This window comes from Kurthia massiliensis (assembly GCF_000285555.1).
GTDB classification, from domain to species: Bacteria; Bacillota; Bacilli; order Bacillales_A; family Planococcaceae; genus Kurthia; species Kurthia massiliensis.
The window spans coordinates 71,971-122,183 of sequence record NZ_HE610998.1 but is presented as its reverse complement, the minus strand read 5'-3'; the positions used below and the strand labels follow the sequence as shown (position 1 = coordinate 122,183).

The following is a 50,213-nucleotide window of genomic DNA, read 5'->3' as shown; positions in this document are numbered from 1 at the left end:
ATGTTTCATTTGAGATCGTGTTTTTACACTTATGTCCCAGTCTCTTTTTCATTAAAATTCATATTTGTCGCGGTGATTATTACTTGCTGGCAATACGATTGAGATTAAAGCCAGGAAAATTAAAAAGCCGACGAATGTAAAGACATTGAAAAATACGCTCGTTGAATACGCATTGATCATAGAAAAGACGACTTCGTTTTGTTGACTGTTTAATGCATTTTTTAATTGGAAAGCATCACTCATCGTACGGAATACGACGATAATTGTAATGACACCGTATAGCACCATTAAGACGATGCGTGTACGACTCGAAAACATGCGATGGAAATCACGTAGTAAAAATACCGTTACGACAGCGAAATAAACGATGAAAATAAATCCGAGTTTAAAATATAAGCCGTTGTATAAGTCATTTCCATTTTTCGTATACAAATCAATATCAAAAGCTGGTGTTAATACGTTCATACTTGTCCAGACAAAGATGGTCGCCAAACCGGTTAAAAACATTGTGATATATAAAGTTAATTTCAAAATACGACCCTCCATTCTGCTTTGCTACTATAGTATATCAAAAACTAATCGTTATGATGAGGCATTTTCTAAAAGATTTTGTGGAATATATAGAGAGAGGTGATGATATGAAATTAACAAACGGACAATTATTTTGGCCTGAGATAACGGATTCATTTGATGTCGTCAATACAGTAACGAGAAGTCATTACGATACGATTATTATAGGTGGTGGCATGAGTGGTGCGCTTTGTGCATACGAGTTAACGAAACGTGGATTAACAGTACTCGTTATCGATCAACGGAACTTTGCGTGCGGTAGTACGAGTGCGAATACAGGATTACTTCAATATTCGAATGACATTATGTTGAGCGATTTAATCGACCAAATTGGTGAGACGGAAGCGGTTCGCTTTTACAACATGTGTGTAGAGGCGATGACAGACTTGACGACGCTTGCGAAAAACTTACAACACGACACCGATTATATCGAGCGTCCTAGTATTTATTACGCATCGACGGACGAAGATGTTCCGAGATTGCAACGTAATTATGAAGTATTAAAGAAACATGGCTTCGCGGTCGAGTATTGGGACGAAACGGAGATGGGCAAACATTTGCCGTTTACGAAAAAAGCAGCGCTCAAAACGTACGGTGATGCCGAAGTGAATCCAGTGAAATTTGTGCAAGCTGTATTAATGGAAAGCAATGCGCAACTATTAGCAAATTGTTTTGTCGATCAAGTAGAAAGTGTAGACGATATCGTTCGTGTCACGACATCATTCGGTGAATTTACCGCTTCGTCTGTCATTCACGCAACGGGCTATGAGACACCTGTAGAAGGTAGGCGTAACGGCGCGAACATTAATCGCTCGTACGTCGTCGTGACAGAACCGGTCGATCTTTCAAGTTGGTATGAGCGCGCACTTATTTGGGAAACAGCGCATCCATATTTATATATGCGAACGACTGTCGACAATCGTGTCGTGATTGGTGGATTAGATGAAGAAATTTCGACGCCACCGAGTGAAGAAAAAAATGCGCAACATGCGGAAACTTTATTAAAAAAAGCGGCGTCTTTATTTCCGCATTTGGATTTAAAGCCTGCTTATATTTATGGTGCAACGTTCGGTGAATCTCAAGATAATTTACCATTTATCGGAGAACATGAGATGATGCGCGGACAATATTATTTGTTAGGATATGGCGGCAATGGCACGGTTTATTCGATGATTGGTGCTAAAATACTTGCCGACTTAATTCAACGTATACCGAATGCAGCTGCTGCAATCGTCAAATTAGGACGTCCAGCGGGCATCGACTAAAAGTATATAGTGATAATGAATGTGTGAATGTTAACGTATTGTGATTGTATTGACATAAATGTTATAAAAACGTTATAAATGCCTCTTTTCGTTGTAAAATTGTTAAGAACATGCCATTCCCATTTCCGATATAATTACTATAGTGATAAAGGGTTCTTTGTGTTAAATGAAAATTACAGGTATACTACAAGAGGAAATGGAGTGAAACTTATGCAAAAAATGATGCTTTTAACGGCAGCAGCCGTTACGATGCTAGCAGCTTGTGGCAGTGCAGAAACGTCTAGCGAAACGAGCGCTAACAACGAGCAAGCACCAGTGACTCAAACGACAGAAAGTACTGAGGCAGCTGAACAAACACAACCAGCTGAAAAGGAAACGACTGACGTAAGTGAGCAAGATGAGTCCACAACCGAAAAATCAACCGCTACTGAAACGACAACCGATGCATCTGTGAATGCAACGACGGAAGAAGAGGATGAAGCGGAAGAGGAAGTAGTCGCAAAAAAAGAAACGAAATCAGCAACGACAGAAGTTTCTTCAAAAGTTACAGAGAGCGATTTATCAAAGCCGCTTTCATTAAATGAACAAGCAACAGATGATTCAATCGTTTTATATGATATGAACGATGATACATTTATCGCTACACGCGTAGATTACAATTATGCGCAAGATGGCTCTCAAACAAAGAAAATTTTAATGATGCTTTATGATCGTTATTATAATACGTATTTTAATAGCTATGCGGTATCAAAAGACGAGACGAAAATTGTGCTCGATTTAAATGGCCAAGGCATGCTAGAAAATAACTTTGCTTATGCACAAGAGAATTATGTTGAAATTATTACATCTCTTTTCGCAAACTTCCCGAAATTACAAACGGTCGAGTTCAAAGTAGACGGACAAGCGGAAGCACTAGATGATTTCCCGACAACGTCTCGCAATGAATGGAAAAAAATGATCGATGCAAATGGTTACAATGTAGATGTCGTAAGCAACGATTAATTGATGGATAAAGTGTGGAGTTGTTACAAACGATTTGTGACGACGCCACGCTTTTTTTCTATTTGTTTCGAAATGTTCATAGGTTCCGCAGACGTCATTCTTTATAATAAACATATCGAATGAAACGGAGGAATCAAGATGTCGACGAAAAAATTGATGGTAGCGATGCTCGTTATGGCGCTCATGACATTTACAGCTGTTTATTTAACAGCTGTATTTGAAAACTTATGGATTTGGGGCATCTGGTTTATTTTATTAGCGTTGCTTACGTGGGCTGTATTGTTTAAACCGAAGCGCCGTCATACAGAACAATAAGTCAAGTAGAATCGCGCACTGTTGCGCGGTTCTTTTGTTATATTATATGTAATAAGGAGTGATTGTATTGCGATTATTAATTGCCGAAGATGAAGTGCTCATGCAAGATTTATTGCGCATGCACTTAAGCGAAGATTACGATGTTACGATTGCCAAAGATGGCGCGGAAGCATTAGAAAAAATCAATTTAGAACAGTTCGATGCCATTTTATTAGATATTATGTTGCCGTACGTAGACGGCTTCACATTATGTGCAGAAATTCGCCGTATGGGACAAACACCTATTTTAATGTTAACAGCCCGTACTGAAATTGAAGACCGTGTACGCGGCTTAGAATTAGGCGCAGACGACTATTTAGTCAAACCGTTTGATTTTGCGGAGTTAAAAGCGCGCATTCATGCGTTGATTCGTCGGGCGAATATTAAAGAAAATAAAAAAGAGACTTCTGTCATTCAGTACGGGTCATTTAAAATGGATATTCAATCGTTTAGCGTCTATGTCGATCAACAAAAAATTGATTTAACGGTAAAAGAATTTGAGCTGTTAAAACAACTTGCCCTTGCACCGAATCAAGTGTTTACACGCGAAGATTTGTTGCAATTGTTATGGGAAGAAGATGAAGAACGTGACGGTCGTGCTATCGATTCGCACGTCAAAAATATTCGTTATAAAATGAAAAAAATTGGGGCAACGTCAAAATTAATTAAAACGGTGTGGGGCTTAGGTTATCAGTTTGACGCGCCGGAGCAAGCACATGTTTAATCGCGTCGGATTTAAATGGGGCGTGCTCATTATGACGCTCTTTTTAATTATTTTGTTACCACTCGGTGTCCTCGTTGATCGTTTGTTTGCGAATATTTATACCGATTATGTAGATGCGTCTGTCGAAAAAGTCGCCTCACGTGCTGTTATGCAATTAGAGAAAGAGCCGACACTCACGACAGAACGCATTAATTTAATGTTGAGCTTAAGCAATGACGCCATTATCGTTTTTGATAAGCAAGGAAAAATTTTATCACGCTCGGCGTATGAATTTTTTGAAGGAGAAACGATTGGGACTGAGTGGCGCCATCAACTTGAAACAGGGAAAGATGCGTATGTCGGTGACCGTATGGAAAATGCGACAGGTGCTCGCTTCCATTATATCGGTATGCCGCTAACGAAAGACGGTCAATACAATGGCGGCGTCCTCGTTATGTCGAATGTAACGAGCTGGTACGACACGATGCAGCAAGTCCGCTATTGGATTTTGCGTTCAGTCATTTTAGCGATTTTATTAGCGTTCGTTTATACGATTTTATTATCGTGGCGTTTATCGCGTCCGCTTGTCAGTATGACTGAGGCAACGAAAAAAATTGCAAAAGGGCAAGAAGCGAAAATCGATATTGCTTCAAATGACGAACTTGGTACGCTCGGAAAAGGCATTAATGAGCTGAGCGTCGAACTCAACAATTATCGAAAAAATCGTAGTGAATTGCTCGCGAACATTTCACATGAATTAAGAACGCCGGTATCGTATTTACAAGGGTATGCGCAACTTATTGAAAAAGGTCAATACGAGTCAGAAGCGGATTTAAAACGATACGCAAACATTATCGACCAAGAATCGATACGCCTTTCTAAACTTATTCAAGACGTATTTGATTTATCGAAAATGGAAGAAGGCATGATGACATTTTATAAGCAAGCGGTCGATATTGAGGAGTTGTTAGAAGGCGCAGCCGATAAAGTATCGTTGAAAGCACGCGAAAAATCTCTTGCCCTTCGTGTAGATATTGATGGACCACTTGAAGATTTAGAAACAGATGGTATGCGCTTTGAACAAATTATTTTAAATTTACTTCAAAATGCAGTGAATTATACTGAACGAGGAGAAGTCGTTTTACGCGCTTATGAAGCACATCAACAGCTCATCATTGAAGTATGTGACACAGGTGTAGGAATTCCAGAAGCGGACTTACCTTTTATTTTCGACCGCTTCCATCGCGTTGAGAAATCACGCGTTCGCGATAAAGGTGGCACTGGACTCGGGCTGGCGATTGTGAAAGCATTGACGGAGGCATTGGGTGGCGAGATTCACGTAGAAAGTATAGAAGGAAAAGGTACGATATTTAGATTGTCATTTCTTATGCACACTTTTTCCACAAATATAAAGTAATATACAATTACAATCTCATTGTATCACTCGTCCCCCGAGTGACAGCAGGTTTAAAGCGTCGTTTTCTTGATTTCATACAAGAGAAGGACGCTTTTATTATGCATTTTATGAAATTATACAATTATTAAATTAAACAAATAATGATTATGATAATAAATGGGTATACATAAATGAGGGGGGAAGTATATGAACATACGAGACATTTCTACCGAAGCGCGTTTCGTTTTATCGGCGATTGCATTGCTCATTATCGGCATGTTAGTGACGATGTTTGCGCCGTTTATTTATAGCGAAACGAAATATTTTTCTGAAGATGCCATCGTTTGGATTATTCCGATGACTAATTTTTGGCTACTCGGTTTAGCATTTATCATTGTGATCGTTATGTTATTACTATTGGCATGGCGTAGAAATATGTGGACTTATATGATGAGTGTCCTATTGATTGGTGCTGCACTTTTTGTCGGTTATTTATCTTTTTTAAGTGTTACTTTCATACGTGAGACTGGTATTGAACAACGCGACGTGTTAACGACACACGCTTATACGTGGCAAGAAATTGACCACGTCGTATTAACATATGACGAGCGAAATCAAGAAATGTATACGTTTACCCCAAAGAAGGGGGAGCCATTTACGCTAGCGCAAAATGCAAAAACAGCTAGTGCAGGATTACAGTCGTTACTCTCGGAAAATGATGTGCCATTTGAGGAACGGGCGGAATAATTGAAACATGAAAAGATTGCACATGTCGCAATCTTTTTTAATGTAATATAAAAAGACCGCCCAAAAGCGATCTTATCAAAGGATTATAAAATTATTAAATTATGAATTTATACAATTAAACAGTTGCTTTGTTTGTAAGTGCGCCGTTTGCTTCTTGTAAATCGTCCATTACTAATTGATTCATACGACAGAAATGCATTAAAAATTTCATCGCAGCAGCTTGTTCTGCTTCATCTTCTTGAATGCCTACGACGTCTTTTAAAATACGTGCCATCCATTCGTTGTTGAAGTAACGGTGCTTGCCAGATTTCCATGCGATTTTTGATTCGTTTTTCTCGTCTTTGTAATAGTTCCAGAATAACATTTGATCTGCTTCATCTTCTGATAACTCGATACGGTAAACAGAGTGCGCTGGAATGAAGCCATCTGTACATGTTTTACCGATGAAACGTTCTTTCACCATATACATACCGATAATACGACGCTCTTCTTCTTTTGCGCCTGGTGCAAGTGCTGTTAATAAAATCGCACTATTTGCATGTAAACGTGTTGGTTTTGAAGGCATGCCTTTGTTTTTACCGCTTTTAATTTCGCCAGCAAATACTTTCCACTCTTTAAATACTTCATCTTGTTCAACAGCATCGCAGTCAAAGACCATTTGCGCGGCAGGATGCATTTTATAATTTTTCATTAATTTTTCATGCTCGACTTTTAAAGCATGTAATTTCTTTTGCTTCGCAGCTTCTAGTTCTTTTTGTGCTGCTTTTTCCTTCTCAATCGCTACTTGGTGCTCTACGATCTCAGCCATTTCTGATTTTAAATCATCTTCAATTACTAAATGTTGTTGGAATGCATTCGGGTATACAAATTTCTTTGTACCTTCTTCAAATGCAATTTCAATACTATTTGCTGTACAATCGATAATTTGTCCAGCACCGAAAGTTTTATGTGTCACTTTTTTGTTCAATAGATCCATAATATTAGGTTCCTCCTTGGAGTACGACCATGTTTGGCGTCTCCGCTTCTTTAAAGCGCACACAACTGTATGTTTAAAAGGATATAAAAAGCATACCCTTACCTGATCGAGCAAATGTCGTTTAACAGGTTGCGTAAAATCTAATTATACCATTAATATTGGTATTTCTCCTTTAAAAAGATTATAATGAACGATTACCGTCTTATAACGCGAAAAAAAAGCCTACAACTTGTAGGCTTTCTGGTCATTATTTGGTTACTTTGATCAGTGCTTCTTTAAAACCAGTTTTACTATTTTTCTCTAAAATGATGCCGCGATTTTTCGCAATGTAGAACGTTGTCGCGTCATTCAAATTTTTCACGACGAGCACATTTTTATATGTTTTACCGCCAACCGTTACTTTTTTCGTCGTAGAAACGACTTTGAATTTATGCGTACTGCCGACGTCTGAAATTTTTGTGATTTTGCCCGATTTTACCGGTGTATCAATCCACAATACGAGTTCATCGTAGTTAGCGATGAAAAATTGATCTTTTGACGCACTATAAAAAAGTGAGACTTTGTTTGAATTTGGCTGTACGAAAGCTTTTTTGCTTTGATTATACTTTAATTTATACGTCGATGAAGTACCATGAATGGTCGTTCGATATGTGTATGTATATGTTGTGCTCGGTTTGTATTGTTTTAATGCTGAGACAGAAATCGTTTTTGCATCCGCGTCAATTGGCGTTGTCGTGATAGTGCTTGCGCCACCGATAAACAATGCAGCCGCTAGTAATAATTTTTTCAATGAAATTCCTCCTTTTCTTATATTATACGAAATATGGAAATGCTTTTCATCATAAATATAAAAGAGGCTGGGACAAAACATTTCATTTTCCTTTTTAAGTGTTCGCAACAAAAAACCGGAACCGCGCCACAGCGCGATTCCGGTTTTTCTTATGCTCATTTGAGACCGTGTCTTTACACGTATGTCCCAGCCTCTTTCGTGTTATAACGTTTTGACAATTTGTTGTAACGTAGCTTTTATTTCCATAAATTGCTCTTTCGTAATGTCCATATCTTTAGAGACGGCTTCTGCCACGCAAGGTAGCTGTGTACGAATGTCACGACCTTTTTCGGTTAACGATACGTTCATTTGACGCTCGTCGTGTTTTGCACGCGTACGATTAATATAACCTTTTGCTTCTAATTTTTTCAGTAAGGGCGTTAGCGTGCCTGAGTCTAGATGAAGGCGCTGCCCAAGCTCTTTCACGATTACTTGTTCTTCTGGCTCGATAGACATCATCGTAATGTAGCCGGTGTAAGTCAGATCATACGGTTTCAGCAGCGTTGTATATTTTTTAATAATTTCTTTCGATGTGACATACAATAAAAAGCATAGCTGATTATCTAAATAATTCGTCATAGTAACTGTTAACATTCTCCTTTATGAACCGTTATATGTTTACGTTTATAGTAGGTAAAAACAAATTACTTGTCAAATACAATTAAATTGTATACAATCTATTTAACGAATTAAATTGTACACAATTTAATTGGACACGATTTGGAGGGAATGTATATGAAAACATTATTTACAACGAAAATGATTAACGAAGGTGGCCGTAGTGGCGAATCTTTCTCAGAAGACAAATCTCTATCGCTTAAAATCGCACCCCCAGGCTCAAACGTAGCAGATGCGACGAATCCAGAACAATTATTTGCAGCAGGCTATAGCGCGTGTTTTAATAGCGCATTAGACCTTTTAAAACGCCAACAAAAAATTAAAGGCGCTTCTACGGTTACAGCTGTCGTTCACTTAGTTGAAAAAGCACCATTTGATTATATTTTAGCTGTAGAACTAGAAGGCCATATTGAAGGATTATCATTAGAAGAAACACAAGCATTACTTGAAAAAACACATGAAGTTTGTCCGTATTCAAAAGCAACTGTTGGCAACATTGATGTAACGATCAAAGCTGTTTAAATGATGAAAAAAAGAGGCTGGGACAAAACAGTTCTTAGCGTTTGCAACAAAAAACCGGAACCGCGCCACAGCGCGATTCCGGTTTTTCTTATGCTCATTTGAGAGGGTGTTTTTACACGTATGTCCCAGCCTCTTTTTGCTTTTTTCTTATTTTAATCCATCTACATTATGTTCAGCGCGATATTTCGCTAAGTCACCTGAAATACCAGGTGTTGTTAAACCGTATGGGCTTAAAATTTTGTCGATTTCTTCTGGTGTGAAGTGACCGTACTCTACACATAGTTGACGAACTGACTTGCCTGTTGCAAGTGCTTCACGTGCAATACGTGATGAAGATTCATAACCGATGTATGGTGATACCGCTGTAATGATACCGATGCTGTTTTCAACATAAGCAAGTAAGCGTTCTTTGTTTGCTTTAATATCTTTTAAGCAGTACTCTGTGAACACTTCAAATACGTTGTCCATAATTTGTAGTGATTGTAGTAAGTTATAAACAAGTACTGGTTCCATAACGTTTAATTCAAATTGACCAGCTTCTGAAGCCATTGAAATCGTTAAGTCGTTACCTGCTACTTGGAAAGCAACTTGGTTCATTACTTCAAGCATAACTGGGTTTACTTTACCTGGCATGATTGAAGATCCTGGTTGGCGTGCTGGTAAAATTAATTCACCAAGACCAGCAGTTGGACCTGAAGCCATCATACGAATGTCGTTCGCAATTTTAGACATATTTAACATACATACTTTTAACACTGAAGATACTTCTGTATAAACGTCTGTGTTTTGTGTACCGTCGATTAAGTTTTGTGCTAAAGCGAATGGATAGTTCGCATTTTTACGTAAGAAGTTAATCGCAAGTTCACGGTATTCAAGGTCAGCGTTTAAACCTGTACCGATTGCAGTAGCACCAAGGTTAACTGTTAATAAGCTTTCTTGTGCTTTTTTAATACGTGTAATGTCACGACCAACAACTGATGCATAGGCTTCAAATTCTTGACCTAAACGAATTGGCACCGCATCTTGTAAGTGCGTGCGACCCATTTTTACGATATCGTCAAATTCAACTGATTTCGCAACGAATGTGTCTTTCATTTTTTTCATCGTTTTGCCTAATTTTTGAATCATTGCGTGTGCAGCGATATGGATCGCTGTTGGGAATGAGTCGTTTGTTGATTGTGCCATGTTAACGTGGTTGTTCGGGCTAATAATATCGAAGCGACCTTTATCGTAGCCTAAAATTTCTAGTGCACGATTGGCGATGACTTCATTTGTATTCATGTTAATAGAAGTACCGGCGCCACCTTGAATCGGATCTACCACAAATTGATCATGCCATTTGCCAGCGATAATTTCATCGCAAGCTTCAATAATAACGTCCGCAACAGATGGCTTTAATTGATGTGTTGCTGCGTTTGCTTGTGCAGCTGATTTTTTAACAATTGCCATTGCGCGAATGAGCTCAGGGTGAATTGTGTAACCTGTGATTGGGAAGTTTGCAAGGGCGCGCATCGTTTGTACGCCATAGTAAGCTGTATTCGGAATTTCTAATTCACCTAAAAAGTCATGTTCTTTACGTGTATCCATCGTAGTGTGTCAGGCTAGGCCTGACCGTCACCTCTCTTTATATCAATATATTTTTAATATTTATACATAATTTTTATCTAGTTATATGACGCCTTTTTAGACCATCAATACTATAACGCCTTTTGAAAACGTTCACAACTATTTTGTTCGAAAAACGTCACAATTTATAACCAATCTCATTCTGGCATATATTTAATCTTAAATCAAGATAGAAAATTCAGAGAAGACATATTTTTTTGAAAGTCGAACGAATGGCTAAAAATATCGCAAAGAACGTTTGAAATACCAAATAATTTCGAGCTATTTTTAAAAGATGTACGGCTTTTAATAGGAACATTTTCTTATATAGTAGGAAAAGAAATGTACGATGAAAACAGAGAAAGTCGTCATACGTCATGACAAATTTGTGAAAAAGTGAAGCCGTGATGAATAAATTGAAGGAAATTGTGATGCAATGCCTCGGAACGATGATAAAATAAGAAACGTAGGAAATCGTAGACGTTCTTGATGAAGAACATTATTTTTGAACGGTTGCACGAACGCTATTAAAAAAGCGTCGTGTCATCATATAGGAGGAAGACAATGAAGAAACTTGGTTTAGCATTAATAACAGCTTTAATGGTACCGGCACTTGCAGCTTGTACAGAAGAAGCACCGACACAAGCGTTTGATTTAAAAGGACAAAGTGAAGATTGGGAAGCGGTGTATGCCATTTCTCAAGAGCCATCTATTGGTCAAAAAACACATGCGCTTACATTAACGTATATCGGTGATGGAGAAGTGCCAGAAAAAGTGAAATATGAAATGCCTTCAGAAGATGTTAAAGGGGAAGGGCACCCTGTCGTGAAAAACTCAATTAAAGTATCTGAAACGTGCGATGAATGTGAGCTCGCAACAGAAGATGATAAAAAATTAACGGTGTCATTTGATGGCAAAGAAGAAATATTAATTTTAAAGAAACAATAATAGTAGAAGAATGAAGAATCGCTTCGTGCGGTTCTTTTTTTATGCGTTAAAAACTGCTTCAACGACGATGTTTTTTTAGCGTTTGGGTATAATAGTAAAAAAAGGGGTGGATATTATGCATGAACGCAGTGGCATTGTATTAATGAAAGAGGATGAACTAGCACTGATTAAACGTGTAAAAAATGGGCGTACGTATTATACGTTCCCAGGTGGTAAAGTCGAATGGGGAGAAACGTTAGAGCAAGCAGCCGTACGTGAAGCGAAGGAAGAACTCGGCTTAGACGTTGCGGTCGGTCGTTGTTTAATCAAAGTACCGTACGAAGGCACGCAATATTATTTTGAAGCGGTCGCAACGGGTGGCGACTTTGGAACAGGACAAGGGGAAGAATTCGTACATAGCGACCCGAACAATACGTATGAGGCTGTATGGTTACCGCGTACACAATTGTTGCAACATACGATTATTCCACACGAAGTTGTCACCTATTTACTTGAGGTTTATGGTCATGAATGATCCGAAGGCGTTAAAAATACGCGTGCCAAAAACTTGGGTGGAGAAGGTAGCAGATGTTATCGGTATTGCGGCCATCATTTTTATGTTCGTCTATATGATTTGGCGTTATAGCGCTCTTCCAGAGACGATACCGGTTCATTTCGGAGCAAATGGAGTGGTTGACCGTTACGGTTCTAAAAGTGAACTCATTCCGTTCCCGATTATTGGATTGTTCATATTTGTTTTGTTAACGGCATTAGAACGGTACCCACAAGCATACAATTATCCAAGCCGTCTTAATGAAACGAATGCAGCGGCGTTTTATAAAAACGCGCGTCAATTATTAAATTACATTAAAAATTTATTCGCACTTTTATTCGCTTATTGCACGTATGTCATCATGAATTTGACGGGTGAGCTATCATTTGTTTTTTGGCTCATTCTTGCGTCTATTTTCGTGATTATTATAATCGGTATCATTAAACAGGCGAAAATACGTTGAAAAAAGTTTAAAATTATCATTTCAGGGAAATCTTTATATTGTAAGCCAAATCCTAGGAGGAATGAAAAAGTATGAGTGAAGAATTAAACAAGATTACCGATAAGTTGTCAGAGTTAACTCCGGAACAAAAGGAAGAAATTTTAGATAATTTTTCAAACTTTAAAAGTTACTTAAAGGACCAATTGGCAAAAGGAGAAAAATTAGGCTTAAGTGATGATCTATTAGCGAAAGGTGCAAAATTCGTTGCCGATCATTTAGCAAAAAATGAAGAGCCTAAAAACCGTGAACAAAAAGTATTACAAGAGCTATGGAAAGTAGCGGAAGAAGATGAGAAGAAAACGTTAGCGAAACTTCTCGTAAAAATGGTACAAAGCGAATAATGATATATAAATAAAGAGGTGTGCTGATGCACACCTCTTTTTTATGCTTTTGAAGCTTCTTCTAATTCTGCAAGTAACATCGTACGTAGCTGGTCATATGGAATATGGCCGACAAGCGGCTCGTACATCGCGTCGTTCATAATAACACGTGTATGTGGAATACCCATCACATCAAATTTCTCTGAGATTTCTGGGTGGTCATCAACGTTTACTTTTAATACTTGAATATCATCGACTTCATCTTCGAGTTGTTCTAACACTTCTGCGAACATGCGGCAAGGTCCGCACCATGTTGCCCAAAAGTTCAGTACGACCATTTTATTGTTTTCGACTTGTTCATTGATTTGTTGTGGACTTGTTACATGAATAATTGACATAGAAATGTCCCCCTAGTGGCTTTGTTTAAACAAGCTGTATCATAGCATTGCACTTTTATTTACGCAATTAAAATGCCCCGCAATAAGCGAGGCATGTAGATTATTCAAATTTTGTTTTGTACGCGCTCACGTAAAGACCATCTGCCGTTTTAAAGCGTGGTACGCCGTTTTGTGAGAACTCGATATCAGCGATTGATAATGTTGTACCGACTGGTAATGTTTCGACTTTTTTCGTTAAGTCTACATCGCTAAATGAAGAAATCGATTTTACAGTCGTTACTTTTTCAGGTACATCTGATGTGTAGTAGTAGTTTTTCACATCTAATGGAACAGGTAAAACATGTGATTTTAAGGATGTCATATATTTACCTGTATTCGTCACAAGGCGTGGTGTCCCTGCTTCTGTATATTCGATATGGTCAATGACGAATGTACGGTCGATACCATAATCTTTATATACTTTTTTACAAGCTAAATCGTTATAAAGTGTTAAATCTTGTAATGTTAACACGCGTTCAGGAACGTCTGTCACATAGTTTTCGATATCTGCACGCACTTTTTGAACGTAAGAACGGTTCGCTGAAATGAAGTGACCGTTGCTTAATTCAAGACGTGGTGTACCACCATCTGTTAATTCAATGCCAGTGATTTCTACTGTGTCGCCTTTTAACATCGTTGCTACTTTCGTATCGTCATTAAAATCAACGCTATCGTATACAGAGACGTTTTTATTTAAAATAACTTTTTCAGGGTTGTTGTAGTAGAAGTTTTCATAACTTGCTGTAATTTTGTCCATGTAGCTTTTGTTCGCTGAAATATATTTATTCGTACCGATTTTTAGACGAGGCACGCCGCTTGCTGTATAAGCGATACCTTGTACTTCTACAACGGTACCTTTATCTAACGTACGGATTTTGACATCATCGGTAAATGATGTTGTTTTATATACGCCAGCACTCTTCTTAAGAAGAACGTATTTGGGATTACTCGTGAAGTATTTTGATGTATCTACATCATTGTTACTAGCTTGTGTCACAAGTGTTGATTTACCACGAATATCGTTTAAATCATTTGATGGGTTTAGGCGGTTCATATCTACATAACCACTAATCCCACTGACGATACCTCGGTCTGTATATTGCCATAAATCATATTTGTAAGATGGCGCACTAGAGCCGTAACGTGGAATCCATACGAAATCAGCTTTCGATGTATCTAAGTTTAATGTGTTATATAAATGATGGGCAATATATAAACCGACTTTCTTATCGGTATATTTACGTAATTCATCGACATATGCATTAATGATTGTACGCATGCTCTCGCCTGATTTACCTGTTAATTCTTCAACATCAATGACATACATTTGTGCAGATTTATCAGCGCGATTGTAGAAATCACGTGCTTCTTGACGTGCGTCGCTACTTGAAATGGCTAAACTATATGAATAAACACCAAATGGCACGCCGTTCGCTTTTGCTTGTGCCTCATATGTACGATGCATATAATCTTCTACTGAGCTACCGTATTGTGTACGAATAATGGCGAAATCAACTGTTTTGGCTACTTTTGACCAGTCGATATTTCCTTGCCATTTTGATACGTCAATAATCGTTTCGTCTGTAGACATCGTGCGTAACTTCGTCGTATCTGTTACGTAAGGTGTTCCTTCCCATTCAACCGTACTATCTGGCTTTGCGGGTGATAATGTTTCAGCATTTGCCATCGTTGGCATGACGAACGCTGATGTTAATAATGCAGCAGCGCTTGCTTTTTTCAATATATTTTTCATGAGTGACCTCCAAAGTTTCAATTCATAACTTTATAACTCTGTCAGTATAGCAAAGGGATAAGACACTACCGTTTTATTTTTATGACAAAATAATATCAATGTTATTTTAAGTTTATTACGATAATATGATTTTTGTTAAAAAAGTAACATAACGTGACCTGTAATTGTCCATGACTATGATAGCGACACGTAAACGGATGTTCGCTCGGTTCCTATTTGATTCAAATAAGTATTTTGTTTAAAATTGAAAGCGAACATATGTTCAAAATTGTTAAAAGGCGTTATAATAGGTATAAATCTAACAATAGTAGAAAGTGTGTTGGCTGTGGCTTCAGGAAAGACCCACGACCGCGTCAATAGTATATTCATTACGATCTTGGTGCTGGTTTTATTTTTTTATAATCTGATTAACGATATCAGCATCCTTTATTTTGTTTTAGGTTTTATGATTGGGACATTTTATTTAGGCCCCGATCTTGATTTGCGCAGTAACTTATATTATCGCTGGGGTGCGCTACGTTTCATTTGGCATCCTTATCATAAATTGTTATCACATCGCTCACTGTGGAGTCATTTTCCACTTTTAAGTGATGTTGTGCGATACATTTGGATCGGTATGATGTACTTCGTCTTTTTCTTATCTCCATACGTCGTTTCTAAATATGTATTGGAAGATATGCATTACATGAACGCTGCGTATTTATTATTAACAATCGCAGTTGTCTTATATGTCAATGCAACGAAAAATAAACTACCGAAGAAATATCGCAAAAAAGGGTTACATCTTGATTTTGGCGGTGTCGTGCTCATTTTATTTATTTTAAACAGCGCGCACGCCCTCATGTATGGTTATCCGTTTTTTATTGAAGCGAAATATACAACACTTCAGCAAGAACTTAGCAGCTTATGGGATAAATTTAGCATTTTCTTTATAGGAAATGTACTTGCAACAACCCTTCATTCGTTACTTGATATGATTTATTCAAGTGTGAAAAAGTGGAAAAAATAATAACATTGAATGATCATCGAACGAAAAGTATATAGAAACATAATAAATGAAAAACACTTAATGATTCATTGAAGAACGGAGTGAGTGCAATGAGCAAACAACAAATGTTTGAGTTATACACAGCACAAATTATTACACGCACAGAAGCAGAAATGAGTGAAGAAGCATACCATCAAGCGATTACGAATATTGCAACGCAAGATTTTCACGATGGTGTTTATGCCACTGCGCGTTACGAAGCGTTAAAACGTAGTTATTTGTCTGTCATTGCACCAGATCGGAAAGGTGCGATTGCACATATCATGGAATTGCCTATGATGAAAAACCGTACGTTACAAACGATGAAATTACAAGATAGTTTTGGCCATGATATGTTGAAGTATGATGTGAAAACAGGCTGGGAACCAATTTTAACGCCACCTGAAATGGAACGGGCGATTGAATTCCACGCTTTATATGAGACAACATGGTATGCTTTACAGCAACATGTTTGTTAAAAAAAGCAACGCTCTTCGGGGCGTCGCTTTTTTTATGTATTTTAAATAAAGAAAAAAATTAGCTTAAAGCGCACTTATTTGTAAAATTTAGTATAATTAATAAATGTTTTATATCTATATAATTTTTAATTATTTTTTAGAATAACGATTCATTTATCAAATATACCTATTTTTATAATGACATAAGTTGTTTTTTGTCTAGAATAGTAAGTACTAACTTATAAATACTTTCGAGACATGATATAGATAAAAACAATTGAAAAGGATATGAAGAAAATGAAAAAACCACTTTATCGCGCATCAGTAGCGGCAATCGTTTTAACAGCAATGACAGCGAATATGAATATGAATGCTTTTGCGGAAGAAATTGAAGCACCGCAAGTAAACGAACAACAAACAACAGCGTCTTTATAAACAGAGACACCTCATACTACTGAAACAACAGAAGTACAAACGGAAACAGAAGCACCAGCTGAAGTAACCGAATCTACAAAAGTACAAGTACCAACAACGGACACCGTGCCTGAAAAAACAGATGTGCCAACAGAAAAAACAGCAGCACCAGCTGCAGTTGAAGCAGAAGTACAAACAGAAACAACAAAACCGGTTGAGGAAGCGGTTGAAAAAACAACTGTTGCACCGACAGAAACGACGAAAACGGAGGCACCTCAACAAGTAGAACGTGTGCAAGTAGAGGCAGAAACACCTAAAAAAGAAGCAACACAAGCAACGAATAAAGTGCAGACACCAGTTGTCGCAAGTGGTGATGTGAAAGAAGATATTAAACAAAAAGTACACACAGATCCAGACGAAAACATGTTAGGTATTGCGCAAAATTTCCATATTTTCGCCAATGAAGCAAATTTAAAAACGCATACAGATGGGAACGTAGCGACAAAAATATTAACAGGTGGCAATGCGAATTTCGGTACGAATATTAAATCAGACAATGATTATAAAAATAAAATCGGTGACATTTCATATATTCAATCTGTCGCACCAAACGTGAAAATTCAAAGTTCATCAGGTGTCGCAGAACGAGATACATTATTAGTTGTCGGTAAAGATATTGCTGTTACAACGACTGACCATGATAGTGCATATGTGTTGGATGGTCAAAAAATGGATCACTTCAAACAAATTGCACAAGATCAAGATGGCACAACATATATCGATTTTGAAAAAGAATTTTCACAGTTATGTGCAGTATCTCAAAGTCTTTCAAATGGTAAAACAGAAGCTGCTGTCTTATCACGTCAAGGTTTTGACTACACATTAGATTTATCAACATATGAACAACAAGATGGCAAAATTGTATTAAATTTAGATGCGAAAGATTTAACAGACCAATCTGGAGACTTAATTATTGCGGGAATCCCTGAAGGTGTGCCTGTTATTGTGAACGTAAAATCTGGCACCGAACAACAAAAATTAGATGTTCAGAAAAAAATCGTTTTAAAATATGCAGACGGTTCAACACGTACGAACCAAGAAACAGAAAACTTTACAGACTCAACGATTTTATGGAACTTTGAAAGCTTTGGTGGCTTAATCCATTTAAATCGCGAATGGCAAGGAACGATTTTAGCGACAGATGCAACGTTATCAGGGAATTCAAATATTGATGGTTTCATTATCGTTGATAAATTTTTAGGTGCAGGAGAAACACACCGTTGGGATTTTCAAGGTAAAAACCCAATATCTGAACAACCAACAGAAGAAGTGACACCGGACCCAGAGCTAGACCCAGAAGTAACACCAGATCCAGAAACATCAGAACAGCCGACGGAAGAAGTACCGGTTCATCCAGAAGTAGACAAACCTGTAGAAACACCGCAAGAACATCAACCGGTAGTAGATTCGTCACCTGAAACACCAGCAGTAGAAACAGAGGAAGCTGTCACAACGATTGAAAAAACACCAGCAACAACTGCAGATAACACGACGGTGACAGAAAAAACAGAAACGGTTGTATGGACACCGAAAACAGTACCGGCGACTGTGGCGACACCAGCAACAACGTCAACAATGACAGCAGTAGAAAATACAACACCAACAACAGAAACATCAACAAACGTAGGATTACCACAAACAGGTGAACATACGGCAACGACTGTAGGTATTGGCTTAGGTGCTTTACTAGCAGGTGCAGCTGCACTTCTGTTTGGTCGTCGTAAAAAATAACATGTATTAAAAAAAGCGTCCTGACATAAAATGTCGGACGCTTTTTTGCGTTAGAACGATAAGATTGCTGGATTAAAGTACAAAATGACGATCGCTGCTAAGCCGTAGAAAACGAGGAAAAAAATATTGACAACGTGCTCGCGTGCTTGGCGAATATATTTGAATTGCATAATAATGTCGAAAATGTACTGAATAAAAATAACGGCTAAAAATAACCATAATACGTGGTAGCTCGTCGTGAAGCTGACGATCACTAAAATGATGAGTGCTACGAGTAAAATGTTCTTACCGATTCTATGTACGTTGTTGACAGGCGCAATGGATAAAACCGTTTTTGGTACACGGAATTGTTTACGCACAGCAATTTCTAAAATATAGGATGTAATCCATAAAATCAGAATGGTGAATAAAAAGTTCATAAGGACCTCCTCTTTCTACTATATATTATAGTCGAGAAAGATTTCAGTCGTCCACAAAACAGGGTAGGTACGACTAAAAACGCCAAAATTGAATTGACGGTTCATCGGTACATACTTTGACCGTACCACCAATCGGCAATGTAAACATTGATTGCGTATGACCGAAATCGACGTCGTACATGACCGGAATTGTTTGAAGAAGCGGTATTTTATTAAGAATATAAAGAAGTGATTCTTCGGACATTTGGGCCTCGCGTTGGAAGCGGCCAATGATGAGCGCTTTTACTTCGTGAACGCTTTGAAGTAAGGATACGAGATTACGCGTGAATTCTTTTGGAGATGTTGAAGCATCATCTTCTACGAACAACACTTTTCCATCAAAACCAGTAGGCATGAAAGGTGTGCCTTGTAATAAGTTTAGCGTACATAAGTTGCCACCAAACACTTGACCACATGCTTCTCCTGCAGTAAAGACTTTCCATTTCGTTTGTTCGAAGCGACGTGTTTCTTGGTCGATAAACCATTCGTCATCACTCCAATAAGAAGACGGTTTCACAATATATTGTTCAGAAGTCAGACATTTCAGAAAATTTTGCTCATGATAGTTTCGACCTTTTTGAATTTGGAACGTCGAGAAATGTGGACCTACATATGTGATCAAACCGGTTTTAGTTGTAATCGCTGTTGTAAGTGCGGTAATATCACTATAGCCACACACAATTTTTGGGTTTTGTTTGATCAGATGATAGTCTAAATGAGGTAGTAGCTCATTGCTATTGTAGCCACCAATTACGGTTAAAATTGCTTTGACCTTCGGATCTTGAAAGGCCTCATGGATATCTTCAACACGATGCTCAACAGATGAAGTATCATGGAGGTCAGACTCGTAGATGTGTTTGCCAAAGGTGACGATAAAACCGAGTTCTTCTAATCGCGCTTTTGCTTGTGCGATGCCATGTTCCCCTAAAATGGCTGCGCTCGTGCTCGGTGCGATGACGCGAATTTCGTCACCTTGTTGTAGTTTCGATGGTATGATCAAAGAAACGCCCCCCTTATAAAGTTGTTGTAAATATTTTTAGTATATAGATAAATGTAAAGGAGCACAATGGGACAGATGGATTTAATGGCTTGGATTTTGTTTTTTATATTAGCAGTGCTCATCATGGTTGTCATCACAAAATTTGTGACGAAAAAATATAATATTCCGCGACAACCAGCGGGGAAATACGTACATGTGAACATTTGGCAAAAGCAGTTAGAGCGCATGTTATATATCGTATTTTTAATCGTCTTAATGATTGAAATGTTCATCATTCAAAATACGCGTCCGTGGTCGATTTATGGATTTTTAATTTTCTTCGTCGGCTCACGCATGTTTTTCGAATATCGTTATCGTCGACAATTGAAACAATATATTATTTACGGTGTGACACTCGTTTATATGCTCGTCTTCTTTTTAATTATCGACAAAATTGGGTAAATGAAAAAGCTTCGCTGCCTTGGCAACGAAGCTTTTTTGTGTGTATTATTTTGATAAATCGATTGTGAAAATACCGAAGCCGCGCTCATCTTTTTTACCTGTATATTGATATGGGCTATCAGTTGTTAAATAATGTTCACCTTTTGGAGAAGATGTAAATGTAACTTTCGGTTTACCGTCGATTTTCGCAAGTGACCAGTTGTTATCTGCTGTTGGGACGATTTCTTTTTGTTCTGTAATGTAGTCCATTAATACTTGGCGGTTTTCATCTTGACTATCGACAACGACTGGGCTATTTTTCAGGCCAGGGAAATTACCGCCACCTGTTGCACGGTAGTTGTTTGTCACGACGATAAATTGTTGTGTTTCATCAATTGGTTGACCGTTATACATTAAGTTTTTCACACGGTTTGCGGATGGGTTGATTAACATGCCATCTACGTCATATTTAGACGGTTGAGTGACATCAATTTCGTATGTCACGCCATCGATCACATCGTAGTTGTATGGACGGAAATCTGGATTGATAAGCGCTTGTTCTTCTGTTTTCGTTGGATCAATTTGGTTGAATTGACCTGCTGAACGCTCTAACCATTCTTTCACCGTCGCACCGCTTACTTGTACGGCTTTTAACGTATTATCGTATAAGTAAAGGTCGGCAGCGCTACGAATTGTTAAGCCACCTTGTAAAATTTCCGTAAATTCTTCAGCACCGTTACGGCCCGCTTTAAACGGTGCACCTGCTGATAAAATTGGTAATTTGTTTAATGTCTCATCGTTCGCAACGACTTTTTCAACGTACCATTTTTGTGCATTCGTCACGACTTGAATCGATGGATCATCTTTCACGACTGCGAAGAAGCTATGAATCGCATCTGTTGTCGTACCGATTGGTGTGTTGACGTATTCGATAGTCCCTTCATGCGCTTTTTTCACAGCAGCTGTCACTGTTTTCGCGGCGCGTTTGTCTTTCGCATCTCGTGTATGTGATGTAGCAGATACGACTTTCCACTTGTTCGTTTTCGTTTGTTTTAAACTTAAGTCGATGACGCCAAGTTGCGCGCCACCGTAACCAGCTTGTACTGCTGCAACGCCGTTAATTGTCCCTTTTTCAAGGTTGATGCCAGGTAGTAAGTTGCCATCTTTGTCTTTAAATGAGCTGCTTAATGAAGCAACATCTTTCGTTGGGAACACTTGGTGGGTATGTGAGAACGTTACAGCATCGATATCTTTCACTTTTGTTAATGCATAAATAACGTCTTCATTATTTGTAACATCGCTGTTGAAGCCAGAGTGTGCCATTGCGATGACAACATCCGCACCTTTTTTCTTCATTTCAGGCACGTATTTTTTCGCTGTTTCAACGATATCTTTCGTTTTCACTTTGCCTGTTAAGTTTGCAGCGTCCCAGTTCATAATTTGTGGTGCGACAAAACCGATATAACCGACTTTAATCGTATGTGATTTGCCTTTCGCATCTTTCACTTTTTTCTTCATAATTGTATATGGTGTAAATTTATGTTTATCGTTTTTATCATTTTGATCGTGGTCATCGACGTAAACGTTTGCATTAACACGTTTGAAGTTTGCATCGTTATACACTTCTTTTAAATAGCCAAGACCGTAGTTGAATTCGTGGTTACCATATGTTGCGACATCATAACGCATTGCGTTCATCGCCGCAATTGACGGATGAACTTCCCCTTTTTTCACGCGTTGCACTTTCGCTTTAAATGTACCAAGTGGTGTACCTTGAATCGTATCCCCGTTGTCTACTAAAATATTGTTTTTGTTTTCTTTGCGGGCTTCATGTACGAGCGTTGCTGTTTTCACAAGACCGACGCTATCAGAAGCGGCATTTTTGTAGTAGTCATAGTTCATTAAATTCGTATGAACGTCTGTCGTTTCCATAATGCGCAAATCTACATTTGCTGTCGTCGTTTTTGCATCAGCAACAGTTGGTGCAATTAAGCTCAGGCTTAGTGCTGCAGTCATTGCAATGACACTATTTTTGCGTACGTGTTTCATGTTTTTGTCCACCTTTGTGTAGTATTTGTTTACTATTGTAATATAAAGGAATTACAGTAATTTAAAAACATAAAATGAATAAAATGAGACTTTTTACACAGGTATTTTTTTCGATTTATCCGTATAAAGTTTTTGTTTTGAAATATTGTCATAAAAACTATGTATAATGAATATTTTTCCGCTACAATAAAAATATTTAGCGGTAACATCAAATTTCGCTGTAAAGTAATGACGAAATGCTACGACAAAGGAGGGACATTTAAAAATGATACGTAAAAAACTGATGTGCGGCATGCTCGCGCTCACGATGTTTGGGTGTGACGCAGCTAATGAGCAGCCAGCGAATACAGATACGGCAGTAAATGAACCGAATGAGGGGAAAGCGATGAAAAAAATGAAAGACATTCCGAAGTCAACGTGGATTTGGAATGCGTATGCTTTAGATACGTCTATTTTGTCAGATTTGAAAAAACAGCATGTGAAAAAAGTGTATATCCAAATTGAAACGGAACTATCGATCGAGGACTATGCGCCATTTATTCGTGCTGCTAATAAAAAGGGAATCGACATTTATGCATTAGCGGGCGAAAGTACATGGGCGACGAATCGTAAACAAGCACGCGCGACGATGGCGTGGATTGAGCAAGCGCAACAACAAACGCAGTTATTTACAGGCGTGCATTTAGATGTCGAACCGTATACGTTAAAAAGCTACAGCACGAAAAAACAGCCGATTTTAGAAAATTATTTTGAAGTGTTGAAAGAATATCGAAAAATGACAAACAGCTACAATATGCGATTAGAGGCAGACATTCCGTTTTGGTACGATGAAGAATTATATGAAAATCGCTACGGGCAAGGCAAAGTATCTGATTTTGTCATCCGTGTAACAGATGAAGTTGCCATTATGGCCTATCGCCAAAAAGCGCAGGACATTATCGACATTACAGCACACGAACGTAATTACGCGAAGAAAAAAGGGAAGACGCTAACGATTGCCGTTGAAACGCATCCATCGGAAACAGAGCCACAAGTTAGCTTTGCCAATTCAACAGTAGCTAATTTCGAAAAGCAAGTTGAAACAGTACATGCGAAAACAAATATGCCAGTCGGTATTCATTTTTTAGATTCATGGCGTAGCTTATACGATCAATAATGAGCATATAACAATTTGTTATATGCTTTTTTATATCTTTAGACTCGAATATTAAAAACTATATTTAAATGATTAAAGATAAAATCATAAGATATATGGTTCTATATAAAATAAAATTGATAAAAAAATGATCGCTTCGGGTATGTAAATAGTATCGTATATATAAAGGGGAATAAATGATGCGCTATACGTACTTACTAGGCTGTGTCGTCATGTTTATACTTATGACGAGACCGTCGTGGCAAGCCAATGCGGCCGAAGAAACAATGATTGATGATGAACAACATACGTTTTACTACGAAGTTGATGCGTCGATTGATCGCGCAACGGTAAATGGAGAGACGATTCAACTGACAGATTCCTCTGGAAGAGAGGTGGCAATAAATACAACAGTCGATGGTCATACACTTGCGATTCAACCGGTGAAACCGTTCATTAACTTTTGGACTTACACATTATCGATTACGCCGGACGTGAAAACAGTTGATGGAACATCAGTCGTTAATGAACGACAAACGACAACGGTGACGTTACAACAACCAATTGATGAAACGTCAGCAAACATTCCAGCCGTTGATCGAGATGATTATCAAGGGCAAGCACTCGTGACGTTTTCATACGATGATGGCTATGCGAATTGGATGGATTATTCTTTACCGCTTCACCAATATTACGAATTTCCAGGGACGTACAATATTATCGGACAGTATTTGTATGATGAACCGAATGATACGTATATGAGACCGAGCGCTGTATGGACAGCAGATCAACTCGGTATGGAAATTGCGTCACATACGCAACATCATGTCTTTTTACCGTCCTTATCAGATGATGACATTCGCGCTGAATTCGAACAAAGTAAAGAAGCGCTTGCGGCTATTGATATTGAATCGACAACGCTTGCTATTCCATTTTCTGCATACGATGACCGTGTGCGTGGCATTGCGAAAGACTATTTTGACGGTGTACGTGTATTAAATCATGATTATAATGATGTACAGCAATACGATGCCCATTGGTTACAATCGGTTGCGGTAACGAATACGACAACGTTTGACCATATTAAAAAATGGGTGGACGGTGCGATTGAAGACCGTGCATGGCTCATTATTATGTGGCACGATATTTATCCAGATGTTGACCGTACGATTGTCGATGATGATGCGAAAGAACGCTATGATTCAACGCCGTTATTGCTACAGCAAACGATGGAATACATTCAATCTAAACAAAAACAACAAATATTACCCGTATCTACAGCAGAAGGACTATCTTTAACGAAATAAGCGACGTCGCCTCGTGCGATTCCGCTTATTTTTTTTGTAGTCAACGCGGTCTTTTTTCGATACAATCTTTTAAAAGGTGAGAGATAGGGGAGCAACATGATTAAATTAATTACACCGAAACTGTTCTTTTACGAAGGGGACGAGCGCGCTGTTTTATTACTGCATTCATTTACGAGTACGACGAGTGATATGAAGCGCCTCGCAAAATTTTTACATAAGCAAGGGTATACGTGCTATGCGCCATTGTATCGTGGTCATGGCGAGACACCGGAAGTATTTTTACAATATACGGTGCGTGACTGGTGGGAAGATGCAAAATCGGCTTTCCATCATTTACAAGCGATGGGCTATACGAAAATCGCTGTCATTGGGTTATCACTAGGGGGCCTGTTTACGCTTAAATTAGCGGAAGAACAAGACGTACTCGGTATCGTGACGATGTCTGTACCGAATGAAGAAGCGGCGCAATTTTTGGCGCTTCGTTTTGCGCACTACGTCGAACGTACATACAAATTACTGGGCGCTTCAGATGAAGAAATCGTGGCGCAACAACGTGACTGGCAACAACAAGCGGAGCCATTGCTTGCAGAATTAGTGACACTGATTCAAGATGTGCACGCAAAAGCCCCACAAGTGAAAATGCCGAGTCGGTTACTATATGGCGGGGAAGATCGTCCGCTTTATAAATCGAGTGCAGAACATCTTGCAGAAGCACTTCATTCAGCGAATAAAGCGACGAAAATGTATCCACATGCTGGCCATTTAATGACGGTTAGTCAGGATGTGCAACAATTACAAACAGATATTTATGCGTTTTTAGAAACGTTAGATTGGTAACGAAAAAGCTGCGCTTCGGCGTAGCTTTTTTATGTGTGAGCGTATGGCTTCATAATTAGTTGGAAATGATTCTCAAGGCGGTCTTACGAAAAATGGAATTTGTATAGTATAGTAAAAAGTAGAAAGGAAGGATGTTATGGGATTTATATTTCGTTATTTAGCACCGTATAAAGCTGTCGCGATTCTTGCGCCAGTATTTATGGTGTTTGAAGTAACGATGGATTTAATTCAACCGACAATTATGCAGCATATTATTGATAACGGTATCGCAGAAGGCAATACCGCGTACGTTATTAAAATGTTTGTTTTTATGATTTTAGCTGCAATCGGTGGGCTGATTGGCGGCGTCGGCTGTTCGATTTTTGCATCACGCGCTGCCGTCAACTTTGCGACAGATTTACGTGAAGCTGTCTTTACAGCGACGATGTTTTTTTCATCGAAAAATAAACACGATATCGGTGTCGGTACGCTCATTACGAACGTAACTGGCGACGTAGAAACGTTGCAACGTGCCGTTATGATGACGTTAAAAGTATTCGTTCGTGGGCCATTACTGTTTGTTGGGGCCGTCATTATCGTGTTCTTTACAGCACGTGAATTATTTTCATTATTACTTATTATCGTACCGATTTTAATGGTACTTATTATTTTATTTACGACGTTGTCAGGCAAAGTGTTCGGACGTGTCCAAAAACAAATGGACCGCGTAAATACGTTTATGCAAGAAAATTTAGCGGGTGTACGTGTCGTTAAAGCATTCAATCGTAGTAAACATCAAATTGAACATTTTACAGCGATTAATGACAAATTGGCTGATCGCTCGATTCGTGCCGAAAAAGTTGTCGGTACGTTATCACCGCTGAGCATGTTCGTTATTAATATCGGTATGATGGCAGCCCTTTGGCTCGGCGTGATTAAAGTGGAGCAAGGCGCACTTGAAGTCGGTGTTATTTTAGCATTTATTAATTACTTAACCATTATTATGAACGGTATTATGTCGGCAAGTAACGTCTTAATTCAAATCGCGCGTGCTGTACCGAGTGCGAAGCGTGTGAAACGCGTGTTAAATACGACGACAACGATTCAAACACCTACAGAAGCGGTTACAACACCGATTCGTGGCGATATTACGTTTGAGGACGTATCATTTTATTATTACAACAAACATGAATACGTGTTAAAAGATATTTCATTCCACATAAAAGCAGGTGAAACGCTCGGTGTCATCGGTATGACAGGGAGTGGGAAGTCATCGTTAGCACGGCTCATTCCACGTCTATATGATGCCCAAAAAGGACGCGTTTTAATCGATGGTAAACCTGTCGCACAATACGATTTACAAACGCTGCGTGAGGCGATTGGTTTCGCACCGCAACAAGCGATTTTATTTTCAGGGACAGTCGCGGAGCAATTGCAGTTTGGGCGCGCGGACGCATCGTCTACACAAATGAATGAGGCGCTTGCTTCATCTGCGGCGCTTGAATTTGTCGAACGTTTTGACGATCAATTAGACCATCATATTGACCAAGGCGGACGCAATTTATCCGGCGGTCAGCGTCAACGTTTAGCGATGGCACGTGCGTTTATTCGTCAGCCGTCGATTTTAATTTTAGACGATACGACGTCTGCGGTAGATGCGGTATCTGAGCGTCAAATTCAAATGAGTATTGCGCGTGATTTTGCCGAAGCGACAAAAGTTATTATCGCCTCTAAAATTGCCTCTATTCAACATGCAGATCATATTTTAGTGTTAGAAGACGGGCATATGGTCGGTTACGGAACGCACGCAGAGTTGCTGGCAAACAATGAAGTATATCAAGAAATTGCGGCGACGCAACAACAGCAAGGAGGCGTCATTCATGAGTAGAACTGGACTTGAACGAGGCCCGCGTATTGGGAATATGAATTTTGAAAAGCCGAAAAACCAACGCTCGACAGTGAAACGTCTATGGCAATATATGCAAAAGCAACGTATCGGGATTATGATTGCGTCGATTACTGTATTCGTCGCGACGATGCTAAAAATTGCAGGGCCATGGTTAATCGGCTATATCATTGACCATTACATTATGAAGCTCGACATTGAAGGTACGGTGAAAATGTCGCTCGTCCTCGGTGCTACGTATATCGCACTCTTTATCGTGACGTACATTCAAACTGTCGTCATGATTCATGTGGCGCAAAAAACGATTAAACGTCTGCGTCGCAAGCTCTTTAAAAAAATTCAAGTGTTGCCGCTTCGTTTCTTTGACGGTCGTCAGCAAGGGGATTTAATGAGCCGCGTGACGAATGACGTGGATACACTTAATATGGCATTAACGCAAAGTGTGACGCAAATTTTAACGGCTGTTTTAACGATTGTTGGAACGACGGTGGCGATTTTTTGGCTTGATTGGCGTTTAGCACTTGTCGTGTTAACGGTCATTCCGTTAATCGTCTTTTTATCAAAACAAATAATTAAACGTTCAAGCGTCAACTATCGTGCGCGTCAAAAAGCGCTTGGCGGCGTCAACGGTTATATTGAAGAGTCACTAAGTGCGTCAGAAGTCGTGACATTATTTGGCAAAGAGTACGAGCACATTGCGGCATTTAAAGAAAAAAATGAACAGCTGCGTCATGCGGCCGTGCGCGCTGAAACGGTTTCAGGCTTTATGGGACCGATTAACAATGCGATGAATAACGTCGGCCTTGGCCTTGTGATCGGTGTCGGTGCGATTCTCGCTGTAAAAGGCTATACGACGGTCGGTGTCATCGCAGCATTCGTGACGTACACACGCCAATTTTTCCAACCAATCAATCAGTTATCGAACTTACTGAATACGTTCCAATCAGCGATCGCTGGTGCGGAGCGCGTATTTGAGGTCATTGATGAAGACGAAGAGCAATTAGAAGATCCGTCGAAAAAACGTGTCGAAAAACTGCATGGTGATGTGACGTTCGATCATGTTCATTTTGAATACGAAGCGAATAGACCGATTTTAAAAGACATTTCATTTACGGCGAAGTCTGGCGATATGATTGCATTCGTCGGTCCGACCGGTTCAGGAAAAACGACGATTATTAATTTATTGTCGCGCTTCTATGATCCAAAAGCAGGGACGATTACGATTGATGGCACAAATATTCAAGACTATGAACTGTCTAATTTACGTGACCATATCGGCGTCGTATTGCAAGATACGTATTTATTTAGTGGTACGATTCGGGATAATATCCGATTCGGTCGTTTAGATGCGACGGATGAGGAAGTCGAGCGTGCAGCAGAAATTGCGTATGCGCATCAATTTATTCGTCATTTGCCGGCGCAATATGATACACAAATTACGTCAGGTGGGACAAACTTAAGTCAAGGGCAACGACAATTGCTGGCGATTGCGCGTGCGATTTTAGAAGATCCTGATATTTTAATTTTAGATGAAGCAACTTCAAACGTCGATACACGTACCGAAGTGCATATTCAAAAAGGGTTGCAAAATTTAATGAACGGTCGCACGAGCTTTGTCATTGCGCACCGTTTAAAAACGATTGAACAAGCAGACCAAATTTTCGTACTGCAACAAGGGGAAGTGAAAGAGCATGGGACCCATCATGAATTGATGCAAACGAATAGCTTCTACTATACGATGCAGACGAAATTAGCACGTTAATCGTAGGCAGCACTACATGAAGTAGTGCTGTCTTTTTTGTATAATGACACAAAGGGAGATGGACATATGAAATTGTTATTAACAGGCTTTGAACCGTTTTTAAATTTACAAGAAAATCCGACGATGCCAGTCGTTGCTGCATTAGACAGGCAACATATTGGGGAATATGAAGTAATTGGTCATATATTGCCGGTTGCGTTTCACGATGCACGCGTAGCACTTTCGACAATTATCGAAGCTGTACAACCAGATTTGATCGTATCGCTCGGCGTGGCTGTCGGACGTTATCAAGTAACGCCGGAACGTATTGCGATTAATGTCGCGAGCAGTACGAAACCAGACAATACAGGACACACGCCACAAGATGAACCCGTTATCGCAGGTGGTGCAGAAAGTTATATGTCACGCCTGCCGATTCAACAAATAACGGCTGCATTAAATGAAGCGGGTTATCCAGCACGCATCTCGGATACAGCTGGAACGTACGTCTGCAATACAGTGATGTATGAAGGTTTACGATATGCCGTCGAGCATGATATTGCTGCAGGATTTATTCATATCCCGGCGAATTTTGAACTATCAATTGCACATGGTAAAGTGCCAGGGTGGCATCAGCGAGATTTGAACGATGCCATCCGCATTGCACTTGAAACGATTGTAGAAGTGAAGGCCTAGCCTCACTTCTTTTTTTGTAATAGAAATGATGCAATGTAATATAAATTTAATAAATAATTGTTAAAAAGGTCCGAACGAACTAGCATAAAGTTGGTATGATGGATATGGTCGTTTTTGAAATGACTAAGATAGAAGGGAGACACAGCAAAAGTTGAAAAGTACGAAACAATTTGTTGTTGTCGCTTTCAGTTTCATCATTTGTCTCATTGCTTCTGTCGTTGTAAGTCAAACGGCAAATGCAGTGGACAAAACTTCGGCGAAACCTGATGGTACAATTGAATGGGAAGGCACACCATATGTGTCAGACTATACAAAAGGTGTCCAAACGAAAGCCACAACAGGCATGATTATTGATGTATCTAAATGGCAAGGGAATATTGACTGGGCGAAAGTTGCAAAATCAACAGATTTAGCAGTTATTCGTGTTCAGTACGGAAGTTCAGTAGAAGATTATATGCACAAAACATATGAAAAAGGCGCCAAAGCAAACGGCATCCCATATGGTGTATATTCATATATGTTAGCATCATCAAGTGCAAACGCACGTGTAGAAGCACGTAATTTATACAATCGTGCGAGCAGTGATGCAAAATTTTACGTCATTGACGTTGAGGAAATGACGAGCAAGTCTGGCGAAAGTATGCGTACGATCGTCAATGCGTATGTCGATGAACTACGCAAACATACGAATAAAAAAATCGGCTTATACGTTGCTCATCATTTATATACGAAATTGAACTTAGACACGAAAAAAGCAGATTTCATGTGGATTCCACGTTACGGTTCAGCAGCGCCTGCTTATAAATATGATTTATGGCAATATACCGATCGCGCTAAAATTAACGGTATCGCTGGTACGGTTGATGCGAATAAATTAGCGAGTGGCAAAAAAGTAAGCGACTTCTTAAAGACGTCACCACTTGCTTACAATTCAGAAGTTAAAAAAGAAGTAACAAAAACGTCTAATGTGAGCACGACGTATTATACGTCTAACCCGAAAAAAGTCGTGTTGAAAAAACAAGTAGGCGAATATCGCGATAAAGCATTCGATGAAAAAGTGCGTAACTTGAAAAAAGGGAAAATTGTTGAGGTAGCAAGCGTTGCGACGTTAGCAAACGGTGTTACACGTCTGAAATTAGCAAACGGTCATTATATTACGGCTAATAAAGCAAACGTATTAAAAGTGCGTAGTGATATTGATAACTATATCACCGACGTCCCAGAGCGCGCGTTATTACGACGCTACCAAATCATTTACGATTCGAAAAACTTTACGCGAAAACATGAATTACGTACGTATGAAAAAAATACGACGTTCAAAATTAAAAGTATCGTGTATACAGCGAGTGGGACACCACGTTTGAAAACGACGAGTGGAAATTACTTATCAGCACGTAAAGACATTACGCGTGCCGTACCACTCGATATTAAAGATTATTATTACATCAATCCGAAGACGGTAACGGTGGCACAAGATTTAAACGTCTTTTCATCTGTTGCTTTTAAAGAAGAGCAAAAAATGTATATCGTTCGTGTTGGCGAAACGTTACAAATAGAAGGTGTTCGCTACACAGACAAAGGTATACCACGTTTAAAAATTGGTGAAGGCCAGTATATTACTGCGTATAAAAAGCGTTTTGAATAATGACGAAGAGACTAGCCTAGTGCTAGTCTTTTTTTTGGTCCTAAGTAAGAAGAGAATGGGATTGTGTATTAAGTCCTTTTTACGTTATTTTTTATGATAAATTTTATGCCTTTGTACAAATTATATCAAAAATTTATTGATTTTTCTGAAAAAAGATGTCATATTGGAAAGACATAATAGGGTGATGTTAGCTTTAGAGAGGATGTGCAAAATAAAAAAAGGATGTGTGAATGATGAAGTCATCACTTGTGAAGTGGACGCTTATCGCAAGTTTGACAACGTCAGCCTTTGGAATGAGCATCGTGGCACCACATGCGCAAACGAAAACAGCCCAAGCTGCAACAACGGTATTTTCAATGACGAGCGGTGTCAATGTACGGAGTGGCCCAGGAACAACTTATCGTGTGCTCGGCCAGCTCACATTTAACGATCCGTTAACGATCGTGCGGAAATATAATAGTGCTTGGTACGAAGTGTATTACAAATCAAATAAAGCTTACGTATCAGCAAGTTGGGTCAATTTAAAACCGAACGTTCAAGCTTATTATCGGGTGAAAGCAAATGGTTATGCGTTAAACGCGCGTGGTGGTCCAGGCACGAAATACCGCGTCTTATGGCAGTATAAAGACGGGGCAATCGTGCCAATGCTGAACAAAACAACGTCAAACTGGTATCGGGTCTGGAAAGGTGGTTCGACGTTAGGATATGTGTCAGCAGCATATTTAACACCGCTAGATGCATCTATTGTGCGAACAGAAGGGATGAAACTCAACTTACGTGCAGGTCCTAGCTCGAAATATAAAATTATTCGAAAGTTAGAACGCGGGACGATGGTATATGTCGTTCATCAAAACAATGCGCGCTGGACAGCCATTGCTTATGATAACGGCAAAGTAGGATTCGTAAATGCGAAATATTTAGAACGGTATCCTTATTAAATAAGTGAGGAGGAGCAATGATGGCCAGATTCATTTTGAACAAATGGATGATGGCAATTGGGTTAACGTTTTCCGCGGTAACTATGACAGCTGTTGCACAGCCACAAATCGGGGCAGAGGCGGCACAACAAATTCAAATTCAATATGCCCAGTATGACGGGTTGAAAATTTACAAAAAACCATCGCTCGCTGGTGACGTACTCGGTGATTATACGCTAAACAATTCGGTACTTGTCATTAGGAGCTATAACAGTCAATTTTACGAAGTGAAATATGAAACGGGAAAAGCATATGTTGAAAAAATCTATGTGAGTAAAACGCCGTACTTTGTGCAAGCGTTACTCGTGAAGGTGCCGTCTTATGATACGTTAAATGTGCGCAAAGGACCTGGGATTAGTTACGGCAAACTAGGAACGTTGAAAAATAACGCACCATTGTATATCACAAGTACGGAAAACGCGGGCAATTGGATACAAGTATGGTATAAAGGGTCATTTGGCTATGTGCATAAAGCTTATACGAAAACACCACCGCTTTATGTCGTAAAGGTCGCTTCAAATGATACGTTAAATGTACGGACAGGGCCGGGTGTACAATATGAACGATTCGGTGCACTTTACCCGCAAGATACCGTACAAGTATTGCAAAAAACGACTGCCAAATGGTATGAAGTGTATCACCGTGGACAAATTGGATACGTGTCAGCCGCTTATATCGTCAAAAAATAAGTAAGAGGTGGAATCTATGAAATGGCTGAAAGGATTGCTTGCGGTAGGGATGAGTGCCTCAGCATTTGGCCTCACATATGCCGCACAACCAGCACAAGTGGAACAAGCGCAAGCTGCAACGACGATGTATTCACATGCAAATAATTTAAACATTCGCACAGGACCGAGTACGAAATACCGCGTAGTCGGGCAATTTGATCAAAACGATAAAATCAACGTGTTAAAATCGTACAATGCACAATGGTACCAAATCTCGTATAAAGGCTATAAGCGTTACGTAGCAAAAATGTACGTGTCAAAATCTGTTTATTACATTACACGTAGTTATGTCGCAACTCCAAAAGGCGTAAACTTAAATATCCGCTCAGGGCCTGGGACAAACTATAAAATTGTGACAAAGGCAGCTTCTGGCACGTACGTGAAAGTAACAGACTTCTATAGCTTGAATTGGTTTAAAGTGTATCATAACGGAAAATTTGGTTACGCAAGTACCGCGTATTTAGAAACACATTATGAATGATTGTGGAGGGATTAGATGAAGAAAATGTTGAAAGGCTTGCTCGCTGTGAGTATGAGTGCCTCGGCATTTGGGCTTACGTATGCTACGCAGCCGTCACAAGTCGAACAAGCACAAGCAGCAACGACGCGTTACGCGCAAGTGGATCATTTAAATATACGCACAGGGCCGAGTACGAAATATCGTGTAGTCGGACAGTTTCATACGAATGATAAAGTGAGCGTCTTAAAGTCGTACAACGCAAAATGGTATCAAATTTCGTATAAAGGTTATAAGCGTTACGTCTCTAAAGCGTATGTTGCAAAGCTTCCAGTCTATATCGGCGAAGGGCTTGTCACAACACCGAAAGGTATCAATTTAAATATACGCTCAGGCCCAACTACGAAATATCGTATCGTCGGTAAAGTTATGTCAGGTAAAGAAGTTTATATTATCGATTTCGTCGATAATAGCACATGGTACAAAATTTATTATAAAGGGGTCATCGGTTACGCAACGTCTCAATATGTATATTTCTATCATTAACTATTGAAAAGAATCTTATCGCTATAGATAAGGTTCTTTTTTAATGCGCTGTCCACTATACTGTTTAAAAAGGGGGATTAGGATGTTAGAAAATGACGTTGTTCGATTAGAACCAATTGCGCTACACCATGCACAAGCATTGGCGAAGGCGGCAGATGATGACCGTATTTGGGAGATGACGCAGCCGAGGATACGTTCAGTAGAAGATGCGCAAGCGTATATTCAATTTGCGCTCGATGCACAAGACCAACAAGCGTATGCAATTTTTTCAAAGCTTCATAATGAATTTGTCGGTGCGACGCGTTTTTATACGATCGAAACGAGTTTCGGAAGTGCAGAAATGGGCTATACGTGGCTGAACCCGGTAGCTTGGCGTACACCGATTAATACGAATGTAAAATATTTAATGATGATCGACGCGTTTGAAGTGCGGCATTTTAAGCGACTACAAATTATGGCAGATACGCGAAATACGCGCTCTCGTCGTGCCATTGAGCGAATCGGCGCGACATTTGAAGGGATATTGCGAAAACATAAATTTGGTGCGGACGGGGCGATAAGAGATAGTGCCGTGTATAGCGTCGTCGATGATGAATGGCCACAAGTAAAAACACATATTGAAAGACTATTAACGCATTAAAAAAGAGCGCTTTAGTGGATCACTAAAGCGCTCTTTATGTTTTAAATATTTTAATTTTCCGATAATTCACGAGGCGATTGTGCCGTATACCATACATAATAGCCGCTCATACATAATACGGAACAAACGCTTACGATATCGCCATAACCAGCAAATAATGAGGCATGGCCGCTAGCGATGACGCCATCGTTAATTGTTTTTAACGATAAAAAGATGAGCAAGCTATTTTTAAGTAAATAGCATGCGAAAACGGAGTTATTGTAAAAATATTGCTTATTTTCAGAATTTAATGCGCGGTATTCATGCCATTCTGGATGCTTTTCAAGTAGCGATAAAAAATGCCAAAGCACAAATCCAACGACGAGCGGTAATAACAAAAACCATTTCGTATACCAGATGTCGAGGGATGGGCTATAAACGAACGTCGTGAAATGGTGCCAATAGCTTATGATATAGACAAAAGCGATGCCTAGCGTCGCCAAAGTGAATTTACTAAATAAATGTGTCATACGCGTGCCCCCTTATCTCATTATATCAGATAAGTTGCTTTCTTTTCGAGGCACTTGGGATCGATAATTCATCACGATATTTCGTAATCGTACGTCGAGCGAGCGAAATGTTTTGTTTTTCATGCAATAATTCGCAAATTTTTTGGTCTGAAAGGGGACGTGTTTTATCTTCTGATTGAATTAGTTGCTCAATATGCACTTTAATTGCTGTTTGCGAAGTGCCGCGTTCGTCTGCCGCGTTCGTAAACAATGTACGCAATGCGACTGTTCCAAACGGTGTGGCGAGCCATTTATTTTTCGTTGCACGACTAATCGTCGACTCGTGTACGCCTAACTGTGCGGCAATGTCTTTTAATAGAAGCGGCTTTAATGCAACATAGCCTTGTCTGAAAAAGGCTTGCTGATGCGATACGACAGCTTGTAATAAGCGCGTTAACGTTTGACGACGCTGTGCGATGCTTTGTGTTAACCATTCATAACGTTTAAATTGTGCTTTTAAAAAATCTGCAGCTTCTACGTGTGTAAAAAGATCGTCATAAGCAGTTGATAGCGTAATCGTCGGTAAGTCTTGCTCATTTAATTGAAATGAAAAGCCTTCTTTCGTTAACGTAATCGTGGCATCGGGTGTAATCGTTGCCGCTGGTTTACTAAAAAGTGAACGACAAGGTTTTGGTTCTAATGATTTGATCGTCCGGATAGCGCGGCGTAGTACAGGTTTTGTAATATGTAACGCTTTTTCAATGTCATCAAATTGTCCATTGGCAACATTTTCTAAATGGTATGTCACAATAGCTTCTGCAATCCGATTTTTCGGTGTCATTTGACGCAATTGGAGCAGCAAACAATGTTTTAAGTTAATTGCTGCAATACCAGGTGGGCCATACTTTTGTAGTTCATTGATAGCGCTTGTTAATAGCGACTTTTCTATATTGTATGTCACAATAATATCTTGTTGTAAATATCCGTTATCATCAAGGCTATGAATGACCATTTGACACGCATATAAGAGTGTTGGATCTTCAATCATACATTGAATTTCTTGTAAAAGTTCTTCACGAAAGTCTTTTTCAGCTGCAATAGATGGTAAAACGTCGTCAAAATGACCACTTTTTCGCTGAATTGGCGTTGTATCTTTCAATTCAATCAATGGATTAGACAATGCTTGCTCTCGAATAAATTGTGCTAAATCTTCATGAGAATATTGTAGTAATTCAATAGATTGACGTAGTTGCGTCGTCATATGCAATTTAAGCTGTTGTTTTTGAGAAAGGATCATTTTCATGCGAATACACCTTCTTTTTCTCTTTTAGTGTCATATTTTCTTTTATCATATCATTGAATGGTAAATAATAGTATCACTTAATGCGAAAAAAATGTGTATTTTTTAAAACCGCTAATTTTGCTATTATATAACGACGATTTCTGTTTTATAACAAGTTTTTTGTCCCACTATGACTTAAATTAGTATGACCTAATAAAAAAATGTGTTGACGTAATAAAAATCATGCATTATATTATGTGTAATCGGTTACACATGAAACCGGTTCCACAAATTCGTTTTGAGGTGATGGCATTGGCAACAATTCGGGATGTCGCAAAGGAAGCAGGCGTATCAGTCGCTACCGTTTCTAGACATTTGAATAGTAAAGGTTACGTAAGTGAGGAAGCGAAACAAGCGATTGAAAAAGCAATTGCAACGCTCCAATATGCACCAAATCAACTAGCGCGTTCGCTGTCAACAAAGCAGACGAACATGATAGGACTACTCGTGCCGGATATTACGAACCCGTTTTTCCCCGAGCTTGCGAGTGCCGTTGAGCGTACAGCATATGAACATGGCTACACAGTTATGCTATGCAACGCCGGCGAAACGATTGACAAAGAAAAGCATTATATTCGTACACTGCAGCAAAATTATGCAGCAGGTTTTATTGTGACAACGAATCATATAGAAGCAAACTTTTATAAACCGCTGGATGTACCAATCGTCGCACTTGATCGTCATTTATCAGAAACGATCCCAACGGTGACTTCTGATAATGTTCTTGGCGGGAAGCTAGCCGCGCAATTTTTAGTCGAGCAAGGTTTTAAACGTATTTTATGCGTGAGAGGACCGCTTGACATCGATGTCGCAAATGATCGTATGAAAGGTTTTGAATCAATTATGCAAAAGCATACATCGGTTCAATACGACACGATTGTAAGCCCATTCGATTTTGCAGCTGCAAAGGAAATGACCGAACGACAATTTGCACAACGACGCGATTATGACGCAGTATTCGCTTCAAGCGATGCTTCGGCAATGGGCGTAATGAAGGCAGCCGAATCATACGGCATCAACATTCCAGCGGATATTTCAGTCGTTGGCTATGATGGCATTAACATTACAACGTTACTATCACCAGAGCTAACGACAATCGCACAACCTATTACAAAAATGGGAGAACGTGCAACACAACTACTTATTGCCTTAATAAAAGGTGAAAAAGTCGAAGAACAAGTCGTCGCATTTGCGCCAGAGCTTGTCATTCGAAAATCGACAAAGAAGGGAACGGAAGCATGATTACAGTAATCGGTAGTATTAACATGGACATCGTTGTAGAAACGAACGTTTTTCCTAAACAAGGTGAAACAGTATTCGGTCAAGCATTCCATACCGTTCCAGGTGGTAAAGGCGCGAACCAAGCAGTGGCAGTTGCACGCTTAGGCGGAGATGTCCACATGGTAGGTGCACTCGGTCGTGATGCCTTCGGTAAGGAATTACGTACAATTTTAACGCAAGAAAACATCAATGATGACTTAGTAGCAGATGTTGATACAGCAACAGGTATTGCAAGCATCACATTATTTGATGAAGATAATCGCATTATCGTTGTACCAGGCGCGAACTACGATGTGACAAACGCATCGATTGACGCAGCACGTGATTTAATCGCTCAAAGTGATTTAGTCGTGATGCAACTTGAAATTCCACAGGCAACGGTTGCTTACGCATTAGACGTATGCCAAGAGCTAGGAACGAAAGTATTATTAAATCCAGCACCAGCTGAAAACTTTAAAGCTGAATGGATGGACCGTGTCGCATACTTCACACCAAACGAAACAGAATGTGCAGATATTTTCGGCGTTGACGTAGAAGCAGCACTTGAAAAATATCCAAACCAACTAATCGTAACATTAGGTGGCGACGGCGCACGTTACTTTGATGGTGAACGTCACGTATTCGTGAAGGGGTTCAAAACACAACCTGTTGATACGACAGGCGCGGGTGATACATTTAACGGTGCATTTGCATATGCCGTAACGAATGGTCAAACGATCACAGAAGCAGTTGCATTTGCGAATATCGCAGCATCATTATCAGTAGAACAATTTGGTGCACAAGGCGGCATGCCAAGTCACGAAGCGGTGATCGAGCGTTTAGGAGGCGTGCAATAAATGAAAAAACAAGGGATTTTAAATCGTGAGTTAGCTGGCATTTTTGCTCGCATCGGTCACACAGATCGCATTATGATTGCGGACTGTGGCTTACCGATTCCAGACGGTGTCACTTGCATCGATTTATCTTACAAAATTGGCGAACCTGGCTTTATGGTCATTTTAGAAACGGTTCTAGAAGACTTTAAAGCAGAGAAGGCAATCGTCGCAACGGAAATTAACACACAAAATGAAAGCCTTTACAAAGATGTGAAACAATTAATGGACGTACCATTTGAAGAAGTTTCACACGAACAATTGAAAGTGCTCTCAAAAGATGCAAAAGTAATTATTCGTACAGGTGAAGCAACACCATACGCGAACATTTTACTGCAATCTGGCGTGATTTTTTAGAAGGAGGGAACTCGCATGATTGAAATGTCGGGCATTCATAAGGCGTTTAACGGAAATGTCGTACTGAAGGATGTTCAATTCCAATTAGGTGATGGAGAAATCCATGCACTAATGGGTGAGAATGGTGCCGGTAAATCAACGATGATGAAAATCCTAACAGGGATTTACGAACGTGATGCTGGTGTCATTAAAGTCGATGGTGAAGAAGTTCACTTCAAATCACCGAAAGAAGCAGAAGCAAAAGGGATCGCGGTTATTCACCAAGAGTTAAATATTTTACCGGATTTATCAGTTGCCGAAAACTTATTTTTAGGCAATGAGCAAACAGCTGGATTCGGTATTTTGAAAAACAAAGAAATGAATAAAGAAGCAAAACGCATTTTAAGTCAACTTGGCTTAGACATCGATGTGCGTACACCAGCTGGTAATCTTTCAGTCGGTAAACAACAAATCATCGAGATTGCGAAAGCGATTGAAACAAATGCGAAAGTCATCATCATGGATGAACCGACTGCTGCACTGACGGACCGCGAAATTCAAACGTTATTCAAAACGATTCATAAATTAAAAGCAGAAGGCGTATCATTCGTCTACATTTCTCACCGTATGGAAGAAATTTTCTCAATTTGTGATCGCATTACGATTTTACGTGATGGTGAATACGTTGGTGTGCGCGTCATTAAAGAAACAACATTTGATGAAATCGTTCAAATGATGGTAGGTCGTGAGCTAGGCGAACGATTCCCAGAGCGCCACGCACAAATCGGCGATGTTAAGCTTGAATTAAAAGGGCTTACACGTCCAGGTCTTTGCGAAGATATTAACTTCTCTGTACGCAAAGGTGAAATCGTTGCACTTGCTGGACTGATGGGTGCGGGCCGTACTGAAGTTGCACAAGCAATCTTCGGTCACCGCAAAATGTCGAAAGGTCAAATTTTCATTGACGGTAACGAAGTGAAAATTAAAAATCCACGCCAAGCGAAAAAACTAGGCATCGGCTTCGTAACAGAAGACCGTAAAACACAAGGTTTAATCGTAGACTTCTCAATTAAAGAGAACATTTCGATGGCCAACTTCGATAAAGTATCGACATCAGGTATGATTAGCGGTTCGAAAGAAAAATCATTCGTAAGTAATTTCGTGAAACGTCTCGGCGTTAAAACACCGACTGCTGAATTACCTGCAAAATCTTTATCAGGTGGTAACCAACAAAAAGTCGTTATTGCAAAATGGTTAGGTATCAACCCTGAAATTTTAATTTTAGATGAACCGACACGTGGCGTAGATATCGGCGCGAAAAAAGAAATTTATCAAATTATGAATGACTTAGCAGAACAAGGCGTTGCAATCTTAATGATTTCATCTGAATTACCGGAAGTAATCGGTATGTCAGACCGCGTCCTTGTCATGCACGAAGGTAAAATTACTGGTGAAGTCACTGGTGAAGATATGACACAAGAAAAAATTATGCATTATGCTACTGGAGGTGACAAAGTTGTCCAAAGCCAAAACTTCTAATGGCCTAATGCAAAAATTAGGGCCTTTATTTGGATTACTATTAATTGTCGTTATTATTTCTATCATGAGTCCGAGCTTCTTAACGTCGGATAATATTTTCAACGTACTTCGTCAAGTTTCAATTAGTGCGTTAATCGCATTCGGGATGACGTTTGTTATCTTAACAGGCGGTATTGACTTATCAGTCGGTTCAACGCTCGCATTGACGGGTGCAGTCGCTGCCACATTATTAGCAGGTGGTTATGATCCATTCATCGCAATGGCAGCAGCATTAGCTTTAGGTTTAGTATTAGGTGCAGTAAACGGTATCATTATCGCAAAAGGTAAAGTTGCACCATTCATCGCAACATTAGCAACAATGACAATTTATCGTGGTTTAACATTAGTGTACACAGATGGTAAACCAGTATCAGGTCTAGGTGATCACTTATCATTCCAAATGTTTGGTAAAGGTTATTTATTAGGTGTTCCAGTTCCGATCGTAACAATGACAGTCGCGTTCTTCGTACTATATTTCATCTTGCGTAAAACAACATTTGGCCGTCGTGTATATGCAATCGGTGGTAACGCTGAAGCTTCTCGTCTTTCAGGTATTAACGTAGACCGCACAACAATTGCTGTTTACGCTTTAACAGGTATGCTTGCTGCAATGTCTGCATTAATTTTAACTTCTCGTTTAAACTCAGCACAACCAACAGCAGGTACATCTTATGAATTAGATGCCATCGCAGCTGTAGTACTTGGTGGTACGAGCTTAACAGGCGGTCGTGGTTGGATCGTCGGTACATTAATCGGTGCATTAATCATCGGTGTACTAAACAACGGTCTAAACTTAATAGGTGTATCTTCATTCTTCCAACAAGTAGTCAAAGGGATTGTTATTTTATTTGCGGTATTAATCGACCGTAAAAAAGCAGCATAAATAAATTAAGAGGGGTATTTTACTTATGAACATCAAAAAATTATCTTGGACAGCATTATTATCATCTTCATTACTTTTAGGCGCGTGCTCAATGTCTCCAAATGGCGACGATTCATCATCTTCAGAGAAAAAATCATCTGGTGATGATGCAAAAATTGGTATGTCAGTCTCAACACTGAACAACCCATTCTTCGTAACATTATCTGATGGTGCAAAAGATGAAGCGAAAAAAGAGAAAGTTGATTTAACTGTAGTAGATGCACAAGATAATGCTTCTAAACAAGCATCTGACGTAGAAGATTTAATTCAACAAAACGTTGATTTAATCATCATCAACCCAACAGATTCTGAAGCAATTACTTCAGCAGTAGAAGCTGCAAACGCTGCAGATATTCCAGTCATCACAGTTGACCGAGCTTCTGAAGGCGGCGAAGTTGTTTCACATATCGCTTCTGATAACGAAGAGGGCGGTAAAATGGCAGCCGAATACTTAAAAGAAGTCATCGGTAAAGATGCGAAAGTCGCTCAACTTGAGGGTGTTGCAGGTTCATCTGCTGCCACTGAACGTGGTGCTGGTTTCGAATCAGTAGCGAAAAAAGATTTTGATATCGTCGCTTCACAAACAGCGAACTTCAACCGTTCAGAAGGTTTAACAGTAATGGAAAACATTTTACAATCAAATAGTGACGTTGAAGGTGTATTCGCACAAAACGATGAAATGGCATTAGGTGCAATCGAAGCAATCGAAGCATCAGGCAAAGACATCAAAGTTGTTGGTTTCGATGCAACTGACGACGGTGTAAAAGCTGTTGAAAATGGCAAAATGATCGCGACAATCGCACAAAAACCAACTGAAATTGGTGAAACTGCAATTGAAACAGCTGTCAAATCATTAAAAGGTGAAAAAGTAGAGAAAAATATCCCAGTTGAATTAGAACTTGTAAAAAAATAATTCAATGATTTGTTTGAAAGAGCCGTGCAATCGCACGGCTCTTTTTCTATACTTTATACAGATATATGAAATGACAAATATGATTTAACGAGAAAAATACTTGTTTTTCCTTTAAAATAACAACAATAAAGCTTTTTAAGCGAATTTTCATTAAAAAGGGACAAAAATTATCTGTACTGTACAAAAGTATGCTACAATAAAAATAGAATAAATAGTCAGAATTTTTACGATATATAGACATTGTCAGTGGAAGGAGCACTTGCGTATGAATGATATGAAAATCAATATCGCTTGTTTAGTTGTCAGTGTAGTCATTTTTCATGTGTTAAGTTATATGACCAATTCAATGAAATCAGACCAATTGTTTTTATCTATCGTCATATGGCTGACAGTGGGTAGTGTGTTAATTGTGATGGCAGAAGTGAAAAATAGACGTCAACGAACAAAAGAAGTCTCGTGAGGCTTCTTTTTTTGCGTTTTTTTAGTTTTTTTAATAAATAACTCATATTTTTTATGAAAAACGGTAATACATATAATAAAAGACTGGAGGCGACATCGTATGTTACTTTATGGCGGCCTCATCGGCTACTTATTATATAGCATTTTAATCATACTCAAAAAAGTAGATGATACGACGCTTACAACGCGCCAACAATGGATTGTCAACGTGTTGGCACCAGGCATCGGCTATTATTACAACGGGAAAATGCGTAGAGCGACATTGTTTTTTTGCATTGTAGGTATTCAAGCATTGATCGTCTTTGTCGGCATGTCACCACTGATTGCTGCGATTCCGGCGACAATGATGTTGATGTACTGTGCGTATAAAGATTACATGGCACAATCTCTAATTCAGCAGTTAAAACGATTAGAAAAAATCGTTCATAAAAAGCCTGTGATTGCATTAGATTTTGCTACGATGAGTAACCGAAAAACACGCCAACGCTTACTCAAACTATATGAGCGTACAAATTATGAATTTGCCATTGCACGACCACTCGTAGATGAACTAGAAAAGTTAAATATGCGCCGCACGTTAGAATTAATGTTTCATGAAGGGCGATTGCGCATTTTGCATTACAATGTGACGGATGCGATGCGCCAATATGCGATGATGCATCAAGAATCTGAGACAATGGCGCATTATATAGTAGATAGTATAGAAAAGAAGGAAGTTTATGTATTACCATTATCTTTTAATACACCAAATTTCCCTGGTATAGTTAGTTTAAAGCAAAAATAAAATATTTAATGAAACTTTTGATGTGAAAATATATATAAAGTAGTAAAAAAGGCTTGATGCTTTAGACTGATGAAGCTATAATGAAATAAGAATTTATATAGTGAATAAAGAGGGCGATACTCATAGCGCAACAAAATGTATTACTAATTTATACTTATTTAGTACTGAAGAAGTATTCTAATGCTGAAAATCCATTAAATGCAGCGCAAGTTGCTAAACATATGGTCGCAGATTATGGTGTGTCACAAAAACTAGATCGACGCACAATTTATGCCCATTTTGCAGATTTACAAAAATTATCGGAGATCCATCCTGAAGATGTAAATTATCGTTTTTTCCGCCAACCAAATGGTTCGGTTTATATTGAGTTCACATGTTAGGGAACAACTACATGTTTGAACGAAGCAATAGAGTCTACCGCTAAATAGCGAGATAGGCTCTTTTTTCATCAATTGTTTAGAAAGAGCTGTATTTATGGCATTACAATGTATGCCGTTCTTATTAAAAATAGAAGCTGAACGATATGCAGATCGTGTCGGAATGTGCATGTAACATATCGAACTGTATTTCAACGTGTGCGATCTTAGATGCATTTTTACAGCATCAACGTTTTGAAAAACATGCTGTCATTGGCATGTTGATGGATAATGACGTGACATTACCGATTGCTTATTTAGCGATTCAATACGCAGGTTATATTGCAATGCCTATTAATACAAAACTAACGACGAATGAAATTACATATATTTTAACGCAATCTAAAGCGTGTACTGTTATTACACAAACACATCTTACACATAAACTGGCGACGACATGCCCTTAGTGGACAATCGATTCGTCATCATGAATTTTTAAGGGAACGCTTACATTTAAAGAAATGCCATTACGACTTGAAGATATGATTGTCGTTATTTACACATCGGGTACGACTGGGCGCCCAAAAGGGGTTATGCACACCACTATTTCATTGTGCCGGGCGACATGTCTTTTTAAATCTAGCGTTATTAGCAGGCAGTATGTTCATATTAGAGGTGGTTTTTCGGCACGTAATGTACCGCGCTGGTTACATGAAACGAAAGCAACCGTATTTTTTGGCGTACCGATGATGTATGAATTACTCATTCAACAACCAATATTCCAACCGACATATATGCCTCATTTACGTTTATGTACATATGCGACGGCACCAATGCCTGTTTCATTGATTGAACGTCTCCGTCTACAATTTCCAACGGTTGCATTACAAAATTGTTATGGACAGACGGAAACGGTCCATGTGCGACGACGTTATATGATGAACAAATCGAACATAGCGCGTCAGTCGGGAAAGCGATTAATGAAGCGACGATGATTCGGATTGTAGATACAGATGGTGTGAGTTACTAGTTGGCAGTACGGGAGAAGCGCTTTGTGCGGATATAATTCGAGAACATTGTTTACGCTATTTAGCTTCATACAAAGTACCAGCCGCATTTGAAAACGTACAACATTTCCCACGAAATTCATCTGGAAAATTAATGAAGCATTTATTAAAAGTACATTCATCATAAGAAAAAGAGGCTGGGACAAAACATTTCATTTTCCTTTTTTAGTGTTCGCAACAAAAAACCGGAACCGCGCCACAGCGCGATTCCGGTTTTTCTTATGCTCATTTGAGATCGTGTTTTTACACTTATGTCCCAGCCTCTTCTATTCGTTATAACGTATCGGGCAATTGGTTAGCATACATATCGAGTGCATCATCTGCTGACCTTAACACATCAATCGTTTTGTCATTTGGTGCTGTAAAAACCGTTTCATACGTTTTTTCACCAACACTTTCATCTGGTGTGAAAGCGAGTGCAGGCGTTTCGATAGAAAAATCTGTCGCAACGTTTCCACGCGCATCGATATAAATCCAACGTTTTAAGGAAGGTAAATAAGCGGCGTTAAATGCATGTAAATAAAAACCTTGCGCTGGTTCATCAAACAACATTAATCGTTGATAGCAAAAGCCACTCGGAATGCCTTCTTTTCGAAGTAATGCAGCTAATAAATTGGCTTTCGCATAACAAATGCCCGTTTTATGCGCTACGACTTCTGATGCCGTTAATGTAACGGTATGCGTTTGATCGTCCCATGAATGCCCAATTTCATCGCGGACATATTCATAGCACATACGCACTTTGTCTACTTCAGGTAATGAACGAACGTGTAATGATTCGAGTAACGCCTCAATTTTTGGGTTATCGTAGTCAATAATGTCGCTTGATTTTAAATAATCATCAATAAACGGAGATTCGAGCTGAAATCCCATCGTTTCAATCACCCTTTCTCGCAAATAGTTGTTACGCTTATTGTATATCAAAAAGAAGGTTGTGTGGAATTATTTGTATATTTACTGTAAAAAAGACGTCTAGCTATTGCTAGACGCTTTTTTTAATAAGCTAATGCTACAGTCCATTTCCAATGACTAAGCGGACGTAATTTTGCACCGCCAACTAACATATCGTACGCTTTACCATCACCCATATAAATACCTACATGGCCTTTGCCATCGTATAAAATATCGCCAGGTTGCGCATTTTTCACCGTACGTGTTTTTACTGCACGTGTCGCTTGAGCTTTCGTCGTAGAACCGATATCTTTGCCGAGCGCATTTAAGTAAATTTTTCGTGTGTATGTAGCACAATCTAAACCGTAGAAAATAGATTGCCCATTGTAAACGTAGCGACCGCCTGATAGACGCTTCGCTTCGTGTAATAACTTGTCGACTTTTGTGCCAGTCGTTTTCGTTTTAGAACGATCATATTTACGCACAGTGTCTGCTGTTTTTTTTGCATCATTGTAGACGACATCATATCCTTTTGATTTGATGACCGCTTTATTACCTTGCCATTTGAAATATAAGTTGCCGCCAGCTTTCGTATAGCCCGTCACAACTTTAATGCCAGTCGGTGTATAGAATGTTTGTGTACCGCCTTTTTTCACCGTACGATACGTTGAGTTCGAATATTTATTAAGTTGCGTCACGAAGCCGTACGCTTGTCCATTCGTCGTTGTACGAAGACCTACTTCCGCTTGTCCAGAACGATCGCGTGAAATAAGTGTTTGGTTTTTTGGATATAGTACTAAACTCGTACTACGTAATTGTTTCGTCGCCTCGACCGATTGAATCGTTACGCTCGTTTTTGGGCTAATTAAACGTTCTTCATCGTGTGTGACGTCTTTATATTCTAATTTAGAATAGTATGCTTCCGAATTTGAAATGGCGCTGGCTGATTCTGTGTTAGCTGTCAGTGCAACTGCACAAAGGCTCGTTGCAAATAACGCACCGCCGATTATTTTTTTAAACATTTGGTAATCCTCCAAAGATAGTGTTGGTATATTATAACAAAAAAAACTTGCTTTTAATACGTTTATTTCAATGTGGATGATATACCATTGATAACGTACAATTTTTTATATCATTTTCCTTCTATATATTATTCGCGTAAAATAAGAATCATATACTAACAGAATTTGTTTGAAATGTAATTTTTTTGTTGATATTCGCATTAAAACGCTATCTTGCTTCGTTGAAATATGTATACTAATACTAAGCACTGAAAAATAGTGAAGCAGCACAGACGAACATCATATGAGTAAGCATCATCGATTATTCTATCCGTCGATACGTACGATTAGTGGAAAGATATATTGTCGCAATATAGGTTATGAAGTAAATAGGAACGATTAATAAAATTGCTATTGAAAAATAGAGAGTGGCTCATCGTGACGATGCTGATTAAACATGCGACGATGATTAATGCGAATGATCGTCAACAAGCGAATATTTTAATAGAACATGGCCGTATTCAACAATTAGGTCATATGATAAGCGATGCGGATGTCGTCATTGATGGTACAGGTCAATACATAATGTCGGGCTTCATTGATATGCATATGCACATCGCGATGCTGTCAAATTTGCTCATCGAATGAAAGGTGCATCAGGTATTATTTTAATTACGGATGCGATGCGCGCAAAAGGTATGGCTTATGACGATTACAATTTAGGGGTCAAACCGTTCGCGTCACTGAAGCAGGTGTGCATTTAGATAACGATGCTTTAGCAGGGAGCGTATTAACGATGGACCAAGCCGTGCGCAACATGTATGAAGCAACCGGCTGCTTGCTAGAAGAACTCGTGCAAATGTCGAGTTTTAACGCAGCACAGCAGCTCAGATTAGCGTCGAAAGGATGTATTCGTATCGGTGCAGATATTGTGTTAATGAACGAAGCATTAGTCGTACAAAAAACGATTAAACGTGGTCAGACTGTTTACGATGCAACACAATAAAACTTTATGAAGGGTTGTTGACGATCAATGGTTAATGGATGGATTTCAAAAGATGGGAAGGAGCGTAATGGCATGATTCAAGTAGAACGATTTCAATCAACAAAAGCATTGTATGAACGTGCGATTACTTTAATAAAACAAGTCAAAGCAGATGGCGCTAAAACGTTTGGTTTAGCGACTGGCGGTACGATGGAGCCACTGTATGCATACCTACGTGAAACCGATATTGATTTCTCAGATGCGATTAGTTTCAACTTAGACGAATATGTAGGGTTGAGTGCTACGAATCCAGAAAGCTATCATTATTATATGCATGAACAACTTTTTGCCGCTAAACCATTTGCGGCCTCTTACTTGCCGGACGGTTCAGCGGCAGATGCGACAGCAGAAGCCGTGCGCTATGAAGCATTGCTAGCGCGTCATCCGTTAGATTTTCAATTGTTAGGCATTGGTGTGAACGGGCATATTGGATTTAATGAACCGGGTACACCTTTTGATTCAACGACGCATGTTGTGACGTTATCAGAGTCGACGAGAAAAGCGAATGCACGTTATTTTGAAACGATTGATGATGTACCGACAGAGGCGCTAACGATGGGGATTTCTTCTATTATGCGCGCTACGTGTATTTTATTAATTGCGACTGGGGAATCGAAAAGAGCTGTTTTAAATCAAGTATTAGAAGGTATGTATACTGAAGACGTACCAGCAACGGTATTAACGAAACATCCACAAGTCATCGTTTTAACGGACTTACAACCATGATTTGATAGAAAAGAGGCTAGCTACATGAAGACATTACAAGGTATTGCAGCATCTAGCGGCATCGCCATTGGCACCGCATATCTCCTCGTAGAACCAGATTTAACCGTCCAACGTACAACTGTGACAGACGTAGCGGATGAACTTGCACAATTGGAACAAGCGCTGACGAAAACGACAACGGAGTTAATGGTGATTCAACAACGTACAGCAGATACATTAGGTACGGAGGCAGCGGCCATTTTTGAAGCGCATGTACTCGTTGCACGTGATCCGGAATTGCTCACGCCTGTAAAACAAAAAATTACAGACGAACAATTGAATGCGGCGTATGCCGTAGATGACGTTTTAGAAACATTTGCGACGATGTTTGATGCTATGGACAATGACTATATGCGTGAACGTGCTGCAGATATTCGAGATGTCTCAAAGCGTATTAAAGCACATTTATTGCACGTGACATTGCCAAATCCGAGCACGATTCATGAAGAAGCAATCGTCATCGCAAATGATTTAACACCGTCAGATACAGCACAGCTTAATCGACAATTTGTACGAGGATTTATTACGAATATTGGCGGCAAAACGTCTCATTCTGCAATCATGGCGCGCTCACTAGAAATACCGGCTGTCGTCGGTACGACGAATGCGACACAAGTGGTAGCAAAAGGTGATTGTGTCATCATTGATGGCATCAATGGCATCGTCATCGTACAGCCAGATGACGCTACATTGGCGCATTATCGCATGCAAGCACAACATTATGCGACGGAACGGGATGGATGGGCGACGCTTTTACATGAGCCGACTGTGACGAGAGATGGTGTCCATGTAGAGCTGGGTGCTAACATAGGTACGCCAGACG

At 39.3% G+C, this 50,213-nt stretch carries 57 protein-coding genes and 1 pseudogene (1 of these 58 running past the window's edge); 44 read left to right on the top strand and 14 right to left on the bottom strand.

All coding sequences use genetic code 11. The features are described from left to right. Positions 1 to 51 precede the first annotated feature (51 nt). Entirely contained in the window at positions 52 to 531 is a 480-nt protein-coding gene (locus KMHG_RS08220) for a hypothetical protein (RefSeq protein WP_010288593.1), read from the bottom strand. Positions 532 to 638: 107 nt separating this feature from the next. On the opposite strand from KMHG_RS08220, the gene KMHG_RS08215 reads away from it, so the two are divergent. The 6 genes from KMHG_RS08215 to KMHG_RS08190 all read left to right on the top strand — a co-directional run bounded on the left by KMHG_RS08215 (position 639) and on the right by KMHG_RS08190 (position 6,037). Continuing rightward, on the top strand, positions 639 to 1,835 hold the full coding sequence (locus KMHG_RS08215) for an NAD(P)/FAD-dependent oxidoreductase (protein WP_010288592.1): 1,197 nt from the start codon (positions 639 to 641) through the stop codon (positions 1,833 to 1,835). Positions 1,836 to 2,036: 201 nt separating this feature from the next. Further along, positions 2,037 to 2,837 (top strand): hypothetical protein, encoded by an 801-nt coding sequence (locus KMHG_RS18375; RefSeq protein WP_010288591.1) that lies wholly within the window; start codon positions 2,037 to 2,039, stop codon positions 2,835 to 2,837. A 138-nt stretch (positions 2,838 to 2,975) separates the two neighbouring features. Then, positions 2,976 to 3,152, top strand: a complete 177-nt coding sequence (locus KMHG_RS19070) for a hypothetical protein (RefSeq protein ID WP_154647366.1) — start codon at positions 2,976 to 2,978, stop codon at positions 3,150 to 3,152. 67 nt (positions 3,153 to 3,219) lie between these two features. Beyond that, positions 3,220 to 3,915 (top strand): response regulator transcription factor, encoded by a 696-nt coding sequence (locus KMHG_RS08200; RefSeq protein WP_010288589.1) that lies wholly within the window; start codon positions 3,220 to 3,222, stop codon positions 3,913 to 3,915. After that, positions 3,908 to 5,311 carry a sensor histidine kinase gene (locus KMHG_RS08195; RefSeq protein WP_010288588.1) on the top strand — a complete coding sequence of 468 codons (1,404 nt, stop codon included), beginning with the start codon at positions 3,908 to 3,910 and terminating at the stop codon, positions 5,309 to 5,311. The genes KMHG_RS08200 and KMHG_RS08195 overlap by 8 nt, the downstream gene beginning before the upstream one ends. A gap of 186 nt (positions 5,312 to 5,497) precedes the next feature. After that, entirely contained in the window at positions 5,498 to 6,037 is a 540-nt protein-coding gene (locus KMHG_RS08190) for a hypothetical protein (protein WP_010288586.1), read from the top strand. Between the two features lie 115 nt (positions 6,038 to 6,152). On the opposite strand, the gene KMHG_RS08185 is transcribed toward KMHG_RS08190, so the two are convergent. The 3 genes from KMHG_RS08185 to KMHG_RS08175 form a co-directional block, all read right to left on the bottom strand. Then, positions 6,153 to 7,013: a hypothetical protein gene (locus tag KMHG_RS08185; RefSeq protein WP_010288585.1), complete on the bottom strand. Its 861-nt coding sequence runs from the start codon at positions 7,011 to 7,013 to the stop codon at positions 6,153 to 6,155. Positions 7,014 to 7,260: 247 nt separating this feature from the next. Continuing rightward, a complete protein-coding gene (locus KMHG_RS08180) occupies positions 7,261 to 7,803 on the bottom strand; it encodes a hypothetical protein (RefSeq protein WP_010288584.1) in 543 nt (180 codons plus the stop codon). 201 nt (positions 7,804 to 8,004) lie between these two features. Continuing rightward, a complete protein-coding gene (locus KMHG_RS08175) occupies positions 8,005 to 8,421 on the bottom strand; it encodes a MarR family winged helix-turn-helix transcriptional regulator (RefSeq protein WP_010288583.1) in 417 nt (138 codons plus the stop codon). Between the two features lie 156 nt (positions 8,422 to 8,577). On the opposite strand from KMHG_RS08175, the gene KMHG_RS08170 reads away from it, so the two are divergent. Then, the gene (locus KMHG_RS08170; RefSeq protein WP_010288582.1) at positions 8,578 to 8,982 is read left to right on the top strand and encodes an organic hydroperoxide resistance protein; all 405 of its coding nucleotides are present in this window, start codon (positions 8,578 to 8,580) and stop codon (positions 8,980 to 8,982) included. A 147-nt stretch (positions 8,983 to 9,129) separates the two neighbouring features. Here KMHG_RS08170 and KMHG_RS08165 read toward each other — a convergent pair whose 3' ends face one another. Continuing rightward, positions 9,130 to 10,569 (bottom strand): aspartate ammonia-lyase, encoded by a 1,440-nt coding sequence (locus tag KMHG_RS08165; protein WP_010288581.1) that lies wholly within the window; start codon positions 10,567 to 10,569, stop codon positions 9,130 to 9,132. Between the two features lie 582 nt (positions 10,570 to 11,151). On the opposite strand from KMHG_RS08165, the gene KMHG_RS08160 reads away from it, so the two are divergent. The 4 genes from KMHG_RS08160 to KMHG_RS08145 all read left to right on the top strand — a co-directional run bounded on the left by KMHG_RS08160 (position 11,152) and on the right by KMHG_RS08145 (position 12,910). Next, on the top strand, positions 11,152 to 11,535 hold the full coding sequence (locus KMHG_RS08160) for a hypothetical protein (protein ID WP_010288580.1): 384 nt from the start codon (positions 11,152 to 11,154) through the stop codon (positions 11,533 to 11,535). A gap of 115 nt (positions 11,536 to 11,650) precedes the next feature. Beyond that, positions 11,651 to 12,049 carry an NUDIX hydrolase gene (locus KMHG_RS08155; RefSeq protein WP_010288579.1) on the top strand — a complete coding sequence of 133 codons (399 nt, stop codon included), beginning with the start codon at positions 11,651 to 11,653 and terminating at the stop codon, positions 12,047 to 12,049. After that, positions 12,042 to 12,530, top strand: a complete 489-nt coding sequence (locus KMHG_RS08150; RefSeq protein WP_010288578.1) for a DUF1648 domain-containing protein — start codon at positions 12,042 to 12,044, stop codon at positions 12,528 to 12,530. Before KMHG_RS08155 ends, KMHG_RS08150 begins: the two co-directional genes overlap by 8 nt. A 71-nt stretch (positions 12,531 to 12,601) precedes the next feature. Then, entirely contained in the window at positions 12,602 to 12,910 is a 309-nt protein-coding gene (locus KMHG_RS08145; RefSeq protein WP_010288577.1) for a DUF3243 domain-containing protein, read from the top strand. Positions 12,911 to 12,951: 41 nt separating this feature from the next. On the opposite strand, the gene KMHG_RS08140 is transcribed toward KMHG_RS08145, so the two are convergent. Together KMHG_RS08140 and KMHG_RS18370 are read right to left on the bottom strand one after the other, a co-directional pair. Next, positions 12,952 to 13,287, bottom strand: coding sequence for a thioredoxin family protein (locus KMHG_RS08140; RefSeq protein ID WP_010288575.1), 336 nt, complete (start codon positions 13,285 to 13,287; stop codon positions 12,952 to 12,954). A 100-nt stretch (positions 13,288 to 13,387) separates the two neighbouring features. Further along, entirely contained in the window at positions 13,388 to 15,079 is a 1,692-nt protein-coding gene (locus KMHG_RS18370) for a DUF5776 domain-containing protein (protein WP_010288573.1), read from the bottom strand. A 316-nt stretch (positions 15,080 to 15,395) separates the two neighbouring features. On the opposite strand from KMHG_RS18370, the gene KMHG_RS08130 reads away from it, so the two are divergent. From KMHG_RS08130 to KMHG_RS08115, 4 genes are all read left to right on the top strand, one after another. Beyond that, entirely contained in the window at positions 15,396 to 16,088 is a 693-nt protein-coding gene (locus KMHG_RS08130; RefSeq protein ID WP_315969400.1) for a metal-binding protein, read from the top strand. An 89-nt stretch (positions 16,089 to 16,177) separates the two neighbouring features. Next, complete coding sequence (locus tag KMHG_RS08125) at positions 16,178 to 16,585, top strand: hypothetical protein (RefSeq protein WP_010288571.1); 408 nt, start codon at positions 16,178 to 16,180, stop codon at positions 16,583 to 16,585. Positions 16,586 to 16,861: 276 nt separating this feature from the next. Continuing rightward, positions 16,862 to 16,999 (top strand): hypothetical protein, encoded by a 138-nt coding sequence (locus tag KMHG_RS19065; RefSeq protein WP_154647365.1) that lies wholly within the window; start codon positions 16,862 to 16,864, stop codon positions 16,997 to 16,999. Positions 17,000 to 17,122: 123 nt separating this feature from the next. Then, a complete protein-coding gene (locus KMHG_RS08115; RefSeq protein ID WP_147608134.1) occupies positions 17,123 to 18,769 on the top strand; it encodes a collagen-binding domain-containing protein in 1,647 nt (548 codons plus the stop codon). Between the two features lie 50 nt (positions 18,770 to 18,819). On the opposite strand, the gene KMHG_RS08110 is transcribed toward KMHG_RS08115, so the two are convergent. Beyond that, the gene (locus KMHG_RS08110; protein ID WP_010288569.1) at positions 18,820 to 19,188 is read right to left on the bottom strand and encodes a DUF4181 domain-containing protein; all 369 of its coding nucleotides are present in this window, start codon (positions 19,186 to 19,188) and stop codon (positions 18,820 to 18,822) included. 73 nt (positions 19,189 to 19,261) lie between these two features. Next, the gene (locus tag KMHG_RS08105) at positions 19,262 to 20,227 is read right to left on the bottom strand and encodes a S66 family peptidase (protein WP_010288568.1); all 966 of its coding nucleotides are present in this window, start codon (positions 20,225 to 20,227) and stop codon (positions 19,262 to 19,264) included. A gap of 75 nt (positions 20,228 to 20,302) precedes the next feature. Between KMHG_RS08105 and KMHG_RS08100 the strand changes: the two genes are divergently transcribed. Further along, positions 20,303 to 20,668 (top strand): DUF4181 domain-containing protein, encoded by a 366-nt coding sequence (locus KMHG_RS08100; protein WP_010288567.1) that lies wholly within the window; start codon positions 20,303 to 20,305, stop codon positions 20,666 to 20,668. Positions 20,669 to 20,713: 45 nt separating this feature from the next. Here KMHG_RS08100 and KMHG_RS08095 read toward each other — a convergent pair whose 3' ends face one another. Beyond that, positions 20,714 to 22,696 carry a bifunctional 2',3'-cyclic-nucleotide 2'-phosphodiesterase/3'-nucleotidase gene (locus KMHG_RS08095; protein ID WP_010288566.1) on the bottom strand — a complete coding sequence of 661 codons (1,983 nt, stop codon included), beginning with the start codon at positions 22,694 to 22,696 and terminating at the stop codon, positions 20,714 to 20,716. 265 nt (positions 22,697 to 22,961) lie between these two features. Here KMHG_RS08095 and KMHG_RS08090 point away from each other — a divergent pair, with 265 nt between their 5' ends. The 12 genes from KMHG_RS08090 (at position 22,962) to KMHG_RS08035 (ending at position 35,290) form a co-directional block, all read left to right on the top strand. Continuing rightward, positions 22,962 to 23,852: a hypothetical protein gene (locus KMHG_RS08090; protein WP_010288564.1), complete on the top strand. Its 891-nt coding sequence runs from the start codon at positions 22,962 to 22,964 to the stop codon at positions 23,850 to 23,852. 176 nt (positions 23,853 to 24,028) lie between these two features. Continuing rightward, positions 24,029 to 25,138 (top strand): polysaccharide deacetylase family protein, encoded by a 1,110-nt coding sequence (locus KMHG_RS08085; RefSeq protein WP_084761429.1) that lies wholly within the window; start codon positions 24,029 to 24,031, stop codon positions 25,136 to 25,138. A gap of 96 nt (positions 25,139 to 25,234) precedes the next feature. Continuing rightward, the gene (locus KMHG_RS08080; protein ID WP_010288561.1) at positions 25,235 to 25,975 is read left to right on the top strand and encodes an alpha/beta hydrolase; all 741 of its coding nucleotides are present in this window, start codon (positions 25,235 to 25,237) and stop codon (positions 25,973 to 25,975) included. Between the two features lie 136 nt (positions 25,976 to 26,111). Continuing rightward, entirely contained in the window at positions 26,112 to 27,842 is a 1,731-nt protein-coding gene (locus tag KMHG_RS08075) for an ABC transporter ATP-binding protein (protein ID WP_010288560.1), read from the top strand. Further along, positions 27,835 to 29,622: an ABC transporter ATP-binding protein gene (locus KMHG_RS08070; RefSeq protein WP_010288559.1), complete on the top strand. Its 1,788-nt coding sequence runs from the start codon at positions 27,835 to 27,837 to the stop codon at positions 29,620 to 29,622. Before KMHG_RS08075 ends, KMHG_RS08070 begins: the two co-directional genes overlap by 8 nt. 66 nt (positions 29,623 to 29,688) lie before the next feature. Continuing rightward, positions 29,689 to 30,297 (top strand): pyroglutamyl-peptidase I, encoded by a 609-nt coding sequence (locus tag KMHG_RS08065; protein WP_010288558.1) that lies wholly within the window; start codon positions 29,689 to 29,691, stop codon positions 30,295 to 30,297. A 151-nt stretch (positions 30,298 to 30,448) separates the two neighbouring features. Further along, positions 30,449 to 31,942 carry a DUF5776 domain-containing protein gene (locus tag KMHG_RS18365; protein ID WP_010288556.1) on the top strand — a complete coding sequence of 498 codons (1,494 nt, stop codon included), beginning with the start codon at positions 30,449 to 30,451 and terminating at the stop codon, positions 31,940 to 31,942. A gap of 230 nt (positions 31,943 to 32,172) precedes the next feature. Beyond that, positions 32,173 to 32,880, top strand: a complete 708-nt coding sequence (locus KMHG_RS17525; RefSeq protein ID WP_084761427.1) for an SH3 domain-containing protein — start codon at positions 32,173 to 32,175, stop codon at positions 32,878 to 32,880. A gap of 20 nt (positions 32,881 to 32,900) precedes the next feature. After that, positions 32,901 to 33,608: an SH3 domain-containing protein gene (locus KMHG_RS08050; RefSeq protein WP_010288552.1), complete on the top strand. Its 708-nt coding sequence runs from the start codon at positions 32,901 to 32,903 to the stop codon at positions 33,606 to 33,608. Between the two features lie 16 nt (positions 33,609 to 33,624). After that, positions 33,625 to 34,128: an SH3 domain-containing protein gene (locus KMHG_RS08045; protein WP_010288551.1), complete on the top strand. Its 504-nt coding sequence runs from the start codon at positions 33,625 to 33,627 to the stop codon at positions 34,126 to 34,128. A 15-nt stretch (positions 34,129 to 34,143) separates the two neighbouring features. Continuing rightward, positions 34,144 to 34,650, top strand: coding sequence for an SH3 domain-containing protein (locus KMHG_RS08040; RefSeq protein WP_010288550.1), 507 nt, complete (start codon positions 34,144 to 34,146; stop codon positions 34,648 to 34,650). A gap of 82 nt (positions 34,651 to 34,732) precedes the next feature. Beyond that, positions 34,733 to 35,290: a GNAT family N-acetyltransferase gene (locus KMHG_RS08035; RefSeq protein WP_010288549.1), complete on the top strand. Its 558-nt coding sequence runs from the start codon at positions 34,733 to 34,735 to the stop codon at positions 35,288 to 35,290. 50 nt (positions 35,291 to 35,340) lie between these two features. On the opposite strand, the gene KMHG_RS18360 is transcribed toward KMHG_RS08035, so the two are convergent. Further along, a complete protein-coding gene (locus KMHG_RS18360; RefSeq protein ID WP_010288548.1) occupies positions 35,341 to 35,799 on the bottom strand; it encodes a hypothetical protein in 459 nt (152 codons plus the stop codon). A gap of 25 nt (positions 35,800 to 35,824) precedes the next feature. After that, complete coding sequence (gene rpoN / locus KMHG_RS08025) at positions 35,825 to 37,081, bottom strand: RNA polymerase factor sigma-54 (protein WP_010288547.1); 1,257 nt, start codon at positions 37,079 to 37,081, stop codon at positions 35,825 to 35,827. Between the two features lie 285 nt (positions 37,082 to 37,366). Between rpoN and KMHG_RS08020 the strand changes: the two genes are divergently transcribed. From KMHG_RS08020 to KMHG_RS19345, 12 genes and pseudogenes are all read left to right on the top strand, one after another. Then, positions 37,367 to 38,362 (top strand): LacI family DNA-binding transcriptional regulator, encoded by a 996-nt coding sequence (locus tag KMHG_RS08020; protein WP_044504583.1) that lies wholly within the window; start codon positions 37,367 to 37,369, stop codon positions 38,360 to 38,362. Then, positions 38,359 to 39,237, top strand: coding sequence for a ribokinase (gene rbsK / locus KMHG_RS08015; RefSeq protein ID WP_010288544.1), 879 nt, complete (start codon positions 38,359 to 38,361; stop codon positions 39,235 to 39,237). The genes KMHG_RS08020 and rbsK overlap by 4 nt, the downstream gene beginning before the upstream one ends. Continuing rightward, a complete protein-coding gene (rbsD, locus tag KMHG_RS08010; protein ID WP_010288543.1) occupies positions 39,238 to 39,630 on the top strand; it encodes a D-ribose pyranase in 393 nt (130 codons plus the stop codon). A 15-nt stretch (positions 39,631 to 39,645) separates the two neighbouring features. Further along, a complete protein-coding gene (locus KMHG_RS08005; protein WP_010288542.1) occupies positions 39,646 to 41,148 on the top strand; it encodes a sugar ABC transporter ATP-binding protein in 1,503 nt (500 codons plus the stop codon). Positions 41,149 to 41,155: 7 nt separating this feature from the next. After that, complete coding sequence (gene rbsC / locus KMHG_RS08000) at positions 41,156 to 42,070, top strand: ribose ABC transporter permease (RefSeq protein WP_238984683.1); 915 nt, start codon at positions 41,156 to 41,158, stop codon at positions 42,068 to 42,070. A gap of 25 nt (positions 42,071 to 42,095) precedes the next feature. Further along, positions 42,096 to 43,022 carry a ribose ABC transporter substrate-binding protein RbsB gene (gene rbsB / locus KMHG_RS07995; protein WP_010288540.1) on the top strand — a complete coding sequence of 309 codons (927 nt, stop codon included), beginning with the start codon at positions 42,096 to 42,098 and terminating at the stop codon, positions 43,020 to 43,022. A 265-nt stretch (positions 43,023 to 43,287) separates the two neighbouring features. Next, the gene (locus KMHG_RS07990; RefSeq protein WP_010288539.1) at positions 43,288 to 43,482 is read left to right on the top strand and encodes a hypothetical protein; all 195 of its coding nucleotides are present in this window, start codon (positions 43,288 to 43,290) and stop codon (positions 43,480 to 43,482) included. Positions 43,483 to 43,581: 99 nt separating this feature from the next. Further along, positions 43,582 to 44,265, top strand: coding sequence for a hypothetical protein (locus KMHG_RS07985; protein ID WP_010288538.1), 684 nt, complete (start codon positions 43,582 to 43,584; stop codon positions 44,263 to 44,265). Positions 44,266 to 44,486: 221 nt separating this feature from the next. Then, a complete protein-coding gene (locus tag KMHG_RS19060) occupies positions 44,487 to 44,645 on the top strand; it encodes a hypothetical protein (protein ID WP_154647364.1) in 159 nt (52 codons plus the stop codon). A 143-nt stretch (positions 44,646 to 44,788) separates the two neighbouring features. Continuing rightward, positions 44,789 to 45,088, top strand: a complete 300-nt coding sequence (locus KMHG_RS19755; protein WP_010288536.1) for an AMP-binding protein — start codon at positions 44,789 to 44,791, stop codon at positions 45,086 to 45,088. 54 nt (positions 45,089 to 45,142) lie between these two features. Next, a pseudogene (locus KMHG_RS19840) lies at positions 45,143 to 45,487 on the top strand (AMP-binding protein); the annotation flags it as partial. Between the two features lie 26 nt (positions 45,488 to 45,513). Further along, positions 45,514 to 45,651, top strand: a complete 138-nt coding sequence (locus KMHG_RS19345; RefSeq protein WP_162531649.1) for a hypothetical protein — start codon at positions 45,514 to 45,516, stop codon at positions 45,649 to 45,651. 310 nt (positions 45,652 to 45,961) lie between these two features. Here KMHG_RS19345 and KMHG_RS07965 read toward each other — a convergent pair whose 3' ends face one another. Both KMHG_RS07965 and KMHG_RS07960 read right to left on the bottom strand, forming a co-directional pair. Continuing rightward, entirely contained in the window at positions 45,962 to 46,561 is a 600-nt protein-coding gene (locus KMHG_RS07965; protein ID WP_010288533.1) for a transglutaminase-like domain-containing protein, read from the bottom strand. Between the two features lie 122 nt (positions 46,562 to 46,683). After that, the gene (locus KMHG_RS07960; protein WP_010288532.1) at positions 46,684 to 47,601 is read right to left on the bottom strand and encodes a C40 family peptidase; all 918 of its coding nucleotides are present in this window, start codon (positions 47,599 to 47,601) and stop codon (positions 46,684 to 46,686) included. Positions 47,602 to 48,018: 417 nt separating this feature from the next. On the opposite strand from KMHG_RS07960, the gene KMHG_RS07955 reads away from it, so the two are divergent. The 4 genes from KMHG_RS07955 to ptsP form a co-directional block, all read left to right on the top strand. Next, positions 48,019 to 48,228 carry a heat-shock protein HtpG gene (locus tag KMHG_RS07955; RefSeq protein WP_010288531.1) on the top strand — a complete coding sequence of 70 codons (210 nt, stop codon included), beginning with the start codon at positions 48,019 to 48,021 and terminating at the stop codon, positions 48,226 to 48,228. A gap of 106 nt (positions 48,229 to 48,334) precedes the next feature. Beyond that, the gene (locus tag KMHG_RS18355; RefSeq protein WP_010288529.1) at positions 48,335 to 48,586 is read left to right on the top strand and encodes an amidohydrolase family protein; all 252 of its coding nucleotides are present in this window, start codon (positions 48,335 to 48,337) and stop codon (positions 48,584 to 48,586) included. A gap of 75 nt (positions 48,587 to 48,661) precedes the next feature. After that, on the top strand, positions 48,662 to 49,351 hold the full coding sequence (locus tag KMHG_RS07940) for a glucosamine-6-phosphate deaminase (protein WP_026022038.1): 690 nt from the start codon (positions 48,662 to 48,664) through the stop codon (positions 49,349 to 49,351). 24 nt (positions 49,352 to 49,375) lie between these two features. Beyond that, positions 49,376 to 50,213, top strand: partial view of a phosphoenolpyruvate--protein phosphotransferase gene (gene ptsP, locus KMHG_RS07935; protein ID WP_010288526.1) — the 5' end (the start) only. It continues 869 nt past the right edge of the window; the window shows 838 of its 1,707 coding nt (coding positions 1–838); its start codon is at positions 49,376 to 49,378; its stop codon lies off the right edge, out of view.

Excerpts from the sequence above, each read along its gene's own strand:
- KMHG_RS08215 (WP_010288592.1), top strand. The coding sequence starts at position 639 with ATGAAATTAACAAACGGACAATTATTTTGGCCTGAGATAACGGATTCA.
- KMHG_RS19070 (WP_154647366.1), top strand. The coding sequence starts at position 2,976 with ATGTCGACGAAAAAATTGATGGTAGCGATGCTCGTTATGGCGCTCATG.
- KMHG_RS08195 (WP_010288588.1), top strand. The coding sequence starts at position 3,908 with ATGTTTAATCGCGTCGGATTTAAATGGGGCGTGCTCATTATGACGCTC.
- KMHG_RS08190 (WP_010288586.1), top strand. The coding sequence starts at position 5,498 with ATGAACATACGAGACATTTCTACCGAAGCGCGTTTCGTTTTATCGGCG.
- KMHG_RS08185 (WP_010288585.1), bottom strand. The coding sequence starts at position 7,013 with ATGGATCTATTGAACAAAAAAGTGACACATAAAACTTTCGGTGCTGGA.
- KMHG_RS08175 (WP_010288583.1), bottom strand. The coding sequence starts at position 8,421 with ATGACGAATTATTTAGATAATCAGCTATGCTTTTTATTGTATGTCACA.
- KMHG_RS08170 (WP_010288582.1), top strand. The coding sequence starts at position 8,578 with ATGAAAACATTATTTACAACGAAAATGATTAACGAAGGTGGCCGTAGT.
- KMHG_RS08165 (WP_010288581.1), bottom strand. The coding sequence starts at position 10,569 with ATGGATACACGTAAAGAACATGACTTTTTAGGTGAATTAGAAATTCCG.
- KMHG_RS08160 (WP_010288580.1), top strand. The coding sequence starts at position 11,152 with ATGAAGAAACTTGGTTTAGCATTAATAACAGCTTTAATGGTACCGGCA.
- KMHG_RS08155 (WP_010288579.1), top strand. The coding sequence starts at position 11,651 with ATGCATGAACGCAGTGGCATTGTATTAATGAAAGAGGATGAACTAGCA.
- KMHG_RS08150 (WP_010288578.1), top strand. The coding sequence starts at position 12,042 with ATGAATGATCCGAAGGCGTTAAAAATACGCGTGCCAAAAACTTGGGTG.
- KMHG_RS08145 (WP_010288577.1), top strand. The coding sequence starts at position 12,602 with ATGAGTGAAGAATTAAACAAGATTACCGATAAGTTGTCAGAGTTAACT.
- KMHG_RS08140 (WP_010288575.1), bottom strand. The coding sequence starts at position 13,287 with ATGTCAATTATTCATGTAACAAGTCCACAACAAATCAATGAACAAGTC.
- KMHG_RS18370 (WP_010288573.1), bottom strand. The coding sequence starts at position 15,079 with ATGAAAAATATATTGAAAAAAGCAAGCGCTGCTGCATTATTAACATCA.
- KMHG_RS08125 (WP_010288571.1), top strand. The coding sequence starts at position 16,178 with ATGAGCAAACAACAAATGTTTGAGTTATACACAGCACAAATTATTACA.
- KMHG_RS19065 (WP_154647365.1), top strand. The coding sequence starts at position 16,862 with ATGAAAAAACCACTTTATCGCGCATCAGTAGCGGCAATCGTTTTAACA.
- KMHG_RS08110 (WP_010288569.1), bottom strand. The coding sequence starts at position 19,188 with ATGAACTTTTTATTCACCATTCTGATTTTATGGATTACATCCTATATT.
- KMHG_RS08100 (WP_010288567.1), top strand. The coding sequence starts at position 20,303 with ATGGATTTAATGGCTTGGATTTTGTTTTTTATATTAGCAGTGCTCATC.
- KMHG_RS08095 (WP_010288566.1), bottom strand. The coding sequence starts at position 22,696 with ATGAAACACGTACGCAAAAATAGTGTCATTGCAATGACTGCAGCACTA.
- KMHG_RS08090 (WP_010288564.1), top strand. The coding sequence starts at position 22,962 with ATGATACGTAAAAAACTGATGTGCGGCATGCTCGCGCTCACGATGTTT.
- KMHG_RS08085 (WP_084761429.1), top strand. The coding sequence starts at position 24,029 with ATGATGCGCTATACGTACTTACTAGGCTGTGTCGTCATGTTTATACTT.
- KMHG_RS08080 (WP_010288561.1), top strand. The coding sequence starts at position 25,235 with ATGATTAAATTAATTACACCGAAACTGTTCTTTTACGAAGGGGACGAG.
- KMHG_RS08075 (WP_010288560.1), top strand. The coding sequence starts at position 26,112 with ATGGGATTTATATTTCGTTATTTAGCACCGTATAAAGCTGTCGCGATT.
- KMHG_RS08070 (WP_010288559.1), top strand. The coding sequence starts at position 27,835 with ATGAGTAGAACTGGACTTGAACGAGGCCCGCGTATTGGGAATATGAAT.
- KMHG_RS08065 (WP_010288558.1), top strand. The coding sequence starts at position 29,689 with ATGAAATTGTTATTAACAGGCTTTGAACCGTTTTTAAATTTACAAGAA.
- KMHG_RS17525 (WP_084761427.1), top strand. The coding sequence starts at position 32,173 with ATGATGAAGTCATCACTTGTGAAGTGGACGCTTATCGCAAGTTTGACA.
- KMHG_RS08050 (WP_010288552.1), top strand. The coding sequence starts at position 32,901 with ATGGCCAGATTCATTTTGAACAAATGGATGATGGCAATTGGGTTAACG.
- KMHG_RS08045 (WP_010288551.1), top strand. The coding sequence starts at position 33,625 with ATGAAATGGCTGAAAGGATTGCTTGCGGTAGGGATGAGTGCCTCAGCA.
- KMHG_RS08040 (WP_010288550.1), top strand. The coding sequence starts at position 34,144 with ATGAAGAAAATGTTGAAAGGCTTGCTCGCTGTGAGTATGAGTGCCTCG.
- KMHG_RS08035 (WP_010288549.1), top strand. The coding sequence starts at position 34,733 with ATGTTAGAAAATGACGTTGTTCGATTAGAACCAATTGCGCTACACCAT.
- KMHG_RS18360 (WP_010288548.1), bottom strand. The coding sequence starts at position 35,799 with ATGACACATTTATTTAGTAAATTCACTTTGGCGACGCTAGGCATCGCT.
- rpoN (WP_010288547.1), bottom strand. The coding sequence starts at position 37,081 with ATGAAAATGATCCTTTCTCAAAAACAACAGCTTAAATTGCATATGACG.
- KMHG_RS08020 (WP_044504583.1), top strand. The coding sequence starts at position 37,367 with ATGGCATTGGCAACAATTCGGGATGTCGCAAAGGAAGCAGGCGTATCA.
- rbsK (WP_010288544.1), top strand. The coding sequence starts at position 38,359 with ATGATTACAGTAATCGGTAGTATTAACATGGACATCGTTGTAGAAACG.
- rbsD (WP_010288543.1), top strand. The coding sequence starts at position 39,238 with ATGAAAAAACAAGGGATTTTAAATCGTGAGTTAGCTGGCATTTTTGCT.
- KMHG_RS08005 (WP_010288542.1), top strand. The coding sequence starts at position 39,646 with ATGATTGAAATGTCGGGCATTCATAAGGCGTTTAACGGAAATGTCGTA.
- rbsC (WP_238984683.1), top strand. The coding sequence starts at position 41,156 with ATGCAAAAATTAGGGCCTTTATTTGGATTACTATTAATTGTCGTTATT.
- rbsB (WP_010288540.1), top strand. The coding sequence starts at position 42,096 with ATGAACATCAAAAAATTATCTTGGACAGCATTATTATCATCTTCATTA.
- KMHG_RS07990 (WP_010288539.1), top strand. The coding sequence starts at position 43,288 with ATGAATGATATGAAAATCAATATCGCTTGTTTAGTTGTCAGTGTAGTC.
- KMHG_RS07985 (WP_010288538.1), top strand. The coding sequence starts at position 43,582 with ATGTTACTTTATGGCGGCCTCATCGGCTACTTATTATATAGCATTTTA.
- KMHG_RS19060 (WP_154647364.1), top strand. The coding sequence starts at position 44,487 with ATGGTCGCAGATTATGGTGTGTCACAAAAACTAGATCGACGCACAATT.
- KMHG_RS19755 (WP_010288536.1), top strand. The coding sequence starts at position 44,789 with ATGCAGATCGTGTCGGAATGTGCATGTAACATATCGAACTGTATTTCA.
- KMHG_RS07965 (WP_010288533.1), bottom strand. The coding sequence starts at position 46,561 with ATGGGATTTCAGCTCGAATCTCCGTTTATTGATGATTATTTAAAATCA.
- KMHG_RS07960 (WP_010288532.1), bottom strand. The coding sequence starts at position 47,601 with ATGTTTAAAAAAATAATCGGCGGTGCGTTATTTGCAACGAGCCTTTGT.